Origin of the sequence: Segatella cerevisiae (genome assembly GCF_024054555.1) — a bacterium.
Taxonomy (GTDB): domain Bacteria; phylum Bacteroidota; class Bacteroidia; order Bacteroidales; family Bacteroidaceae; genus Prevotella; species Prevotella cerevisiae.
On sequence record NZ_JAMXLY010000023.1, the window covers coordinates 1 to 49417 of the forward strand.

The following is a 49417-nucleotide window of genomic DNA, read 5'->3' on the forward strand; positions in this document are numbered from 1 at the left end:
TACGACCTGGGCGAATTCAACTCTTGCCATAATTGCCTCCTTGGGGTTATTAATTCTCCACAAAGATAGCTATAACAATATATTTTCATTCGCTTTGACGATTCTTTTTAATCATGGATGTTTCATATCTTTATATTAATGGATTTTCACAGAAAGACTGAATGGTCATTGGTTTCGGACAGATTATAGACTGATAATCTCCTTACGACCATCTCTGCAAAGATAAATATAAATTTTCAAAAGACCAAGAAATCAGGATACATCTTCTTAAATAATGCTCACTCGACAAACTCCTCACAAACCAAAGTTCTGTTGAAGAATCGGAGATGCCTTGAAGAAAAGGATGCCGAAACTTTCATAACGATTCAGTCCATTGAAGCCTCCAATCACGGGAAATAAAGGACCGAAGGCTTAGTGCGCCTTGATCTCGATATCCCCAGCTACATTTTTACGGATCTTCCTCAGGTAGTCTTTCATCCCCTTCTCATCCCTATTGTCGATAATCTTGATCAGTTCCGTCAGCTCTTCCCTGATCTTGCTGACCTGCCCCTTCGTATAAGGATTGAACAAGATCTCCTGCAAGAGATAGTCATCCTCGTTCAGAACACCTTTGGCAATCATCATGTGGCGCTTGAACGTCGTTCCCGGTGCATCCTGATGTTTCATGACAGCTGCAAATACGAAAGTACTGACAAACGGGATAGACAAAGAATAGGCGACCATCCTGTCGTGCTCCTTGAATGTATACTCATAGATATTCAATCCCAGAGAGGCATACAGTTTATGGAAGAAATCCCTCCCGCGCAGATCACCTTCCTTAATGATAATGGCATTCTCTTCGGACAACTGGTTCAAATTGGCAAATGTAGGACCGAACATCGGATGGGTGCTCACAAAAGGATGCCCGCTCTTATTGTAGAAATTCTCCAAACCGGTTTTGACGGAAGAAATATCGGAAATGATGCAATCCTCAGGTATCAAGGGAAGCACTTCCCGGAAAGCCGGCAGTGTATATTTTACGGTTACTGCATTGATCACCATTTCGGGTTTGAACTTCCGGATTTCGTCCGGGTACTGGAATCGCTGGCAGTTATAAGTAAAGCGGAGGCGTTTGGGATCCTTTTCGAAAGCAGCTACCTCGTGTTCAAAACTCAGTAGGTCAATGAAGAAAGAGCCCATCTTTCCGGCTCCTAATATCAAGATTCTCATAGCCTTATTTTACGATTTCAAGTTGCTGACGGACGCTCTCCTCATGAATGAGTTCAAAGATATGGCCGACGAATTCCGAATCCATGTGACAGCGTTCAGCCTCTTTGCCCCGCTTCTCCAGGATCTCTTTATACCGTTTGGACTGTAGGACCGTTATATTATGGTCTTTCTTGAAGGTGCCGATCTCCCGACAGATCCGGAAGCGCTTGCTCAGAAGTTCCATCAGTTGGTTATCGATGTCATCTACCTCACTGCGGAGTTGGCGCAATCCCTCAGTATTATTATGTTCGTCACGTACCACCAAAGTATTGATAATATAGTTCAGGACATCCGGTGTCACCTGTTGCTTGGCATCGCTCCAGGCCTGATCAGGATCGCAATGACTTTCTATGAGCAGTCCGTCAAAGCCCAAGTCCATTGCCTGCTGACTCAGCGGAGCGATAAGGTCGCGGCGGCCGCCGATATGACTAGGATCTACGATGATCGGGAGATTCGGCATTCTACGCCGCAGTTCTATAGGAATCTGCCACATCGGTTGATTGCGGAAAATCTTGTCATCATAACTGGAGAAACCTCTCAAGATAGCACCCATCCGTTTGATCCCCGCTCTGTTCAGCCGCTCCAGCGCCCCAATCCAGAGTTCCAAATCAGGATTGACCGGATTCTTGACGAGGACAGGACCGGTAAAACCTTTGAGAGAATCAGCCAAGGCCTGCATGGCGAAAGGATTCGTCGATGTACGGGCACCCACCCAGAGAATATCTATGCCATATTTCCTACAAAGTTCCACATGTTCAGGTGTAGCGACTTCCGTAGCCACCAACATACCAGTCTCACGCTTCACTTTCTGAAGCCAAGGTAAAGCCTTTTCACCATTCCCCTCAAAGCAGCCGGGTTTAGTACGAGGTTTCCATACGCCTGCACGGAACATATGGCAGCCCTTGGCAGCCAACTGCTTTGCTGTTGTCATCACCTGCTCTTCTGTTTCTGCCGAACAAGGACCTGCAATAATACAGGAAGGGCGTTCTTTGTCACTCGGCAATTTTAAAGGTTCAAGATCTAATTCCATAATTGTATCGTTTTAAGATTTCATTCATTATTCAACATCTACCATTGCAATTTCTCTATCCGTCTGAGTGCCTCGGCGATTTTATCATCTTTGGCACAGAGGGAAATGCGGATATAGCGCTTCCCGTTGTTCCCGAAAATGAATCCGGGTGTGACGAATACACGAGCTTCGTGAAGAATCCGTTCCGTCAGTTCTTCCACCTGATCATACTTGTCAGGTATTCTCCCCCAAAGGAACATACCGACCTGATGCTTATCGAAGGTACAGTCCAGGGCCGTCATGATCTTTTCCGCAATATTCCGTCGCCGGCGATAATTCTCTATGTTATTCTGATGATGCCACTCTGCCGTATTCGTATTGTAGGCCTCAGCAGCAGCAAGTTGGATCCCTTTGAATGTCCCGTTATCCACATTGCTCTTGATCTTGAGAATCCAAGAGATGAAAGTAGGATTGGATGCAGCCATAGCGACACGCCATCCGGGCATATTGTGACTTTTGGACATCGAGTTGAATTCGATGCAACAGTCCTTAGCTCCGGGGACTTGCAGGATGCTCTTGGGATGCTCATTGAGAATGAGCGAATAAGGATTGTCATTGACAATGATGATATTGTGTTTCTTGGCGAAAGCCACCAGTCGCTCATACGTCTCCATACGCGCATCCCCGCCTGTCGGCATATTCGGATAGTTGGTCCACATGAGTTTCACATGACTGAGATCCATCTGTTCGAGTTCGTCGAAATCAGGTTGCCATCCGTTCTTTTCCAACAGATTATAATAGGTAATCTTCTGTCCCAAAATTTTATTCAGTGCCGTATAAGTAGGATAACCGGGATCAGGTATAAGGACCTCATCACCCGGATTGCAGAAAGTCAAAGTCACGTGCAGGATACCCTCCTTAGAACCGATAAGCGGTTGGATTTCTGACCTCCAGTCCAGGTCTACACCATACCATTTCTTGTAGAACCCTGCCATAGCCTGCCGAAGTTCCGGTATCCCGACAGTAGGCTGATAGCCATGGGCATCAGGCTGAACGGCTACTTCACAAAGTCTGTCAATAGTTTGAGCGGACGGGGGCATGTCAGGGCTCCCGATAGCCAGGGAGATGATATCCTGCCCTGCGGCGTTCAACTTGGCAACTTCCTTCAACTTCCGGCTGAAGTAGTACTCTTGGATTTGATTGACTCGATTTGCTGGTTGTATATTCATGATTCTGCTTCTTGATATTCCCCTAATATTTTTATATTTCTCACCAAAGGTGTAATCGCATCGATAGACTGTCTGTACCGGGTGATATTATCGTAGGTCACATCCACATAAAACATATATTCCCATTCATGGCCGATGATCGGAAGTGACTGGATCTTGGTCAGGTTGATGGCATAGAAACTCAAGATCGCCAGAACACGGCTCAAAGACCCTTCCTCATGAGGGAGACTGAAGACAATACTCGACTTATTGCTTTTCTCGATGGATCGCAGATAGTCGGCCTTCATCGGAGTAGAGATGATGAGAAAACGGGTGAAGTTGTGCTTGTTGTCATGGATATCGTTCTGCAACACTTTCATGTGATACAGATGAGCTGCATAAGAAGAACAGATAGCCGAAATTCCGACAAGATGGTTCTTTGCGATGAACGCTGCAGAGCCTGCCGTATCAGTGGATTCGACCGCTTTCAGATCAGGATGTGCATCGAGGAAATGGCGACATTGAGCCAAGGCTACAGGATGGGAATGAACTTCTTTCAGAGTAGTCCAGTCGTCTTCAGGCAGACAACAGATGCAGTGCTCGATATGGAGTTTTGACTCTCCCACTATGACATTTCCCGATTCTTTCAGAAGTTCATAGTTATGCAAGATAGACCCTGCAATTGTATTTTCGATAGCCATCATCCCTATCACAGTCGGGTCCCGTTTCATCTGATCGAAAATCTCCTCAAAAGTTTCACAACAAATCAACTCTATCTGTTCACCTTTGAAATACTCGTGGGCTGCAATGTCATGAAAAGACCCGATTTCTCCTTGTATTGCTATTCGTCTCATAATAATAAAAAAACGGTCGCACTCTTTCGAGCGGGACCGTTTCGTGATTTCTTTATTGTATAATTTAAATACTATAAGTTGAAATGAATACGCAACTTCCCGCTCTACAGATGCCCGTAAAGTAAAAGTAATAATAAAAAGCTGCGTAAAACTTCTTCATCTTCAATTCATTCTTGATTTCGAGGACAAATGTAAAACTTTTATTTTATTCTACCAAACAAATTGAAAGAAAAAATGCTTTTTAAGTTCACATTTATGAAAACTACATTTTTATAAAACTCAGAAAGTGGTTCTACAGATCAGTCTGAAAACAGTCTGGCAGTATTGATCAAAGCCAGATGAGAATAAGCCTGAGGGAAATTCCCCAAGAGTTCACCCGTCTCAAAACTGATATCTTCGCTCAACATTCCCAGATGATTTGTACGGCTGAGGATAGACTCAAACAATTTTCCAGCTTTATCTTTCTCACCGGTAACAAACAAAGCCCTGATCAACCAGAAAGTACAGATGACGAAAGCAGATTGAGGTTGTCCGAAATCGTCAGGAGAATTATAGCGGTACATCAAGCCATCCTTAAAGAGGTTCTTTTCTATCACCTGAACTGTAGACCGGTATTTCGGATCATCTGCACTGATGAATCCATAAGCTTCCATCAGCAGAACAGAAGAGTCAAGATAATTATTGTCATAGGTCTGGGTAAACGTGTGCAGATTCTCCTTCCAACCGTTTAGAAGGACATCGCTCTTCACAGTCTCAGCCTCCTCGTTCCAACGCTGTTCAAATGTCGTTTTCCCCAGTTGACGGGCTATCTTCGCACCTCTGTCCAAAGCGACCCAGCACATCACTTTCGATGACAGGAAATGGCGTGCCTTACCACGGATTTCCCATATTCCCTTATCCGGTTTGCGCCAGTCCCGGATAACCATCTCCTCAATGCTCTTTACCATATCCCACATATTTTCGACATCATCGGTAGAGCCCGGAACGAGGGTATAATACTGATAAATCATATTCATCAGATACCCGAAAGAGTCGTTCTGCTTCTGGAGATAAGCTTTATTGCCGATCCTTACAGGTTTTGACCCGTCGTATCCAGAGAGATGATCCAGCGTTTTCTCAGTCAAACGGCGCTCCCCATGAATGCCGTACATGATCTGGAAATGACTGTGATTACCTGTAAAAGTAGATTCCACAAATTTCACGAAACGCCTTGCAGCTTTGGTATGTCCGCATTTGACCAGCGTCTCTATCGTCATGGACGCATCCCTCAGCCAACAGAAGCGGTAGTCCCAGTTTCTCACGTCCCCGCGTACTTCTGGCAGACTGGTTGTGATGGCAGCAAGCACAGCGCCATTATAAAACTGCATCATTTTCAACGTGAGCAAGGAGCGTTCGATGACCTGACTATAGGCGCTGAATTTCAAGTTAGTCTCGGACCAGTTGAGCCAGAACACCAGCGTACGGCAATATTCAAGTTTTTCCTTGTCCATATCGACCGTCCCAATTTTCTCATTGTAAGACAAGAGGAAGAACTCGTCTTTCTGGAGCGTAAAGAACTCGCCCTGAAGGATGTTATTCAAAGGCAGAGAGGAGTACAGATACTGCCGGTCTTTGTCATTGGTGTCAGAAAGTGATTCGATGTGATTGTCTTCAACACGAATCATACATTTGCCCCGCGCATAATCAGGTTTGGGTTTATATTCAATACGTATGCGAGGGCTACCTTGTATGAAATGGAAATAGCGGTAGACTTCAGAAGGATGATAATATTCATTTGTGCCTTGTACAGTATAATACGGCATGAAGTCTGTAATTTCAAATTCCCCTTCGGCACTCTTGAAATGCGTTCTCAGCAGATTAGTATGAGGAATATACTTTTGGGCAATCTCATACCCTTCCCCCACTTCAATCCCGAACCGTCCACCCTTATCTTTATCGAGAAGCGAAGCGAAGATCGATGGAGAATCAAAATAAGGCATACAGAGCCAGTCAATGTTTCCCCGATCAGAAATCAAGGCTGCCGTGCAACTGTTGCCGATAAGACCGTAATTCAAATTCATTCTTATTTAGTTTTATAGTATCATTCGGTTGAGGAACGGCAGGACTTCTTTCTGGTCCTTCAAACTATACCGGGCCCTACTCACGACCTGCCCGACATTGACGCTGATGCCGTTATCAGGCAGAGCACGGTACATATCTTCGTCAGTCGTATCATCGCCGATAGCGAAGACGAAATCGTATGAGTTTTCAGAAAGGTACTCTGTCACCACAGTTCCTTTATTGTAGGATGTCGGTTTCAGTTCCAGCACTTTATTGCCGGCGACGATCTGCAAATGGTATTTCGTACATTCCGGCATGAGCGCATTCATCAGTTGTCTGGAGCGGAAATCCCCCAGCCAACTGTCAACCTCACGATAATGCCAAGCCAGGGAGGTCTCCTTCACTTCCAGATGGGACCCGGGCGTCTTGCATACGAAAAGGTTCAGGATTTTCCTCATCTTCTCGCTCACGCTATGGCGGATAAAGCGCTTCGTCCAAGTGCCGTTCCTTTTAAGGAACGCCCCGTGTTCAGCAGCGATGTCGATGGGGAGGCCTCCCAACCAGCGTTCGAGAATCTGATGATCCCTGCCACTGTTGACAACGACGGTATTCCTGTCATCATCAGCCAGTTTTTTCAGGAAGTCAATGAGTTCAGGCGTAGGAGAAGCTTTCAGAGGATCATTCTGAAAGCCCACCAATGTACCGTCATAGTCAAGGATAAAAAGTCGGTGAAGTGCCTTATCACAAAGTGCATGAAACCGCTCTGCCCTACCCAAAGTAATCACTTTGGCAGACAACTGGCGGTTACGCTCTATGACCTCAGACCATTCTTTCATGAAATCTGCAGCCCATTGCCGGATGTCGTATGTCGAGACAATATGCTGCATGGCCAGGAGCCTGTGTCTCCGTTCATCTTCGGGCATCTTCAGAGCCTTCACCAGTCCATTTACAATTTGATTAAGGTCATTGGGATTGACGATCACGGCATCCTTCAGTTCGACAGCAGCCCCAGCCATCTCACTCAGGATCAGCACGCCGGGGTCATCAGCAGACTTCGCCGCCACATATTCCTTAGCCACCAGATTCATCCCATCTCTCAGAGGTGTGACCAAGGCAATGTCACAGAGTTTGTAGAGAGCCATCAACTGTTCGAAAGGCAGAGCCCGGTAGATATAGCGGATAGGCAGCCATCCCAATTTCGAATATTCCCCATTGATCTCTCCGATCTGTTCATCGATCTTCCGTTTGAGTTCCGCATATTTTTCCACCTTGTCCCGAGAAGGTACGACGACCATCATCATGGACACCTTGCCACAGTATTCGGGATGCAGTTTGAGAAACAGGTCAAAGGCCATCAGGCGATGCAGGATTCCCTTGCTGTAATCCAAACGGTCACAACTGAGAATAAGTTTGCATCCTGCAGTCGACTTCCTCACTTCCTGCATATAAGTCTGGACGGCAGTTTTCCGGCCAGCCTTGTGATACAAATCATAGTTGATACCCATAGGCAGGGAATCGACATGTACTGCACGACCGTCAATGACGATCTCCTCCAAATGGAATTCCAAATGCAAAGTCCGCTGCACGCTACTCATGAAATGGCGGAGATAGTCATGGGTATGAAAGCCTATGAAATCAGCCCCCAGCAATCCCCGAAGCAGATGATCCCGCTCAGGCAGGACCCTGAACAACTCATAACTGGGGAACGGGATATGAAGGAAGAACCCGATATGCAGATCGGGTCTTTTCGCTCTCAGTATGCCTGGGACAAGCATCAGTTGATAGTCCTGAACCCATACCAGACTCCCCTTCTCGGCGATTCGGGCTGTTTCTTCCGCGAATGCCAGGTTGACTTTCTGATAAGACTCCCAATAAGTTTTCTGATACCTCGCCGAACCATAGAAATAATGGCAGAGCGGCCACAGCGTACTATTGCAATAGCCCTCATAATAACTCTTATACTGTGATTGTGAGAGAAAGACCGGATGCAGATTGTCTGCCTCCAACCTCAGTCTGACCTCCCCCTGATCTTTCTTTCGGGGAAAGCACATTCCCGGCCATCCTATCCAATGCTTTTCATAATTAGTCTTCAAAGAATTCAAACCTGTTGCCAAGCCGCCTTCACTGCGAACAAAACTAAATCCGTCCGTCCCGTTTGTGACAGCTCTTACAGGCAATCGATTAGATACAATATAGAGTTTTTGCTTCATCCGGACTAATTTACGAAAAAAACATGGATGGCCCGTGATAAATTTTGAGCAAAATAAATAAGAAATGTTAACCTTATCCTAAATCCAATATTCCCAAGTCCAGATACTCCCACAATTTCAATAGGAGCCAAGTCTACTTGTTCACATACTTCAACCTCAGAGAATTGAGAACCACAGACAAACTGGAAAATGCCATCAGCGCACTTGCCCACATCGGTGTGATCTGGAAATCTATTCCAAAGAGGTACAATACACCGGCAGCAAGAGGGATGCAGACGATATTGTAGACAAAAGCCCAGAAAAGGTTCTCCCAAATCATCTTCACCGTTTTCTTGCTCAGTCGAATCGCTTCCGGAATATGACGCAGATCGTCCCCCATCAAAGTTACCTGAGCGACATCCATTGCCACATCAGTCCCCTTCGCCATTGCCATACTGACGTCTGCAAGCGCCAAAGCCTGAGTATCATTGATACCGTCGCCCACCATGGCGACAGTCTTCCCTTCTTTCTGGAGTTTTCTGACAAGATTCTCCTTATCCTGAGGCATCACCTTACTCTGATAGTGCACAATACCGGCTTTCTCAGCCCAGTATTTGGCAGCAGGCTCCTTGTCACCACTCATCATATAAACCTCTATTCCCATATTCTGTAAGGTCTCCATCGCTTCACGAGCGTGAGGTTTCAAGGTCTCGCGTTCTTCGAGAGGCAGTTCATCAGACTTTGTAAAATCAATATTCTGATTAGGAATAGTGAGCGTGCCGGTTTTATCAGTTACCAGAGCGTTTACTTTCTTCAATTCCTCCAAGGCTGCAGCGTCCTTGATCAAGACCTGTTGACGTGCAACCTTGCCTATACCGACCATCAGAGCCGTCGGAGTAGCCAGTCCCATCGCACAAGGGCAGGCGATGACAAGTACGGCTACAGCAGAAAGGATAGCCCTGGGTAAAGCTGTCGAGCCGCCCAGACCCCACCATAGGAAAAAGGTAAGAAGAGCAACTCCTGCCACTACGGGTACAAATACCAAGGATACCTTATCCACAATTCTCTGGACAGGTGCCTTTGAACTCTGTGCTTCCTGGACCATCTTGATGATATGCGCCAATGTCGTATCGGCGCCAGTCTGAAAGACTTTCATGCGAAACTTCCCCTGACTGGGAATAGTGCCGGCAAGTACACGGGAGCCAGCCTTCTTTTCGGCCGGGTTCGGCTCACCGGTAATCATAGATTCATCCACATAGGCAGCATCAGAGGTCATAAAACTCTCAGCCTGTGTCACTTCACCATCTACGGGAACTTTTTCTCCGGGGCGTACTTCCAGAATGTCTCCCGGTGAGACTGACGATACCGGCACCTCACGTATGACCTCCTTATCCTGATCATCCCTCTCTACGATACGGGCTGTCTTTGATGCCATTCCCATCAACTTGCGTATACTGGACGCCGTACTCTCACGTGCTTTTTCCTCCAACAGCCTGCCGGTAAGCACGAATGTAATGATCATTGCAGCTGCGTCAAAATAAGTGTGCGACATCATACCTTGTGCGCCCCACGTCTGTTCTCCCCAAAAGGTATTATAGGTACTGAACAGAAAACTGATTGCCGTGGAAAGGGCAACCAGCGTATCCATATTGGCAGAAGCATGCAACAGTTGTTTTCCGGCCATCACATAGAACTGTCGGCCGCAGAGCCAGATATCAACGGCACAGATCAACAGGCTGATCTGATTTGTAACATCAGCAGTTCCCATAGGTATCCATCCCATTGAGATACCCATCAGCAAGACTGCCAATATCCATGATAAAATCGTTTTCCGTTTTAAAATACGATAGGCATTGTGCTCGATCAACTCTATATCCCGCCCGGTCTCAATGACCAGGTCATAGCCAATATCATTGACATTCTTTTTCATTGTCTCCAAAGAAACGACATGGGGATCATATTCCACCAATGCGCTTCGTGCAGGCAAACTCACAGACGCACTTTGAACACCTTTGACGGACTTCAGTTTGCGCTCCACGTTAGTAGCGCAAGACGCACAAGCCATACCTAATACAGGGATCGTCTTTTTCATCATTCTTCCTTTCTAATTTCTCTCATTCGAAACCTTCAGCAAGGCATGACCTTGCTGAAGGGATTCATTGATCAAACGCGCAGAATAGTCGTTCCCCGATACAGACCTCCCGTTGGACTAAATCAAACTAGTATACAATCAACGTCCTTACCCGAGAAACCTAGCACATTCAACCTACGAGTTGATATTTTCCACTTGCACCCACCGCTTTCTTCAAGTCATCAACAGACACCGTTTTTTCGTCATAGTCTATCGTGACATTCTTATTCTGAAGGTCTGCATTTGCCTTTTGGACGCCATCCAAAGCTTGGAGAGCTGCTTCAACCTTAGCCTTACAATGCATACATTTCATTCCATTTACAGTAAAAGTCTTATTCATTTTTGTCATGTTTAAATTGTTCCACAATATGAGTTACCGGTCATTACGACCGGAAAAGTCCAAGGTCTTCATCTTTTGAAAGCCTCTGCAACTTATCGCCTACAAAGATAAGAAGATTATTTATGGAATAATTACAAAATACTGGAATACTTTTATAAGATTCGGCAACCCCGGGCAAAAAACATGATGAGAAAGACTGTTCCCGCAGGATTCCATAAAAGAATCCTGCTAGGACAGCATGTTTTCCGGTACAGATTTTTTTATAGTTGAGACAAGGAGTTGCAGTAATGTCTTTCTGATAAAATGAGGCAATGTCATCATAATGATCTCCCTGGTAGGCACAGGCACGGCAAAGGGCCTTACCAATTGTTTCTGATCCTCATTCAGTTGCGAGATAGCCAGTTCCGGTATAAAAGTCACCCCCTTATCATGTTCTACGATCCGCATAAAGGTTTCTATGCTTCCCAGACGATAGGCTCTCTTGCTCTTACTGGCGGCCTTGAGGTGGCAGAATTTGACCAATTGGTCACGGAAGCAATGTCCCTCGTCCAAGAGCCACAAGTATTCACCCGTAAGATCGGCTGCCCTGATACTCTGTCTCTTGAAAAGCGGGTCATTCTTAGCAATATAAGCGAAATACTTTTCTTTGAAAAGCGTTTCACAATGCATCTCCTCCAATCCCTCTACCCGAGCCAGAATTCCGGCATCGATGTCACCCCTAGCCAAGGCCTTTTTCATATCCTCCGTCTTCAACTCAATGATACGCAAGTCCATCTCGGGATGCTTGTTCATGAGTTGCGGGAAAAAGCGCGGGATCAAGTATGGAGCTATCGTCGGGAGTACACCTATAATAAAAGGTCCCCGCAAGGATTGTTTCTCTTCTTCAACCGCCTCTTTCAATTTCCGGGCTCTGAGAAGAACTTTCCAAGCCTGTTCAATGACAGCCATACCAGCCTTTGTAGGTATGATCGGCTTGCGCTTTCTGTCAAAAATTGTAATACCCAATTCCTCTTCCAGTTTCTGGATCATTGAACTTAACGTAGGTTGGGTTACATTACAATAGTCTGCCGCCTTAGAAAAATGTTTCATTCGATATACAGCTATGACATATTCCAATTGCTGTAAGGTCATTTTACCCTCCTTTTTATAGCAAAGATAAGAAAAAAAAGGAAAAGTCAATCTTATTTCTCTTAGTTTGTCATTTTTAGAAAGTAAAATAACCTTTTGTAGGTATCTGATTTTCAGTTTATTGACTATCTATCATAGATACAGTGTATCGAACGATAGATTTTATCTGTTGTAATTTGTTCAATTCTTATCTATCTTTGCAATAACAAAAAAAATAAGTATAACTAAAATTAAAATAGTATGGAACCAATTATTAACGCACATGCACCAGAGTTCACCGTTCAAGCTTTTCAGAACGGTAGTTTCAAAACTGTATCAAACAAAGATATTGAGGGCAAATGGGCTCTTTTCTTCTTCTATCCTTCAGACTTTACTTTCGTCTGCCCGACAGAGTTGGAAGACCTCGCCAGCAAATATGATCAACTGACAAAGATGGGTGTGGAAGTGTTCTCAGTAAGCACAGACTCCCAGTTTGTTCACAAGGCATGGCATGACACATCAGAGCGTATCAAGAAGATCAAGTACGCTATGCTGGCTGACCCTATCGGCACACTGGCAAAAGGCTTCGGTGTCTACAAGGAAGATGAAGGTGTCGCTTACCGCGGTACATTCCTGGTAAATCCGGAAGGCTTGGTTAAGGTCGCTGAAGTTCAGGACAACAGTATCGGGCGTAACGCAGACGAACTCGTTCGCAAGGTTCAAGCCGCTCAATATGTAGCTACCCACACCGGTGAAGTTTGCCCTGCTAAATGGAGAGAAGGCAGCGAAACCATCAAACCGAGCATCGACCTTGTCGGCAAACTCTAATAAAGCAAGACTTTATTTTAATATATATTCAGGTAAGGAGTTGAGCATGGTAAGTCGGGAAACGAGTTGCTATCGTCTCAACTCCTTTTTTCTTCATAATAAAGAATAGGAAAGCGTATGATAGATTCAAGTTTACTGGACCAGGTGAAAACGGTATTTGCGCCTTTGGTCTCTCAATATACCTTCAAGGTCAACCGTGATGTCAAGGATAAGCATACGGCATCGTTCACGGCATTTTTGGAAGATCTGGCCTCCTGTTCTGACCACATTTCCTGTGAATACCACGATGGCGAGAAATTCAGTTTCAGTTTGTTGAGAGACAGACAAGACACTGGTATCCGGTTCAAAGGCATTCCCAATGGCCATGAATTTACATCATTGCTTTTGGCCATTCTCAATGCAGACCATAAAGGGAAGAACCTGCCTGACGCAACGCTCACCAGGCGCATCAAGGCACTTAAGGGCAAGATCAAACTTCAGACCTATGTCTCCCTCACCTGTACCAACTGCCCTGATGTCATTCAGGCACTCAATGTCATGGCTCTTACCAATCCGAACATCACCAATGAGATGATAGACGGCGAACTTTATCAGGATGACATTACAAGACTGAATATCCAAGGCGTACCCTCCGTCTATGCCAATGGCGAACTCCTTCATGTCGGACGCGGAGACTTAGGCACCTTACTCCAGGAACTGGAAGACAAAATAGGCACCACTCATGATGAGGATGCTCAGAAAATAGAACGGAATTATGATATTCTTATCCTCGGTGGAGGACCTGCAGGTTGTGCCGCTGCCATCTACTCTGCACGTAAAGGTCTGAAAACGGCAATTGTAGCCGAACGCATCGGAGGACAAGTCAATGATACGACTGGGATAGAAAACATCGTCTCTATCCCAAAGACAACAGGAACGAAACTCGCTGGTGACCTGAGGAACCACCTGCAGAATTATCCTATTGACATTTTCGACAACAGAAAGATCACGGAGGTCCATCTGCTTGACAAAACTAAAACCGTAACCGCGAGAGGCGGGGAAATTTTCAAGGCCCCTGCCGTCATCATCGCAACAGGTGCAAGTTGGAGAAGGCTGGGACTGAAAGATGAAGACAAGTATATCGGTCACGGCATCCATTTCTGTCCTCATTGCGACGGTCCTTTTTATAAAGGGAAGAACGTAGCCGTCATTGGCGGAGGCAACTCCGGCATAGAGGCAGCCATAGACCTGGCAGGAATATGCAACCATGTCACTGTATTCGAATTCGGAGAGAAGATGAAAGCTGATGAAGTCCTGCAGAAAAAGATTCACAGTTTGGGAAATGTTGACATCTTCATGAATTCACAGACAACAGAAGTTCAGGGGGATGGTCAGAAGTTGACCGGCATTACAGTGAAAGACCTCAAGACAGAGAAATCCCGCCAGTTTAACTTTGATGGTATATTCGTACAAATCGGATTGTACCCGAATAGTGATCCGTTCAAGAAAGACCTGGAACTGACGGCAAGGCATGAGGTTCCTGTAGACGCGTTCGACCGGACAAAAGTCACCGGGGTATATGCTGCAGGAGACGTCTCCACAGTACCCTTCAAACAGATTATGATTGCCATGGGAGAAGGGGCAAAAGCAGCACTCGCAGCTTTTGAAGACCGCATACGAGGTGTGATCTGAGTTTTTCCACTACACTGGTTCTTATCTATATACTTTTTACTCGATTCCTGTCTGCCAATCGGAAGATCATTATACAAAAACATTAATTACGACAGACGGAAGATCAAAATAACCTCAGCCTGCCTGAATCTGTTGGTTTTCCAGCACTTTCGGGCAGGTTCTCTTTTTGTCCATAACCTCAGCGACAATGAACTATAGCAATAAATTGAATAAAGCTTTCGGCATCTTACATTGTGATATACATCAGAAAGGCAATCCCTATCATCGTAACTCCACAGATGATACCTATTATAAAACTCTCAGTGCATGATCAGAGGATTTCATTTCCTCTTCCAGATATATTTTTCAGCAGCCTGTTTGACCAGATCTCCTGCAGGGAGTTCTATTGTAAAATTCTTCGAGACATGAAAAGCAGGCGTCACGATCGGTTTCGTTTCCCAACCGAGAGCAAATGGATCATAATAGCGTTCTGCCCCTAATTTCATGCCAACCCTTCCACTATTAAAAGTGAAATAGCCTCCGTATTGACTGCCATAGACATAAGGATAGGCAGCCATGGAGAAATAAGGTGTCTTGTTATAGTATTCACCAAAAAGGGTCAAACTCATATTCGGACTGAAGGCATACCCCATCTGACCTGCAACACCATACTGATTGAGCACACCAAAGGTCATATACCGATTGACAACACCTTCTGCCTGAAGAGATAAATTCCCCATTGTGTAAGAGGTCCCCATCCTCAATGAGTTGGTCGTCAACAGATTCCGGTATTCCTCCTTGGACAGACTCCCATAGAACCCTAGATTTCCAAAAGTCGCAAAACGGCCTCCCTGAAAATAATTCTCACCATGAGTTTTAAACCTTGCGTTCTGTTGTTCAGCAAGACCTTGAGCAGAAGCATTTTCCCGATCTCTATTTGTCCAAATTTCTTTTGACGGGGCGATACTGTCCCGATGTGGAGTAGAAAAGCCTTTAGACTTCATGCCTGGCAGTATCTTGACAGAATCCTTTTCTCTTCCTGCACCCACCGTCTGTTTGTTTTTATGCATCAGTTCGGGAACTTTCTGATGATAAGGATATTTACGAATAGACTTATGCTCCTTCTGTGCCGATATGGGCAACGGCATCAACCCGAAAATAATATAAAGCACAACACGATCTATTCTCATAAGGCTAATATTTTAATGGAAGATATCTCTTTTACAGAAAGATGACGCAATGAGAATGTCTTTCCTAATTTCAAATTAAAAAATCCATAACATAAGAAAATCTATGGATTCCTATTCTGAAACCTTGGCAGACGATATATACCGATCATCCGGTCGATGATTCCAAACTTGCCAACATACTCAAAATATCTTAACTCATCCAAAGATAGCCCACTATTATAACAAATCCAAAAACAAAGAGTCATATTTAAGTTTTATTAAACTCAATTAGTTTCATAATATGTTGTTCGGCATACCATTCTCTTTTACAGACTTTTATAATTCCTAATAAATCATGTAACCTCGACGAATCTTTCTCTGAATAAGTTCAGTCCGTTTCTGTCGGTGCCCGTCATCGCATCTGAAGATGCACGTCCATTCATTGCTTTGGCACTTATCCATTCATTTCGTTGATACACGACTATACATTTTGTTGACCACTTTATGGGATTCTGTTCATCCGTATCATGAGCTGCCGTTGATGAGTTTTTAGGGATTCTGTTGATGCACTTTATGAGGTTCTGTTCACGTACGTCCTGACACTGTCAATACGTACGACATGAGACCCTAATAACGTACGTCCTTACACCCTAATAAACCGCTTCAACAGATTAACATAACCGGTTTGTCCACCAAAAGCTCAAAAAGGGAACGAGGAGGGAACGTACAGGGAACGAGGAGGGAACAGGAGGGAGCAGGAGGGAACAGGAGGGAACGGATTTGTTTTCGGTTTGTTCCTGATCTATCCCTGCAACAGAACTGCTAAGGAGCCGGTGGTGATTGTTAAGAACCTTACCGGCAAGTGGTGGTACACTACAAATTACAGCAGGATGCTTAGTCTTTTATTCTTTGCACCTATAAAAAACAGGTTCAACCTATAATAAAAAAGAAGTCCGGACTTTTAAAAAGTCCGGACTTCTTTCAAAGTTAATCAATGACTACTATTTACCGGCATCAGGACCCAGCACTTCATGAAGGAACCACTGGCTATTGGCATCATTCAGTTTCTGCTCCTTCAGGATAGCAGGCAGATTCTTCAGATGGTCATTGAATGCCTGAACGAGAGCACTGAACTTCTCAGGATAGTAGGTAATGCTCCGTCCCGTAGAGGCCATCGTACCCAGTTCTTCATTCAGGACAATCCCGGCATCCTTGTATTTCAAGCCTACCACTGCATCGCGGAGTCTCCTGGAAGTACCGATAAAGCCGTTCAGGTCAGGAACAGCACCTGCAGGATAGGTGATAACTACCTGCTTCTCTGACGAACAGGAAGTGACCGGAACCTTCACCGTCAGCTTCAGGCTGTTTCCGTCGTAAGAATAGTCCGCTTTCTCTCCGCCGCAGGTGACGCTTGAAGGGACACCCTTGCAGTTGACGCACACATAGAACTGCCTCTCCGAAGGCATATCCTTGTACTGTCCCTTACGGGCACCGACAGTCACCGTGAGCCGGTTGCCGTCATAGCGGTAGCTCAGGGGCGTGCGGGCATAGTTCGTCGCATAGTCCTTGTCATTGCCGTTATCCTCATACAGTGAGAAAGAACCCTTGTCAGCACCGGGGAAGATATTGACATAGATGTCATCATCCGTACCCTTCAGGTTCTTCACACGGCCCAGGAACGGAAGGATGGAACCCGCCTTGATGTAGATCGGGTATTCGTCGATCTTGAAATACCGGGTCACCGTCTGGCCGCCTTTCAGCAGCGTACCCGTCTCCCACTCATACCAGTCATTGCCGGCAGGCAACCATACCTTCTGTTCAGCATAGCCGTCCTTCATCGGTTTGGTGACAGGTGCTATCAGCATGTCGTCACCGAACATGTATTCGTCCCTGAAGGAATAAGCCTCCTTATTCTCGGGATAGTCGTAATACATCGGGCGGCAAAGCGACACACCCGTATCATAGGTGTTCCGAGCCATCGTATAGATATAGGGATTCATCGTATAGCGCTGCAGTATCGTATTGCGCAGGACATTGAAGATCGTGTCGTTGAACACCCACGGTTCCTTGCGCAGGCCCGCATTCTTCGTCGTATGCGTACGCATGACCGCACTGACCGCGCCGAACTGCATCCAGCGCGCGAACAACTCGGGATTGATATGGTCTGCGCCCATGTGCCCGCCTATGTCATGGCTCCAGTAGCCGTAAAGGACATTCGACGCCGTGGAATTGAAATAAGGCTGGTAGTCGAGCGAGTTCCAGGAGATCTTCGTATCGCCGGAGAAACCGATCTGATAGCGGTGGTTGCCGAGTCCGCCCCAGCGGTGGTAGAGCATCGGGCGGTCCTCGCCCTCACGCTGCATGTGGGTGAAGAACACATAGTTCAACCACCACGTATTGCTCAGGCTGTCCACCTTCTTGTCGTAAGGCCACTGCTGCCAGTCCAGCCACCAGAAGCTCACGCCCTGGCGGTGCATCGGGTCGAGGATGTCCTTGAAGACCGTCGTCATCAGTTTCTTGTCCGAAGCCACCCAGGGAATCGTCTGCCTGGAGGCAGGGTCGACGCCCATGTCACGGGCGACTGCAGGGTACTGTTCCTCATAGGGAGCGACACCTTCCGCAGGGTGCAGGTTCAGGGTGACGTCCAGTTGGTCGTCGTGCAGGTAATTGAGGAGTTTCGGGGGATCGGGGAACAGCCGCCGGTTCCAGGTCCAGCCGGTCCAACTGCCCTTGCCCTTCTCCGTATAGTGCCAGTCCATGTCGATGACCAGGACATCCAGGGGGATATCATAGGCCTTGAACTTGTCGATGACGTCCCGGAGTTCGTCATCCGAATAACTCCAATAGCGCGACCACCAGTAGCCGAAGGCATACTTGGGGGGCATGGGCACCTTGCCGGAGAAAAGCGTGAAGTCCTTCAGAGCCGACTTGTAGTTATGGCCGTAGGCCATAAAATACCAGTCCTGGCCGCCATCGCTGCTGCGCTTCTCCACCCAGGGCCATTCGGAATTGTCAAACAGGAAATTCCGGGAATCGTCTATCAGCGTCCAGCCGTCAGTGGCCAGAAGCCCCTTCTCCAGTTGCAGTTTCTTCTTTTCATAGGAATAGTAGTCGCCGTCACAGCCGTCCAGGGTCCGGTATGTCCCCATCAGGTTGCCCTTCTGCTGCATTCCCGGGCGCCATGAAAACTTGAAGAACTTCCTTGCCGATACCACAGACAAATTGGAAGGGGTGAACTTTCCACTGTTCCTCTTGTAAGTCAGTACCAGTTTGTCTGTTTGGATGACCACTTTCCTGTTGTCCGCCTTAATTTTATAGTTCACGTGGGGATACTGCCGGTTGACGGCTACGAACGAACGGTTGTCCGTAAATTTCCCGTCAGGCGAATATTCCATCCGGAGCGTTCCGTCAGAGATGACCGTAAACCTGACAGAGTTGTCCTTATAAGCGACATTGGACACGGCCTGTGCCAATGCACTCCCGACAGAAAGTAGCATAATAAGACATGTACATAGTGTTTTTTTCATCGAGTATAGTTTTATAATTGGTTAGTTGCAGAAACTCTTGTCTTTTTGCAAAGATAATGGAATTTATCGAAAAAATCACTAAGAGTCTATAAATAAATTGCGCCGGAAGAATAATTTCTAATATTCTACCGGCGCTATCAGTCCATTACTTATCACTCGGATTCAGATCCAAGCGAAGTATAACGGCAATGAACTCTATTTTAGACCAATCCATCCATCAGTCAACTCTGTCTGTAAATTTCTTAGGCAAAGGAGGCATTGCCCCATCTTGAGTGCAGACGTAGGCACTCACGTCAACTGCCAATTGATGAGCCTCAGGCACTGACATACCCCTGAGTATGGCAGCACAGAAACTCCCTGTAAATGAGTCACCTGCACCTACCGTATCAGCCACCTTCACCTGAGGAGTCTTCTGGAAGGACATTGATCCGTGAGTAAACACATAACTGCCATTGACCCCACAGGTCAGGACCAACATATTCAAATCGTACTTCCCTAAAATGAGCCAGCACTTGTTCTCTATGTCCAATCCGGAATAGCCGAAGATACGCCCCAGGGTAATCAGTTCTTCATCGTTGATCTTCAATACATTGCAGATTTTCAAAGAATCACAGATAATCTCCTTGGAGTAGAAATTCTGCCGCAGGTTGACATCAAAGATCTTCAAACTGTCTTTCGGCATCATCTCCACGAATTTTCTAATCGTTTGCCGGGAGATCGAATTGCGCTGTGCCAGAGAACCGAAGCACACGGCGCGGCACTGCTTGGCGACAGCTTTAATCTCATCTGTAAAAGGAATATTATCCCAAGCCACATCAGTCTTGATATCATAGGATGGAACTCCCATCTCATCCACTGTAACCTGGACTGTGCCCGTAGGGAAATCCACCCGCGGCATCACGTAATGAAGCCCTTTCTGGTCAAACTCATCCAATGTTTCTCTGCCGAGGGAATCTTCACCGACAGCACTGACTGCCAATGCATCCAGCCCGAACTGAGAGGCATGAAAGGCAAAATTTGCCGGAGCACCCCCCAATTTCTTTCCTTCTGGGAAAACATCCCACAATGCTTCTCCAATACCTACTACCTTCTGATTCATTTTAATTAATATTTTACTTTTCCGATATAAGTGATTAAATAGACAGCTCCGGCTGCCATGACAGCTACAGCCCCTGCCTGTCCGACAGCATCACTTGCAAATCCCATAATGAGCGGGAATACAGTACCCCCGAAGAGTCCCATGATCATCAGTCCGCTGACCTCATTCTTCTTGTCGGGAACAGAGAGGAGTGCCTGAGTATAGACCATAGAGAAAACGTTTGAATTGCCGTAGCCTACCAATGCGATGGCGATATACAGAACGGTCTTGGTGGTACCCGCGAACATGCCCACCATTGACAGGACGATCATGGTGACACTGATAATAAAGAATGCCCTGTGGTTCATCACCCGAAGGAAGAAAGAACCCGTGAGGCATCCTATCGTCCTGAAGATGAAATACAGGGACGTTGCAAAGGCTGCTTCGTTAAGGGTCATCCCCAAACGCTCGATGAGCAGCTTCGGTGCCATCGTATTCGTACCCACGTCTATTCCTACATGGCACATGATGCCGATGAACGACAGTAAGACGATCGGTGTGCCGAGAAGTTTGAAGCAAGCCTTGAACTGATGTCCGACAGAAGTGAACTCATTACTGTCCTTGACATCATTTTCTATAGAAGTAGCTGCCAACAGGACAGTCGCAATGACACTCACGATGAAATAGATCAGGAACAGCACCCTCCAGCCGAGACCGAGAACCGGGATGACCGCAGTTGCTCCCCACATAGCCAGATACGGGGCAAGGAACGAGGCTATGGCTTTGACAAACTGTCCGAACGTAAGCGTCGAAGCCAGGTTATTGCCTGCAATCAATGAAGAGACCAGAGGATTGAGGGAGGTCTGCATGATCGCATTGCCGATGCCCAACAAAGAGAATGACACCAGCATGATAATGAAATTGTCCCCGAAAATAGGCAACAGCAGTGACAGTATCGTCACACCCAAAGACAGCAACACCGTTTTCTTCCGCCCTATCTTATTCATCAGCACCCCTGTAGGCACGGAGAAGATCAGGAACCAGAAGAAAACCAGGGACGGGAAGATATTGGCGACCTTGTCCGTCAGGTTCAAGTCAGCCTTTACATAATTGGATGCTATTCCCACGAGGTCGACGAAACCCATGGCAAAAAAGCACAACATGATAGGAACAAGAGTGGTCTTTTTATATTTACTCATAATCTATATTTCTAAAAAATTATTTACCCAGTGAAAAGATTCTCGTTGTCGCCTTCCCCTTTACGACCAGTTTATCATAGGGAACTGTCGGGAAGACCAGATTGGTCATGGCCATCTTCCCGTCAGCGTCAAAAGCCTCTATGCTGGAATGGTCGATGAATATCCGGAGTTGACTGATCCTGCCGTTCACGGGAGCGGTGGTCTTCGTCGGAAAAGCCTCACTGAAAGAAGTGTCCCCACTCTTTCGCCGGTCCATAGAGAATGTTCTGTTCTTGGCATCATAGGCGAGTTGGACATATTCCCCCTTGCCATTCTTCAATGTCAGGACACAGTTGCCTTTCACCTTAGCCGTAATCTCACAAACTGAAGTAGGATGACTGATCTTTTTCCCCCGAAGCCCCAATAGTTCTTTGGAAGGTGAAACACTGGCGTAGGTTTCCCCCTGGTATTCATACAGTCCCAGATCACGGGGTACAGAGTTGGCGGAACGGTATTGCATGGTCGGAACCTGATTGCCATACTGCCAGTTGCTCATCCATGCCAGCGCTACATGACGGCCCTCAGGCGCATCATTGAAAGTCACCGTGGCATAATGGTCTTTTCCGTAGTCCAGCCATTTCTTCGTTTCGGGCTTTGACTCACAGGTAAATTTATGACCGTCAAACTGTCCCACGAAGTACTGGGTGGCAGAACCGCCTGCTGGTCCTCCGGGATTGATATTGCAGATCAGAAGCCATTTCCGCTGATTGGTACCACTCACTGGCAGTTCCATCAGGTCAGGACATTCCCAAACGCCGGCATGACTGCCGTAACCCTGTCCGAAACTACTCTCGAAGGTCCAGTCTTTCAGATTCCCTGAAGAATAAATGCGCATTTCCTGGCCAGCAGCAAGGATCATGTTCCACATCTTCGCTTCATGGTTCCAGAAGACATGAGGGTCACGGAAATCAGGCACATCAGATGTAATAATCGGATTCCCGGAATATTTCGTAAACGTACGGCCGTTGTCCGTACTATAGGCCATGCTCTGGACCTGATTCTCACCGTTGGAAGTATAAAAGGCAATCACTGTCCCTCTCCCGAAACCTGCGGTATTGGCAGAATCCACAACGCAGGAGCCGCTGAATATCGTCCCCAGATCATCCGGTACTATGGCATTGGGCAAGTGCTTCCAATGTACGAGGTCAGTGCTGACGGAATGTCCCCAGGTCATGTTTTCCCACTGTGAACCATAAGGATTATACTGGTAATAAAGGTGCCACTCGCCATCCTTGTAGAACATACCGTTAGGATCATTCATCCATCCCCATAAGGGCGTATGATGATAAGACGGGCGGAATTTTTCACGGTTGGCGGTATTGAAAGCGTCCGAGTCTTTCATCAATTTCCAACAGGCAAAATCTTTTAGGGAACCGGTAAACCTGCGGTTGCCCGTAAAAGAAATATCCAGTAAGATGTCATTCCCTTCGGATTTTGTCAATTCCAGCGGAACATAATAATCCATTTTGTCAATCGCCAGACGGCAATTGAGCGTCTGAAGAAGGTGACCGTCTTTCAGGATCCGAACCCGGGCGTTGTCCTCCTTTTCCTCAACGGGAAGGAGCAGATAACGGCTGTTCGTCTCTACCCGAAGCATTGCGTGATTGTCACTCAACTGCTGCACTTTAATGGCCTGTGCATCAGCTGACAGACATCCGAAAGTCAGCAATGCTGTAAATATACATATTTTCAGATACTTCATACTCATTTAGGTCTTTAATTTTTATTAAAACAGATAGAAAAATATTTAAAGTAAATTTAAATTCCTTCCGACCCCTCTTAAATCAAAGAGATAGGCTGAGCCTATCTCTTCATTTTCAATAACCAGGATTCTGCTTATAGACGCCATCGACACCTCCGGCATAATAAATCTGGTTGTAAGGTATTGGACAGTATTCATCGTGGTCCGTATCAAATTTTGCATTGCTATAATAAGGAGAGATCTTAACCTCGTGCTTATAGAAATTATTCAATGTGGATTTTGCGATACCCCAACGAACCAAGTCGAAGAATCTCTGACCTTCCATTGCAAACTCCAGTCGACGTTCCCATCTGAGAGCAGTACGGGCATAGTCCTGACTGACTCCGGTTGTAGGATAAGTAGAGATCTTGCAGTTAGTAGCCCAACCTTTAATCAAAGACATACTCTGAGAGTTACCGGCACGTGTACGGATCTGGTTAATGATGGACATGGCATCCGGGATATTACTGTTCAGTTCTATCTCAGCTTCAGCCTTCAGCAAAAGGATATCAGCGAACCTCAATTCAATCTGATCGATAGTCGTAGCATAGAAAGGATCGATCTTGATGTATTCCGTACTATTAGGAGAGCAGCACTCCTTCAGAGATGCGTAATCACCATACACTGCCTCGTTACGGATCCAACTCTTCTTGTAAATCGTGTCCGTATCATATTTGTAAGGATAGCCCGGCATGGCAACAGTATGATAGAGACGGGGGTCAACCTCACTGTTCTTTGTCGTATAGTCGTAATCCTTGTCCTCGAAATGATCAAAATCAGGCAGCCCATTCACAGTTTTATAGGCATTGACCAGATCCTGAGAAGGTTTATGGAAATCACATCCGCCACAACCCTGAGGCCAATTCAGTGCATTTCCCCAATTGAGGCGTCCGAATTTCGTTCCGTCATTTCTGGAGAACTGGATAGACCAGATACTCTCGACACCGTTTTCTATACCGCCATCTGCAGTCGGCAGGAAGTTGCTGGCGAAATCAGGTTGCAAAGCATACTTACCACTATTGATGACAATATTGGCATAATCCAGTACCTTTTGCATATAAGTTGCATTGATGGTACCGGTGAAGGTATTTGTATCATCACCTTCAGGATAAGCCAACCAAGAATAGCACTTAGCCAGGTAAGCCGCAGCAGCATATTTGGTCGGTCTGGCAACCTGAGACTGAGTAGCAGGTAAAGCATTGTAAGCGTCCTCAAAATCAGCGATGATCTTCTTCCAGAGATCCTCGTTGCTATAGATGCGGTTGCCTACAGTCGCATAATCATCCTTATCAATATCTTCCTCAGTAATCCAAGGCACGAACTTGAACAGGATCTTCAATTTATAATAAAAGTGAGCCCGCAGGAATTTCATCTCTGCAATCTCCTCCGCCTTGTTCGGATAATTGCTATTGGCAGGCAATTCCAGGGATTGAAGAGCTACATTACAGCGTTTGATGCCAATATACAAATGATACCAGAGTTGATCGAGCCCATCCGTCGAAGAATTGACACCTTCAGAAATTTCCAGGAAATGGTAATTGATACAATCCGTTTCATCACGACCACCCTTCTTGGCATCGTCACTTCTCACATCCCCGTAAGGCCAGAGATTGAAAGGATAGGTATAATGGTCATTGCCAAGGCCGGCATAGGCAGAAGTAACAAGACCTTCTATCTGCTCTTGCTGTTGTACGTAGTCGTCTGTCAGAGTAGAAGTGGCTTCCTGATCCAGGAATGAACCGCTACATGAAGTCAAGGAAAATGCTGCACTTAAGAAAAGTGTAAATGCGAATATCTTTTTCATATGATAATATACTAATGAGTTCTATTTAAAAACCTACTTGCAAACCTACAGACAGAGAGGTTGGTATTGGATAGCCCCAACTTGAAGACTCCGGGTCAGTAGCTGTGAAATTCGAAGCATGAATCGTCAAGAGATTCTCTGCATTGATGTAGAAACGACAATTGTCCATAAACAACCTCTTCAAAATATTCTTCGGAAGCGTGTAACCCAATTGCAAAGTACGGAGTTTGAGGTAACTGCCATTCTCTATGAAGTAGGTAGAGAACCTGCCTTCATTGTTATTGTTAGTATAAGTTAAAGCCGGAATGCTCGAGTTCGTATTCGTCGGACTCCAGGCATCCAACAGTCTGACACCTTTGTTAGAACCCGTTTCACTAACAGAATAGAAATCGGTAGATAATTTCTCGTCATTATAATAGTCCACGCCTTGAACACCCTGCCAGAACATCGTAAAGTCAAAATTCTTATAAGACAGAGCAATATTCAAACCATAAGAGAAGTCAGGTGTCGGATCATAAATCCAGGTCTGGTCTTTCTCGTCAATGACGTGATCACCGTTGACATCTGCATAACGGATACGGCCAAGACCGGGAGCCACGAAACCGGAGGCATAAGTATATTTGCTGTTGTAGTCATCAATTTCTGCTTGAGAGCGGAAGAGGCCGTCAGCAACATAGCCGTATCTGGAATTAAAGGCATGTCCGATGATATTGTCATCAGCGCCATTACCACCATAGTTATTGATAACACTAGCGGGTACACTGGTCACCTTATTGCGGTAAGAGTCGATATTGCCGGTGACGTCAAAAGCGAACCCGTTAGACAATGTCTTACGATAACCTAACGAAAATTCCCAACCTTTATTCTCCATGGATGCACCATTAACATATTGGGATCCGCCCTCTCCGATAACGGCGATATAACTCGGGCTCAGCAAAATACCTGTAGTCTTCTTGATATAGTAATCAAAACTGCCATAAAGACTGTTATTCAACAAGGTATAGTCCAATCCGAAGTTCCACTGTGTCGTTGTCTCCCATTTCAGGTTAGCATTGGCACGTTGTGTCTGTACATATCCGGAAGGTAAAGAGCCACTGCCATTCCCGTTCATATCATAAGAAGTATAATTAGGAGCATCCCATGTCGGATCAGCAGAGCCATAAGCTACAGACCACTTGCCTGCATGAGCATAGTAATCGATTCCTTCCTGGTTACCGGTTTTACCCCAAGATGCTCTCAACTTAAGGTCATCGATCCATCTCAGATTCTTATTGTCACTGATAAATTTTTCACTGGAGATACGCCAGCCTAAAGTAGCAGCAGGGAATGTACCGAAACGGTTATTCGTACCAAACTTACTGGATCCGTCACGACGCAAAGTAAATGATGCCAAGTATTTGTCAGCATAGTTGTAGTCAATCTTGCCGAAATAAGAGAACAAAGTATAGTCACTCTGGTTACCACCTGCGTAAGCATCACCAGTACCGGCATCCGGCCACATGAAGTCTGTGTCCTCTTCGCTATAAGTCTTGCGGTAATCATCGATATAAGTCACCGTCTTCTTATAGGCTTCAGTACCGAGCAGGAAATTGAACGCGTGTTTGCCCAAGTTCAAATTATAGGTAGCAGTATTACTCCAGGTCCAATTCAAATCATGATCCTGATAGAGTTCGCTGTTGTTCATCGTATTGCTGAGATAACCATTCTTATAGCTATAAGTCAGCGTACGAAGGAAGTACTGGGTATAGTCAATTCCAAAAGTAGACTTAAGTTCAAGTCCCTTGATTGGGCGTACGGACAAATATGCGTCGCCGAACATACGCCAAGTCTTTTTCCTATTGTTTCTACCGTCATACAACAAGCGCAGAGGGTTGTTCCGGTCATTCATACCATTGGCAGGACCACCCCAGCCTTCACCGTCCACAGTGTGTACAGGGATGATGGACAAAGACTGCAACGCCAAGTTCTGTTGATTCTGTCCGACAGAAGTAGAATAGGATGTCGTGAAATTCTCACCAATTGTCACCTTATTATTAATAAGGTTATAACTGGAATTCATACGAGCGGATATACTGTTATAATCAGTATACTTGATAATACCGTCATTTCCCTTGTAACCTGCAGAGAAGAGGTATGAACCTTTATCCGTACCATTGCTTACAGATATGCTGTAGTTCTGCAAACTACCGACGCGGGAGATCTCATCAAACCAGTCCGTATTGGAAGCCAACATCGTTTTGTCAGCATCAATATAACCATCGTATTTTCCGAAACTCATGGAATTGAGGACAGGATTGGAATAATCTCCGTTCCAATTGAAATTATAACTTAAAGCATTCGAGTTCGGGTCAACATTGCTATAGGTATAAGCGCGGAACATGGCCTGACCATATTGTTCAGTATCACAAACCTTCATGTGTTTGGCATAATAAGAAGCGGTATAGGACATATCCACGTCCACCTTGACCTTGCCGGCCTTACCTCTTTTAGTTGTAATGATGATGACACCATTACCGGCACGAGAGCCATAAATAGAAGCCGAGGCAGCATCCTTCAACACCTGTATGCTTTCAATATCATTGACATTGAGAGAATGCAGACTGTTTTTGGTCGGGACACCATCGATAACATAAAGAGGAGAATTGTCATTCATCGTACCGATACCACGAATATTAATAGCAGCGTCACTGGTAGGATCACCACTATTTGTGATCGTCATGCCGGGGACCTTTCCCTGCAAAGCCTGCATAGGGTCTGTAACCGGGACTGTTTTCGCATCATTGACATCGACGACAGCGACAGCACCAGTCAAATCAGCCTTACGCTGAGTGGTATAACCGGTAACCACAACTTCATTAAGGTCATTGACCTCTTCCTTCATGGACACGTTCATATCAGCCGAAGCTTTGACTTCCAGAGACTGGAATCCAATATAACTGAAGACCAGTGTAGCCCCCGGTTTCACTTTCAGATTGAATTTGCCATCCAAATCAGTAACAGTGGCATTGGAGGGTGCATTTTTTTCCTTAACCGTCGCTCCAATAATGGACTCTTTATCCGAAGCCGAAGTGACGATACCATGGACAACCATATCTTGTGCATTAGCGACAAGGCAAACCATCAGGAGAGTAAAACTCACCATCAATTTTTTAAGGCTTTTCATTATCAAGTTTTTATTTAAGTTAGTTAAATTTTAATGGTGCAAAGTTAATTGGAAGTAGGATGAGTTCCTTTTAAAAATTAGACATTTGCTTTCAAATTTGATTCATGTAACAAATTTGAAAGCAAATGTCTAAAATATGACAGAAGCGCTACAGCCCTTTGTTTACGGGGGTAAACGAGGATAAAAGGTCATTAATTAAGTTTTAAGTTATCTAATTGACAGACAAATTTCAGAAAAAGTGCCATCTCTGTATGCAAGTAAAGATTTTATAATCCATCCCTGAAAATCACGGAGGGAAATTGAGGGCAAATGGTTCAAACTTGATATGAATTCGCACGTAGGTCATAAGGTAATGAGAGAGGTCTCAATCCACGTAAGAGCCAATCAACCGAGCATTGCCATATATGCCAATAATCACTCTAAAAGGAATACACACGTCCCTACGATCACCATTGGGACGAAGAGCAAAGACATTGCGGCAACCGCGAATCATTCACATCACTTCTTTCCGGCAAGACACCCAAAGATCAAAGACGCACTTCACAAAATTAACATTTTAATTAAAATTTACGTATAAAGGCTTCGGGATTCATCACCATATCGATTTCAGCATCCAAGCTTTCAAGGACATTTGTGTTCCCCCCTTCAAGGCAAAAAGTTCAATACCAGTTTGTGTCTCTCCCGGGTAAGTCAATAGAGAAAAGACGTCTTTTCCATCGTTTGTAAAAATCTCGACACTCGATTTATCCACAAAAATATGTAAGCGGATTTTATCGTTGACAGGATTGACCTGATGAAAGGCCATACGACTGAATTTTGGAATACTGGCATCAGTGCAATGCGTCCGATCTATAACAAGATTATGAGAATCTGTGTCATAACTAATCACGAGTTTCCGTCCGTTCCCAACACAAAGGTTAAAACCAAAGACATTAGATACATTTGTAGAAAAAGAAGCATCAACCTCGTATACATTTTCTTTTGGAGCAAAACCGGGAATAGTTTGTACACCGACATCTACGGAATGATTCACCGTCACCGGTTGATAGCGGAGCGTCTGCAACCCATCTATCGGTCTTTGAGTCAGTCTAAGGCCTTCTCCTTTATATGTCTTAAGCTCCAGCACTCTTGGAATAGACCAAAAACCTTTGCCATAAGTCGATGGAACTTGCTGCGCATAATCCCAAGTAGAAACCCACCCCATGGAAATGACAGACTTTAAGGTACTATCATAATCGCGGAAAGTACGGGAAGCATAGAAATCAAGTCCTTCATCTATATACAAGGGGTCCTTCGGATGATTCTCTTCCAATTTAAAAGTAGTCCCGTCAAAATCTCCTATAAAGTATTGTTCTTTCAACCAATTGACAGATACGACCAATACCCATTTTTTCTTTAGGGGATTTCCATCGACAGGAAGTTGAAACAAGTCAGGGCACTCCCAAGACTTCTCACTGTCACCGGCAGGTCCGAAATCACTCACCCAAGTCCAATGCTTCAAATCAGGAGAAGTATAGAACTTTACTTTCTTTTCCAATGCCTTGGCAACGACCATCACCCATTTCTTCGTGGGTTCATACCAAAATACGGTAGGATCCCTGAACTCTTTACTTCCTATATCGATAACAGGATTACCGGGATAATAATGAAATGTTTTTCCGTCATGGCTGAAAGAAATTCCTTGAGCTTGTTTTTTAGAATCTTTTTCAAAAACAGTATATGCAGCAATGTAAGCCCCTTTGCCAAAACCTGCAGTATTATTTTTATCGATCAATGCAGAACCGGTAAAGTAACCTATGTTAGGTCCAGCGCCTTCCATTACATTGGATTTGATCTGTTTATAATGGACAAGGTCAGAAGACTCGACTTTACCCCACCAATACATGTGGAATTTTCCCTTATAATACATCAAGCCACAAGGATCACCTATCCACCCCTCCTGAGGACTAAAATGATACTGGGGACGATATCGTTCATGATACAAATGAGTTGTATCAAGTGTAACTTGTGACTTAGCGGGCAAGAGACCCACGAAAAGCAGTAAAACATTAACCAGACAAACTATTTTCATTTCCATTATAAGACCAAAGATTCTATACAGATTGCATGGGACCTATTTATAGGAACATAACACAAAAAGGCTTCTCCAATATTTCCCATTACACTCAGTTTTTAGTTGTTAAATATTAAGACTTCATCTACAAATATAGAAGATGAGGAGAAACTCTCCATTCAGAAATTAGACATTTGCTTTCAAATTTGATTCATGCAACAAATTTGAAAGCAAATGTCTAAAATGTGACAGAAGTACTATAGCTCTTTATCCATAATGTAGAAAAGTGAAGCTAATTGACAATTTACTGTATTTAGGATTGACTCATTGACGGGTCTCGTTAGGGCTATATCCATATTTTTCCTTAAAACATGTCGTAAAGTAGGAAGGAGCCGTAAAACCTACCATATAGGCTATTTCAGAAATCGTTTTATTTGTGGTTTCAAGAAGATGCTTTCCCTCTTCCAGACGTGCGCTGCGCAACAAATCTACAAGCGTAGAACCGGTCAAAGCTTTCACCTTCCGATAAAGTTGAACGCGGCTTAGTCCAAGTTTTTCGGCAATCTGTTCTACCTTGAGGCCAGAATCACCCATCATATCCTTGATGATGATTCTCAATTGTTCGACAAACTGCTGGTCCGGATTTCTCAACTTATATTCCTTCTCTGTCTCCTCCTTAGATCCAGAAAACAATTCCCGCAGAAGAATACGACTGGACAACAAGTTCTTGATACGGGCGAGCAACAAATCAGACGTAAAAGGTTTGGTAATATAAGCATCTGCACCATTCTGATACCCCTCAATGCGCTGGTCGTCCATACTACGAGCCGTCAGTAAAATCACGGGGATATGCGAAGTCGTCCGGTCAGACTTCAACCGGTTGCAAAATTCCAAGCCATCCATCACCGGCATCATGATATCACTGATCACCAAATCCGGGATAGCCTCACGCGCAAGTTCCAATCCTCTCTTCCCGTCAGATGCTTCCATCACATCATAATGCTCACTCAGAAGTTCCTTGATATATTCTCTCAGATCATCATTATCGTCAATGACCAATATCGTAGGCGCTTCATCCCCTAGCCCAGCCGTCACCAAATCCCTCTTTTCTGTTTTCAGCTCTTGATCTGGAACGTTTGGCAGTTCCGCCTCATTAAGGTGGGTATCTTCCTCAGTACCTGCATCTCCCACCAAATTCCCCTTTTGAGTAACCGGCAAGATAACGGTAAACGTAGATCCCTCATTTTTCTTACTCGTCACATTGATCTTGCCATGGTGGAGTTCTATGAAATCTTTCACGAGAGCAAGACCTATTCCTGTTCCGCCATTAGCATCTTTAGTTTGATAAAACCGGTCGAATATCCTATCCAAATCCTCTTGCTCCAAGCCTACCCCTGTATCCTGAACAGAAAAGACCGCTTCATTGGAATTAGACTTGCCAACCTTAACCGTAATACAGCCATTAGAAGAGGTGTACTTCAAAGCATTAGACAAGAGGTTGGTAAATATTCGCCCTATCTTGTTCCGGTCCCCTATCATTTCAAATCCATTATCAGGAAAAGAAGAAAAGCGGACCTGCACCTTTTTCTTCTCAATGGAAGGACGGAACTCATCAAGAAGGGCACGGATCTCAGTCACCAGATTAAACCTGCTGAGTTGGAGTTTCATCTTTCCATTCTGCAACTTACGAAAATCCAGAATATCGTTCACCAGTTGCATCAGTACATTCACATTCCGTTCAATCAGTTTCAACAGAGCCAAGTCCTTTCCTTTCAGATGACAATTAGCCAATATCCGGTCCAGAGGGTCAATGATCAAAGTCAAAGGTGTTCGCAATTCGTGACTGACATTCGTAAAAAAAGTCAACTGTACTTTTGCCATGGCCTCCTTCTTCTCGTTCATCCGAAGACGGGTAATGTGAAGATGGTAGACGCTCAACAAGCTGACAAGCAGCAATATGACAAGAACGATGCACAGGATTAGAATGATTTTCTGGTTATAATAACTTTTCAGATAAGAACTCACCTTCTCATGCAAGATGTCAATATTCTGACCTTGCCGTTCCAATTCCTGATTCTGAATCATCACCATATCAGCATTGTCTTTAGTGACAATAAACGACTTAAGCAGGTTTTCCCGACAGTAAGGTTTGTGTTCAAGGATTGCCATGGCCAACCTCATCACTTCCGTCCCACGGGTAGGATAAATATACGTTCCCGAAAAGATGCCTTTCTGGACACACTCGATACCTCCATGACGTGAAGGCAGACCGTCTACACCCACGAACATGATCTTCTTGTCCAACCCTAATTCTTTAGCTACACGATAAGCCCCGAAAGCCTGGCGGTCATTATGTCCGAACACACAATCGATATGAGGATGATTCTTGAGAAGTTTCTTCATAAGACCATAAGCATTGCCTTCCGTCCAATTTCCTTGTAAGGAGATCACATGAATACCAGGATGTGAAGCAACAATTTTCATGAATCCCCGATGGCGGTCAACAGCAGGGGAAGAACCTTTCAGACCCATGATTTCAACCACCGTTCCTTTCCCGTCCAACTTCTCTGCAATATATTTTCCCATCGAGAGTCCGATTTCCAGGTTATCAGCCCCAATGAAAGCGGTATACTTATCCGTATTCGTCTTACGGTCAAACATGATAACTGGAATACCCGCCTTATAGGCGCTGTCGATGGCAGGCGAAATGGAAGACGACTGATTAGGGGAAACAATCAGCAAATCGACCTTCTCGCGGATAAACTCCTTGATCTGCTCAATCTGCTTTTTACTGTTGTCATTAGCAGAACGAATGTCAATATCTACATTACTGTTGACATAATTCGTCATCAGAATCTCACGGTTGAGTTTGTCCCGCCATATATCTTCACTACATTGTGACACACCTATATGATATTGTGGGGCATTATTTCTGCACCCCACAGACAACAATACCAAAAGAAACAGTAGAATTAAATGAAAAAGTTTCTGCATGACACCAATTGTTTTTTGCAAAGACAGTTGAATACGAACCATAAAAGATTTCACAGACTAAAATTAAAAACATCCATACTCCTGAATTCTTCAGATTTTCTTCTGAAAGGAACTGCTAAATCTCAAGGCATACCCCTTTACAAGGAATCTATCCTTTAGTAGGTAAGAGTCTGTGGACTTCTGTACTAAGAATAAGAGACACGAGTTATTCAAGACTCAGAGCCCCCTGAAAATCCGTCTCCTTAATTCTATTCTTATACTCCATAGGCGAGAGTCCTGTCTGCTTTTTGAAAAAATGATAAAAATGGCTCGCATCACTAAATCCCAAGCTATTGGCAATCTCTATCATCCTTTGGTCACTGAATTGTAATTTTCGTTCTATCAGTCGCAGTTTATAGACAGAAATATACTGCACTGGGCTTTGACCGGTACGCTTCTTGAAAAACTCACAGAAATAGGTTTCAGATATATTGAAATGAAAGGCTATGATTGATATCTTCAGGTTCTCGGGATTAGAGATATTCAAGTGTATATAGTCCAGAATTTGGGTTATTCCATAGATCGCCGTACCATTGTCACTGGGGAGATTCAAAAGTTCTATATTTCTGGCAGCAACTGTAATCATACAACGGATCAGTTGTTTGATCACCTCCTGTCTCTGGATCAGTTTCCCCTCATTTTCCCTCAACAAAGCTTCTGCAATTGAACGAACCAGAGGTTTGTCGGCACTATTTTTCAATATGCATCCAGGCAAATGATGATGGTGCTGGAACATATATTGCAGTTTCTGGCGCCATTCTTCTTTCCCTGAATCTATAAAACTTCTATTGAACCTCAAGACAAAGAAAGTTGTGTCTTCTTTAATCTCAAATCCGTAAGTATCCTGCGGAAAAATCAGGAACAACTTGTCTTCTGCATAAGGCAGACTCAGGTCATTGATATATTGAATACCTTTTCCCTCCAGAATGAAGACCATTTCGTAAAAGGTATTCTTGATAGACGGAAACAAGTCTTGATGGACTGTCCTATGAATGCTGACAATATCATAAGGTTGGTATAAGTTTTGTATTTTCATCTTTTGAAGAATCGATTTATCACCCAGCTACAAAGATACTGAATTTGTTCTGATATCAGGACTACAAGACCATAATAATATGATGATAATTCAGAAAACCTCAAAAAAGACTATTTATTCCAAGAGTTATACAATAGATTTCGTTTGAGAATAACGTTCTTTGCAGTAGAGATAAAACCCTTCAACGCTTATGAATTTCAATAATAACATTAAACATAAAGTCATGAAAGTTTTAAAGCAAATTGTATTCTCGACTCTATTATCTACAGTAGTGGCGTGCAATATGTCCGCACAAGACATTACACTTCCAGCGCCAGTAAAAACAGGTGGGAAACCTCTGATGGAAGTGCTGAATGAAAGAAAATCCACGAAGGCCAATTACATCAATAAAGACTTGGATCTGCAGACATTATCCGACTTGTTGTGGTCAGCCTATGGGTTCAACCGTCCCGACAAACGCACTGTACCCTCAGCACAAAACAGCCAGGAATTCAGCGTTTATGTCCTGTTGAATGACGGTGCTTACCTCTATGATGCCAAGCAGAACAAACTGACAGAGGTCGCAAAAGGTTCGTTTAAGAACTTACTTGCCAACGCACAGCAGCCTTATGTCAACAACGTCCCCATGCATTTAGTCTATGTAGGAAACCTCAACAAGAGCAAGGCAGGCCGTGACGGTATGTTGATCGATACCGGTTTCCTGGCACAGAACGTCTATCTGTTTGCTGCCTCGAAGGGACTGGGGACCGTAGCCAGAGCTTCTTTTGACAGAAAGCAACTCCCTGTCGCATTGAAACTGAATCCACAGCAGGAAATCGTATTGGTACAGGCTGTAGGACCTGTGGAATAAAGAGCGGAGTCATTAAGACCTCTTAAAATTTAGAAGAAATGAAAAAGTTGCTTTTAGTTTTCGGGATTTTATCTGTTTGCTTGCTCACAACAAGTTTTACAGAACCGGGGAAAGAAGGAAGCACTACACCAAGCAGCCAGAGTGACTTGCAAGGAGACAAAGGCGTATTCAAGAAGATCAATCCCAAAGATTTGAAAGACAATCCTATCTCTCTTTTTGCAAACAACTGGTTTGTTCTCTCTGCAGGAGATTCCTCCAAATATAACGAGATGACCATCAGTTGGGGAAATCTGGGCAATGTATGGGGGCAACCCACAGTAACGGTTTATATACTAAGTACCCGTTACACCTACTCCTTCATTGACAAAGGCAAGTATTTTGTCTTGAATGCTTTTGATGAACCCTACCGCAAAAAAGTACGTTTTATAGGAACACATAGCGGACGCGATATTGATAAGGTAAAAGAAACAGGATTAACAACTAAATTTACGGCATTAGGGAATCCCTATTTTGCAGAAGCTCGGCTAGTGATAGAATGTGAGAAAATATATTACGACGACATTCATCCCGCACAACTATCTATAGGCAATAAGAATCCCAATGGCAATGCCGTTCCCCGCCGTATGTTCATCGGAAAGATCGTAAATATGTGGGAGAAAGAATAAGTATGTAGCCGGTTGCCTCCAAACGTCTTCGTTCCGCCCTATAGAAGGAACGGGAAAAGCGAGTGAAGTCCTTTGTCAATTGAGGTTAAAACCTCGAATAAATCAGTCCATAAATTTGGAGATTTATTCAATATGACCTAACTTTGCGTTGACGATTGGAGGCAATATCCGGCACTTTTAGCGCTCGAAATCATTCAATAGGTAACCTCCTTATAGATAAAAATCAATTAAGGAATTTAGAAATCAATCAAATGAAGAAAATTGGACAGTGGTCAAAAAATATCATCCTCTTCTTTGTTGGCATAGCTCTTATTATATGGGGATATCAAGTGAACGTATCCAATAATGCCAAGAAGAAGGTGGCACGCGTAACGACGACCACGGTACACGTCCCCAAGACAACAAAGGCAATCAAGGCTACACCTGAACCTTCAGAAGCAGTAACAGAAGAGAAACCGAAGACCGAACCGAAGACCTTATCAGATGCTGTTGACGACCATCGGAAAGAGACCACTCACAGCCGGCATAAGAAGAGACAAAAAGCTTCTGACGCAGACAATGATGTCAAGAAAACACCGAAGGCAACAACAGTAGTTGAGTCGGACACAAAGGCTGAAGAATCTTCAGGCACACATTAAAATTGTCATGAGTCTATTGTACAAAGCCCAGACACGGTTTCTGTTTCACGCTCACATCAAGATAAAAATTCCGGTTTTCTACGATGACTCTGTTTTTGACTACCTTTTTGGTATTCTCGAGACGGTCGATAAGAAATACAATTCTTACCAACCGGACTCGTACATTGACAGAATCAATAAGAACGCAGATCATTTCGTCTCTGTGGACGATGTAACGATCCGTCTTTTGCGGCAAACTATATCTTGGTCTGATTTCTTCGAAGGCTCATTTGACATTACCGTCATGCCACTCATCCGCTTATGGGGATTTTATAAGACAGACGGTATCAGGAAAGTTCCCGAGAAGGCAGACATCGAGAAGACGAAAAAGATTGTCAATTACAAAAACATTGAGATAGAAGATCATTCCGTGCGCATTTCCAGCGGACAGGAAATCATTACCGGTTCTTTTTTAAAAGCGTATGCTGTCGACTGCATGGTCGAGGCAATGCGAAACATGGGCATCAATGACGCGATTGTCAATGCCGGAGGGAGTACGATCTATGCGATTAACAATGAGACGCATCCCTTTTGGAACATCAACGTCAGAGATACCGAAGAGAACCAGTTACTCTATACCTTGCACCTGGCAAACAAATGCTATACGACATCTTCTCAACAGGAAACCTTCGTGGATATCAACGGTGAACATTATGGGCACATACTGAATCCACTGAGCGGGTACCCGTCTTCCAACAGACATGTCGGAATCGTCACTGACAAGTGCTTCGACGGAGACATCATCTCTACCGGACTATTTCTCCAAACCCGTCAAGGTTTTGAAGAAAAGATCGGACAACTCCAAAAGAGAATGAGCATAGATGGGTTTATTACAGATAAAACCGGAGAACGGTTCGCCACTCCCGGGTTCAGTACATATCATGCCTAGGATCATATATACATAACATTATGATGCATATTTTATCAATGAAAGAAAAGACAAAAGCCATCAGCATCAAGGCTATCCCCGACGCTGATGTCTTTCATGTCCCACTACTCCAACATATCGGAAAACCTGCAGAACCGGTCGTTCAAGCAGGAGATGAAGTCAAACAGTATCAACTGATCGGAAAGGCAGCCAAAGGTCTGTCGGCCAATATCCACTCACCCGTTTCCGGCACTGTCCTTGACATCAAGACGATTACACTTGCCAATGGGGCTTCAATACCAGCAGTCATCATCAAAAATGACCATAAAGATCAAGTGCAACTCCCATTAGAAGGCGAAAGCAGTACGGCAAAATCGGTTGTCGAGATCATCAAAGATGCGGGGATTGTAGGTGAAGGAGGTGCACAGTTTCCGACGGATATCAAATACAGTGTAGGAGATCAAAAGATAGACACCCTGATCATCAATGGCACAGAGTGCGAACCCTATCTGACCGCCGACTACGCACTGATGTCCAGGTTTACAGAAGAACTACTCAAAGGAATCAATATTGTCAATTCGGTATTGAAGGCAGGGCAGATCGTTCTCACTATGGAAGAGCAAAACAAAGAACTAGAAGAAAAGTTTGCCCCATTCCTTTCACAAGACTCGTACAAAAATATCCGTATCAAAATCCTGCCTGACACTTACCCGCAGGGGGGAGAACTGCAACTCATCAAATCGGTGACAGGAATAGAACTGCCGAAGAAGAAATTACCGAAAGATGCCGGCGTGATTGTCAGTAATGTAGGAACAATATATGCCGTCTATCAAGCTGTAGAAAAGCACAGGCCGGTCATCAGCCGATTCATAACAGTCTCCGGTGAGGAATCTAAAAACTACGGCAACTATGAAGTAAAGATCGGCACACCGCTGTCCCATATTCTGAAAACGCTGGACATTTCCGCAGGAGATGCCACAGTCGTCCTTGGTGGTCCGATGATGGGCAAGTCTGTATCCGATATCAATGTGCCTATCACCAAAGGCTCTTCCGGACTTCTGTTCCTCAAAAAGAAAGATGAGTACAGGGAACATTGCATTTCATGCGGTTATTGCATTGAGGTATGCCCGATGCACTTGATGCCTCTGAAATTCAATGAAATTTTCAGGACCGGCAAATATGAGAAACTGGAGAAGTACGGTCTGAACAACTGCATAGAATGTGCCGCATGCGCATATATCTGTCCGAGTAATGTACCCTTGATAGAAAGTATCAAGAAGGGTAAAACCAAACTAAAAGAATTAACCAATGCCGTTAAGTAATATCGTTTATAATCCATTGATCAGAACCAAAGACAGCACAACAAGGGTAATGCTGGATGTTGTGATAGCCTTGGTGCCTTGCTTAGTCATCTCTTATCTGGCTTTCGGCGCTGCTGCCCTGTCCTTGGTCGCTGTCTCAGTAGGCAGTGCTATGGTTGCGGAATATCTGTTTTCGCTGATCTTTTTGCATCGCACCGATAGTCTGGGCAATTTCTCAGCAGTAGTCACGGGCCTCCTCCTGGCATTCACGTTAGGTGCATTCACACCTTTGTATGTTGTCGCCTTCGGCTCAGCAGCCGCTGTCATATTCGGAAAATTACTTTGGGGAGGCCTAGGCACGAACCGATTCAATCCGGCTTTGGTAGGACGGGAATTCATGACTGTCTTTTTCCCTTCGGTAATGACTTCGGGCACAATTTGGTACAATCAGGCTCAGGTGAACTTTTCATCCTTTCATATTACAGGCAGCGACTTTTTCAATCAACTGTTCTTTAAACCATCAGGCGCCTTAGGTGAGTATTCCATTATATTTCTGATAGTCGGAGGGTTGTACCTTCTGCTGCGTCGCCGTATATCATGGCATATCCCCTTTTCACTCTTCCTGGTTTTCACAATAGGACTGTTTGTCTCAAAGTATATCGCACCTGATATGGCTTCAAGTGCATCGACACCCTGGGGTAAATGCTATTATGGAGCAATGATCGGTTTATCTGCCGTCATCCTGGTCTTCAACGGGGTGAGATATGAATATATGTCTTATTCCATACTATTGCTAAACGGATTCTCAGGCATCATCAACTGGATCTGCAGACCACGCATCTGGGGTGATCATCTGAATGTTCCGAAACGTCTGTCACAAGTTCTGCTCCTCACAGTTATCATCGTGTTGGCAACCTTTGCCATCATCAAGATTCATGAATTAGGCGGCATACAATACTTGATATACGTTTATATCCTCTATTGCATTATACGTTTTATCATCGGTGACATCAAGGGCAGTCAGAACATCAAATAAAAGGAATGCCCCCCCGCTACAGAATCATCTCGCATCAGAAGGCATTGACAAAATGAGGAAAGAGGATCAGGAATCTGAACACTCATCCGTCTTTACACGAGAAATCACGCTTTACAAAGAGACAATCTGAAAGTTCATGCCTTTTGAAGAGTTTAAGCAAAACATTGTCTCATGCTTCACCTCCACGATAATTATGGCACAGATTTTGTCTTACCTATGGTGGAGTTCCTTATGAAAAAATATTATGACAAAAAAAGAAATTAATGTATTGGATTATGCCGGAGAGATCTTGAAAAGGGTCAATCAAGGTGTACTGCTCACGACAAAGGCTGGTGACCGCGTCAACACAATGGCAATCAGTTGGGGTACGCTGGGAATAGAATGGAACAGATTCATCTTTACGACCTTCGTTCGACAAGGACGGTTCACACGTGAACAACTCGACAAGAATCCTGAATTTGTAATCAGTATACCTCAAAGTGAAGATGACAAGAAGATCATAGGTTTTTGCGGGTCCCACTCAGGACGGGACACGGACAAGATCAAGGCTATGAATCTTACCTTAGTTAAGAGTGACAAAGTGTCGGTGCCTGCCATCAAGGAACTGCCACTGACGCTGGAATGTAAAGTGGCATACCATCAGTTGCAAGACGTGGATGCAATTAATAATGAGCAATGGCGGAAGTCATGCTATCCTCAAGACGAACCTTCGACATTTAGCGGTGCCAATCGGGACGCTCATATTGCCTTTTACGGTGAAATCGTGAAAGCATATATCATTGAGGACTAAGTCTGTTTTCAGACACACATTTTGAAGATCTATCAGGGGAATCCTTATTCTTAGGGATTTCCCCTTTTTTATTTTAAAAAAGGAAAAGACGCTTCATTAAATGAATTTTGCACGACGCTTTTCCCATTGAGGATTCATCACATGCGAAAGGCAATACTTTCAATTATATTTTCCTTGGAAATCGCTTTTCGACGAGCAGCAACTGCCCCTTTCTAATCTGCCCTTATGCCATTCAGCTAAACTTCCCCGGAATATGCCAAATGAATAAACAGGAAAAATCCCTCATATCCATGACCAGACTATTCTGTAATAAACAATTCTCTCAAACAAGACAAAAAAGCCTGCCCATTTGTTGGCTCTCTCGAAATAGTAAGGTAAAATCTCACCCAAGAACAAGAGACCCGGCTGTTTCGAGAAAGAGAGAGGTCATGTTTCTCGAAACAAGACGGGCTCTTTCGAGAAAGTAAGCGGCGACTTTCTCGAAACAGCCAGATCGTCTTTTCACAGAGACAGAAAAGCCTGTTTCACAGGATCATTCATTCAGTGAGATCCAAAGAAACATGGTCCTTTACTACGATAACATCTTCTCTCCGCTCCCCTACCTTTCTGTCAATATTGAAAAATTTTTCGAGAACATATAATAAAACCCACCTCCATCCCTTGACAAACAACAACTGCTTTAAATTATTTGTCAGCCATTTCCATATACAATATTATCTTTTATATCACTATTTATCTTTGCTTCTTTATACATTTAAGACCTTTATACCCATACGATTAAAAGATGAACGGCATCACTCTATTTTGAGGCATTGGAAGCTATAGGAAGCGAAACTTCAAATTCATAGCTGCCGGAGCTCAATTCAAATTCTGAAGCACCATTCTCGTTCCGTTGCGAACGTATACCTTTCTTACCTTTGAGGACCTTCAATTTGGCTTGATCAGGAACATTCAAATCTAGAGTTGCTGTCGTATTAGCCGGGACAACTGCCTTGTAAATATAACCGTATTTTGAAGCATCATCTATATTCGGATTCTTGTTTTGACTATCCCATTCGCTGCAGATAAGACCGTACATACTATTAAAGGATGCATGAATATAATTGAACCTACCGCCTACTCTCGGTTGAAGATAAAAATGCTTGTAAGCAGGGCTTTTCTCGTCTCTCTGGATACCGGCACTGTATTCCATCATCCATTCTTCCACAGCACCATAAGAATAGTGGTTGAACGAATTCATGCTTACAGGACCGAAACCATTCTTGATAGTATAGGAATTCCATCTCTCCCAGATCGTCGTGGCTCCCTGCAATACAGGATAAAGCCAGGAAGGATAGGCCGTCTGCTGAAAGAGTTTGTAGGCGACACTGTCGCAACCGTTTTCCGAAAGGACGAGATTGAGATAAGGTGTTCCTATAAAACCCGTATTCAAACAATAATGATTACCGGCAATAACATCTACCAAATGCTTCAGTGCCTTCTGCTTTGTCTCCCCCTCCAACAGATTCATTTCCAAAGGCATGATATATGCCGTCTCTGTGAGAAGACGCCGTGGGGCCTTAGACTTGGGACCTGTACCGAATGCAGCAGAATAGGAATCTGTCAACAAAGGACTTCCCGGAGGAGAAACCATATATCCGTCAGGATCGACAAAGTGCTTGTTGAAAGCAGTTTTGATATGTTCGAATAACTGTTGATAACGCAAACTGTCTGACGTTTTCCCGAGAATACCCGCCATCTTTGACATCAGTTGCGCATCATAGGCGAAATAACAGGTATTGGTCAAATCAGACTGAGTGCCTACCGGTGCGACCCAATCTCCATAGCCGCCTATCGGTTCGATGTAGTCTTTCGCATGATTCTCGGCATACCGTATATAACGCTGCATAGAAGCATAATGGTCTTTGAGAAAGCGGATATCGCCGTATTGCTGGTAGACCTGCCAGGGTAAAATGATCCCCACATCTGCCCAGCCGAAACAACTGCCGCCTAGAGGTCCTCCTTTTGGAGATACGCCGACCTCAGGATCGAAATCACTGTAATTCCCGTCTTCCCCCTGGTTATCCCTTACCGTATAAAACCAACGCGTATAAAAAGGATCTACATTCCGGTTGTATGTAGCTGAACGGGAAAAGATCTGACCGTCTCCAGACCACCCGAGACGCTCATCACGCTGGGGGCAATCTGTAGGAACGGAGAGAAAATTGCCACGCTCGCCCCATTGTATATTACTGTACAATTTATTGACCAGTGAATCCGATGTCTGATAGGTGCTGGCCTGACTGCCTTGAAGAGAATTGAGGACCAAAACTTTTACATCTTCTTTCTTCAAAGGTTCCGAAAGTCCCGTGATCTGGATATAGCGGAATCCATGAGTCGTGAAATGAGGTTCAAATACCTCACCTGAAGGATCCCCTTTAAATATATAATGGTCGGTAGAAAGTGCACTCCGATAATTGTCCGTATATAACTGTCCCTGAAGTTTCTTGTATTCTGCTATGGTATAAGGAGGTACAGGGTCTACCGGAATAATTTTCGGATAAGTCATCTCTCCATATTTCACCGTTATCTCTTCGCCTTTCTTACCACGGATGAAGAGGCGAGGTACACCCACCATATTTTGCCCCATATCATAGATGTAGGTATGCGGGAGAGGTTCCGTCATGGATTGCGCAGTACAAATGGTATCGACCCTTACCGGTTGACCGATATAAGGCTGCAATTTAACTTTTTCTGACGGTGCATCAAAAACAGTAGCTTGTTTCCAATCAGAAATGGAGCAATTTGCCGTAGACCAATCCGGTATTTCTTTACGCGCGTCATAATCTTCGCCATTATACAGACTGTTGCCGGTAATCGGGCCTTTTGAAGTACATTGCCAAGACCCGTCAGAGACAATAGTCTGCGTTCTGCCGTCTTCATAGGTAATGACGAGTTTGGCCAACAGGGACTGTTCTACGCCATACTGATTCATCCATTCAGGGTTGTATCCGCAATAGTCACTCCACCAGCCATTACCCAAGACCGCACCCAGAACATTACCGCCATTCTGAAGCAGCGGGGTCACATCGTAAGTATTGTACATGATTCTGAAACGGTAGTCCGTCCAACCGGGATTGAGGAAATCACCCGAAACCGGTTTGCCGTTCAAGTACATCTCATAGATTCCGCGAGCCGTAGTATAGAGACGAGCCTTCTTGACTGTCCCCGACAAAGAAAATGCTTTGTGGAGTACCGGAGCGGAAACATCAGCTCCCGGATACCAAGTATTCAATCTTCCATCCCCTTTCAAAGTATACACCTTAGGGTCTGAATATAGGACCTTGTCATGTGCCTTTTCCCGAATCACGATATTGGAAAACACGGCCTGCTCCCCTTGAGGCTGTTTGAATCCAATCGCATACAACCGACACATCTGCTCCCAGTTTTTGAAATAAAGTCTGAAAGGTTCTTCTTTTTTCGATGCACGGATTTTCTTACCGTCTATTTCAACAAATATCCGATAATAATAACATCCGTCAGAATCAAAGATCAGACGGATATGATGACGGCCGTAAAAATTTGATTTCGGGATAAGGGCAGAAAGGTCCGTCGTACCGACTTCTTTATCCTGGCCATTCTCCGTCTGTATGAATGCAAAAGAAGGATTACCGTTTTTCTTCATCGACAACTCTACCCCGACATCATTCAAACTGTCACGGCATCCAAACACAAAGACAGCTGAATGACTTTGACGACCCACCTGAACATCATAATCCACGATACAGTTGGAGATGTATTTCGAAAGAAGCGGTTTGTCTGAACCAATCCATTTAGCCCCGCTCCAACCGGAATCCATCAAGGATGTCTCAAACCAGGCCGGAGTCGATTGGAAGCATTTGTCTTTCTTGTTCCAAACACTGACTTTCCAGAAATACCGTGTACAAGGCTTCAAAGCCTCACCCTGATAAGGGACATTCAGGGAAAGCCCAGAAATGACATTGCCACTGTCATAGACGTAAGGACCGTACTGTAGTGCTTCCAATGATTCACTTACCTGAATACGGTAACTCTTTTGAATGATCTTATAGTCGTTTCCTGCATCGATTTTCCAACTGAATACCGGGGGTTCTTCTATCCCATAGGGATGAGGATCATAGTTTGTAAGGAGATCTGTTACCACGATCTTCGTCTTGGCCCTCAAGGCATTTGGGGAAAAGCAAGCCATGATAAGAAGTAATAAAATGAAAAGAAGTTTTTGTTTCATAGTTTCAACGATTATACTATTCATTAAGAACGCTCTGATCAGACAGAAATATCTTTCGGGAGCACTTATACTGCAATTTTTTTATCTTTGGATCATTCCTATTCATTGTCACTGTTCATCCAAGCCCTTTCAGTCACGGGAAACATACTCACTCTGAATTTCGTACATCCATAAGGAACCAATTGTAACGAAACCGTTTGGGCACCCTTTACCGATTTTTCAGGCAAGGGTTGCATTTCTGTCGGGTTCCAATTAAACTCTTTGGCACGAACAACCAACTTCACCGGTGCTGCCTCAAGTCCCCAGTCCCATATTTTGTTCTTCATAGGAGTCTTCACTATTTTTATACCCGTCTTCGCAATCCCTGACGGAATATCCAAAGCATAATTATATTTGGCCTCAGGGTCTTTTTTATTTGCGTTGATGTCCCGAATCGGCAAAGCATAGAGCAATGGACCGTAGGTCACACATTCAAAAGGATTCTGTACAGTTCTGTCAGAAGCCTGCTTCGTACTCGCGAAATACTTCACATTAGGATAAGGAGTCTCCTTGCCTGCAGTCACCTTCACTTTCATTGGAAAAACCAGGTCTATACGGTCCCTATTTTTCCAAGTCCTGAAAATTTCCACGAATCCAGCTTCAGGTTTTCCTTTTACAGCCTTCCCATTAACTTTCACTGAATAACGGCTACACCAGTTAGGTATTCGCAGATAGACCGGCATGGAGATGGCTCCATTGCTACCTATGAGAATACTGATCTTATCATCGAATGGGTATTCCGTACGACACTGGATAGACAGTTTCCTGCCCTTCATTGACTTCTCTATTCTACAAGGACCGTAGAGTGTAAATGCCAATCCACCGTCCATTGATTCCATGCACATGTTCTGAATATAATCCGGAATAGTATTGTTGACATTACCTGCACAGCACAACGTAGGAGCACCGTAAGGGGTAAAGACCAATCCTGCCGGTCCGCTGATATGCGGATTAGTCGGGAGTTTGCCTGCATCCAGGCGATTAGGAGACTGGTAATAGCACAGCATTTTAAAATCTCTAGTCACAGGAGCAGGACCGGCATTGAAAAAGATCTGCTCTATTTTATCAGCCCATGTAGAAGTTCCGCTCAGCCTCAGCAACCATGAAAGGCTCCACATTGATGTCGGCACATTGCAGGTCTCTGTATTCCTGAAAGCGCCCTTTCCTGCCAGATACTCCTCTGATGAACAGACTCCAAACGGGAGGAGGTTCAGTCTTTCACCCCATTTGAGGATATGTTCCGCTGCCGTCATACCGTTCTTGTCACCTGACCACATTGAAGCAATAGCAGGGACCTTGATGGCCTCATAATAGGTCACCCCATGAACCGACTGATCTTCAGATACCGGTTTTTGAGGGTCACTTTCCAACCAAGTCTTTTCCGATATCGTCATGGACCGATTGTTTCCAAATTCCTTTAGATGTCTCAGGATGGCCGTATCCCCTGTCATCACGTAAGTCTCACTCATGGCGTCTACATTGGTACTCGCACGCATGTGCTCCATACTTTGGGAGACTGACTCAGACTGATGCTCATTAGGCAGACGCAGTGTCAGGCCTGAATAAACTTTATCCAAGGCTTTTAATATCTTCGGATCATGCGTGGCCTGATAGTAAGATACCAAACTCCTTCCCATCAAGGAATGGGCCCAAACATTAAATTCAGTATTGATGGCATCAGGTTTCCAATAAATAAAGTTATCTGCACCTCCCAGGACACCGTTTACCACTCTGTCTAACCGCTCAGACGTCTTATGGATCAGTGCTGAATCATTCAGAATATATGCCAGTTTGACCGCCCCATCCAACCAGTAGCTGCATTGTTCCAGAGGCCAGCCCGTGCCCTCAGGACCCACACCAGGCGCCTTGATCGGAACACCTTTCCAGGCTAAACGGAACACATCTTCATATTCATCCAAATGCCCTGTCACGCCCTTGGCGGCGAATTCAGCCCAATCACGAAGCCACCCTTCAGGACGAATCTCTCCAATCTCCAAAGGAACGAATTGAGGACTTATTATCGCCTGAGATTGATATACTGATATTTTCCGAGCAGTGAAATCTCTACTCCAGCCAAATGCATGAACATATAAAAGAATCAGCAAACCTATTATAAATTTATTTTTCATTTACAGTTGTTAAATTTCACTATTTTTATAATACAGTAGGAACTTTTTTCTGAACGCCCTTAGCAACTTTCATTGGAGTTGTAACCTTTATATTTTGCACAGATTCCCCCACCATAATTTGATATACACCAGAATCCAATACCCAACTATTTTCCTTTTCATTGAAGGAAGCTAGGTCTATTGGGCGAAATCTCAAAGTCAACGTTTGAGACTCACCAGGACGAAGTATACGTGTTTTTGCAAAAGCCTTCAATTCCTTTTTTGGTTTTTCCATAATACTCTTAGGAGCTGACACATATAACTGAGCGACCTCCTTACCTGCTATATTACCTGTATTTCGAACCGTTACGACAACCTTACAAACTGATTTTCCATATTGAGCCTTTAAACCTGTAAATGAAAAAGTGGTATAAGATAATCCATAACCAAACGGGTATGAAACAGGTTTAGCAAAGGTATCAAAATATCGATAGCCTATCCAGATACCCTCATCATAATTAGTATAACCAATAGTTGACTTATTCTTATCAAATACTCCTCCGTTGTCATTCTGAGGAAAATTTTTAGATGAAGGAATGTCGTCGTATGCCAATGGGAATGTCATGGGCAAATGACCAGAAGGACAAACTTTACCAGAAATGATGTCTGCAATCGCATTTCCACCTTCTTCACCAGGTTGCCAAGGAAGTAATATCGCATCCGGAAGATTCTTCCAAGATGCAGTTTCTATAACACCGCCAATATTCAAAATAACCAAAAACTTCTTTCCCTGAGAATGAAAAGCATCTGCTATATTTTTCATACTATTCAGTTCACCAGAAGTAAGACTCCAGTCTCCTTGAGCATTATGACGGTCACTCCCCTCTCCTGCATTACGTCTAATTGTCATTATTGCTATATCATCAACTAGTGCACGATGCTTGGCATAAGAGGACCCAAAATTAATATCATCAGCAGCATCTTCATAGAGTTCAGATAAATTATCATCTATCTGATAACCTGCATTTTTCAACCCTTCATAGATATTGACCACATAAGGTTTGTTCACATCTCCGGATCCCCATCCATTAGCCAAGAATCCTTTATAAGAGCCCACACCGAAAAGAGCAATTTTCTGATTCTTTACTAAAGGCAAGGTTTGATGGTCATTCTTAAGAAGAACAATCCCCTGAGCAGCCATTTCACGTGCTACAGTTGCATGAGCCTTAAGATCAGGTACGTTTGAAGCCTGATAGTGCCTAAAGTGAGGTGTCTTTACAATATAATTCAAAATATTACGAACATTACGGTTTACTATGTCAATTGATAATTTTCCTGACTTTACAGCATTTATGATATCATGAACCTGTGTATCCAGTCCCCACTCCATCAAATCATTTTCGGCAATTACCTGATTGACTGTATTACGACGCTCCGTCCAGTCGGTCATCACAATACCCTTATAGCCTAATTCTCCTCTAAGCCAGTCACAGAGCAAAGCTTTATCGGCCTGAGTGTATGATCCATTTAGTAAATTATAGGAAGACATGATTGTCCATGGATTACCTATCTTGATTGCTAATTCAAAATTCTTAAGATAGAGCTCGCGCAAAGCACGTTGACCTACAATGGAATTATTCTGAGTACGATAAGTTTCCTGATTATTGCAAATAAAGTGTTTTGCGGATGTTCCTACGCCATAAGACTGTACACCTATAATCTCATTGCCAGACAAGACGCCACTCAAAACTGGATCCTCTGAGAAATATTCAAAATTTCTCCCACAAAGAGGATTGCGATGAAGGCACATACCCGGTGCTAGCAAGACATCACAGCCATATTCCAAAACTTCATTCCCCATATTTTCACCTACTGATCTGGCACACTCTGTATCCCAAGAAGATGCAACAAGTGTACCTACAGGATTTCCTGTAGCATAATAAGTATGATTCCCCCCTTTACGCGTCGGTGAAATACGGACTCCCGCTGGACCGTCAGTAAGTACAGTACATGGTATTCCCAAACGAGGAATTGCCTTTGTCATACCAGCAGCCCCAATAGTAGCTTCTGGAAGAGTCCGTCCCTTATTTCCATTTATAACTTCATAGGATCCACCAACAAGCAATTCTGCCTTCTCTTCCAAGGTCATTGCTTTAAGAACTTCATCAATAGAATTCTTCCCCAACTGAGGAGCATGTAATTTACTCACCGACTTTCCCCATCCAGAAGTAAACAAACATAAAGATAATAACAATAATAATGTTTTTTTCATTCGAAAATGTTTTTATTGCGAACAGCCAGTAAATCGGCTATTCAGGTTTAACTTATTTGTTTTGACACAATAAAAGAATAAGCAGGCTGCGGTATGCTGTCTGCGGCTATTGGCTTAGG

Annotated in this window: 31 protein-coding genes; 9 read left to right on the forward strand and 22 right to left on the reverse strand. The window is 44.3% G+C overall.

Annotated features, from left to right (window positions below):
• Nucleotides 1–411: 411 nt before the first annotated feature.
• From NG821_RS07225 to NG821_RS07265, 9 genes are all read right to left on the reverse strand, one after another.
• The gene (locus tag NG821_RS07225) at nt 412–1209 is read right to left on the reverse strand and encodes a prephenate dehydrogenase/arogenate dehydrogenase family protein (RefSeq protein WP_252760989.1); all 798 of its coding nucleotides are present in this window, start codon (nt 1207–1209) and stop codon (nt 412–414) included.
• A 4-nt stretch (nt 1210–1213) separates the two neighbouring features.
• Nucleotides 1214–2278 (reverse strand): bifunctional 3-deoxy-7-phosphoheptulonate synthase/chorismate mutase type II, encoded by a 1065-nt coding sequence (locus NG821_RS07230; RefSeq protein WP_252760990.1) that lies wholly within the window; start codon nt 2276–2278, stop codon nt 1214–1216.
• Between the two features lie 38 nt (nt 2279–2316).
• Nucleotides 2317–3486 carry a pyridoxal phosphate-dependent aminotransferase gene (locus tag NG821_RS07235; protein WP_252760991.1) on the reverse strand — a complete coding sequence of 390 codons (1170 nt, stop codon included), beginning with the start codon at nt 3484–3486 and terminating at the stop codon, nt 2317–2319.
• Nucleotides 3483–4319: a prephenate dehydratase gene (locus NG821_RS07240; protein ID WP_252760992.1), complete on the reverse strand. Its 837-nt coding sequence runs from the start codon at nt 4317–4319 to the stop codon at nt 3483–3485. Before NG821_RS07240 ends, NG821_RS07235 begins: the two co-directional genes overlap by 4 nt.
• Nucleotides 4320–4618: 299 nt before the next feature.
• On the reverse strand, nt 4619–6379 hold the full coding sequence (locus NG821_RS07245) for a glycoside hydrolase family 15 protein (RefSeq protein ID WP_252760993.1): 1761 nt from the start codon (nt 6377–6379) through the stop codon (nt 4619–4621).
• 12 nt (nt 6380–6391) lie between these two features.
• On the reverse strand, nt 6392–8569 hold the full coding sequence (locus NG821_RS07250) for a bifunctional alpha,alpha-trehalose-phosphate synthase (UDP-forming)/trehalose-phosphatase (RefSeq protein WP_252760994.1): 2178 nt from the start codon (nt 8567–8569) through the stop codon (nt 6392–6394).
• A gap of 133 nt (nt 8570–8702) precedes the next feature.
• Nucleotides 8703–10640 (reverse strand): heavy metal translocating P-type ATPase, encoded by a 1938-nt coding sequence (locus NG821_RS07255; RefSeq protein WP_252761017.1) that lies wholly within the window; start codon nt 10638–10640, stop codon nt 8703–8705.
• A 169-nt stretch (nt 10641–10809) separates the two neighbouring features.
• A complete protein-coding gene (locus NG821_RS07260) occupies nt 10810–11019 on the reverse strand; it encodes a heavy-metal-associated domain-containing protein (protein WP_252760995.1) in 210 nt (69 codons plus the stop codon).
• Between the two features lie 228 nt (nt 11020–11247).
• Nucleotides 11248–12150 (reverse strand): hydrogen peroxide-inducible genes activator, encoded by a 903-nt coding sequence (locus NG821_RS07265; RefSeq protein ID WP_252760996.1) that lies wholly within the window; start codon nt 12148–12150, stop codon nt 11248–11250.
• Nucleotides 12151–12387: 237 nt separating this feature from the next.
• On the opposite strand from NG821_RS07265, the gene ahpC reads away from it, so the two are divergent.
• Nucleotides 12388–12954 carry an alkyl hydroperoxide reductase subunit C gene (ahpC, locus tag NG821_RS07270; protein WP_252760997.1) on the forward strand — a complete coding sequence of 189 codons (567 nt, stop codon included), beginning with the start codon at nt 12388–12390 and terminating at the stop codon, nt 12952–12954.
• Between the two features lie 117 nt (nt 12955–13071).
• Nucleotides 13072–14625 carry an alkyl hydroperoxide reductase subunit F gene (gene ahpF, locus NG821_RS07275; RefSeq protein WP_252760998.1) on the forward strand — a complete coding sequence of 518 codons (1554 nt, stop codon included), beginning with the start codon at nt 13072–13074 and terminating at the stop codon, nt 14623–14625.
• Nucleotides 14626–14945: 320 nt separating this feature from the next.
• On the opposite strand, the gene NG821_RS07280 is transcribed toward ahpF, so the two are convergent.
• The 10 genes from NG821_RS07280 to NG821_RS07325 form a co-directional block, all read right to left on the reverse strand.
• Nucleotides 14946–15794, reverse strand: a complete 849-nt coding sequence (locus NG821_RS07280; RefSeq protein ID WP_252760999.1) for a hypothetical protein — start codon at nt 15792–15794, stop codon at nt 14946–14948.
• A 980-nt stretch (nt 15795–16774) separates the two neighbouring features.
• Nucleotides 16775–19300 (reverse strand): glycoside hydrolase family 31 protein, encoded by a 2526-nt coding sequence (locus tag NG821_RS07285; RefSeq protein ID WP_394802066.1) that lies wholly within the window; start codon nt 19298–19300, stop codon nt 16775–16777.
• Between the two features lie 217 nt (nt 19301–19517).
• On the reverse strand, nt 19518–20399 hold the full coding sequence (locus tag NG821_RS07290; RefSeq protein WP_252761000.1) for a carbohydrate kinase family protein: 882 nt from the start codon (nt 20397–20399) through the stop codon (nt 19518–19520).
• 5 nt (nt 20400–20404) lie between these two features.
• On the reverse strand, nt 20405–21577 hold the full coding sequence (locus NG821_RS07295) for an MFS transporter (RefSeq protein ID WP_252761001.1): 1173 nt from the start codon (nt 21575–21577) through the stop codon (nt 20405–20407).
• Between the two features lie 19 nt (nt 21578–21596).
• On the reverse strand, nt 21597–23318 hold the full coding sequence (locus tag NG821_RS07300; RefSeq protein ID WP_252761019.1) for a DUF4980 domain-containing protein: 1722 nt from the start codon (nt 23316–23318) through the stop codon (nt 21597–21599).
• A 115-nt stretch (nt 23319–23433) separates the two neighbouring features.
• Nucleotides 23434–25161, reverse strand: a complete 1728-nt coding sequence (locus NG821_RS07305; protein WP_252761002.1) for a RagB/SusD family nutrient uptake outer membrane protein — start codon at nt 25159–25161, stop codon at nt 23434–23436.
• A gap of 25 nt (nt 25162–25186) precedes the next feature.
• Nucleotides 25187–28324: a SusC/RagA family TonB-linked outer membrane protein gene (locus tag NG821_RS07310; protein WP_252761003.1), complete on the reverse strand. Its 3138-nt coding sequence runs from the start codon at nt 28322–28324 to the stop codon at nt 25187–25189.
• Between the two features lie 592 nt (nt 28325–28916).
• Entirely contained in the window at nt 28917–30395 is a 1479-nt protein-coding gene (locus NG821_RS07315; protein ID WP_252761004.1) for a glycoside hydrolase family 32 protein, read from the reverse strand.
• A 306-nt stretch (nt 30396–30701) separates the two neighbouring features.
• Nucleotides 30702–33371: a hybrid sensor histidine kinase/response regulator transcription factor gene (locus NG821_RS07320; RefSeq protein WP_252761005.1), complete on the reverse strand. Its 2670-nt coding sequence runs from the start codon at nt 33369–33371 to the stop codon at nt 30702–30704.
• A gap of 205 nt (nt 33372–33576) precedes the next feature.
• Entirely contained in the window at nt 33577–34446 is an 870-nt protein-coding gene (locus NG821_RS07325; protein ID WP_252761006.1) for a helix-turn-helix transcriptional regulator, read from the reverse strand.
• A 223-nt stretch (nt 34447–34669) separates the two neighbouring features.
• Here NG821_RS07325 and NG821_RS07330 point away from each other — a divergent pair, with 223 nt between their 5' ends.
• The 7 genes from NG821_RS07330 to NG821_RS07360 all read left to right on the forward strand — a co-directional run bounded on the left by NG821_RS07330 (nt 34670) and on the right by NG821_RS07360 (nt 40633).
• Nucleotides 34670–35296, forward strand: coding sequence for a SagB/ThcOx family dehydrogenase (locus NG821_RS07330; protein ID WP_252761007.1), 627 nt, complete (start codon nt 34670–34672; stop codon nt 35294–35296).
• A gap of 38 nt (nt 35297–35334) precedes the next feature.
• Nucleotides 35335–35961: a flavin reductase family protein gene (locus tag NG821_RS07335; RefSeq protein ID WP_252761008.1), complete on the forward strand. Its 627-nt coding sequence runs from the start codon at nt 35335–35337 to the stop codon at nt 35959–35961.
• A 251-nt stretch (nt 35962–36212) separates the two neighbouring features.
• A complete protein-coding gene (locus NG821_RS07340) occupies nt 36213–36599 on the forward strand; it encodes a DUF3185 family protein (protein WP_252761009.1) in 387 nt (128 codons plus the stop codon).
• 7 nt (nt 36600–36606) lie between these two features.
• Nucleotides 36607–37527, forward strand: coding sequence for an FAD:protein FMN transferase (locus NG821_RS07345; protein ID WP_252761010.1), 921 nt, complete (start codon nt 36607–36609; stop codon nt 37525–37527).
• Nucleotides 37528–37550: 23 nt separating this feature from the next.
• The gene (gene rsxC, locus NG821_RS07350) at nt 37551–38828 is read left to right on the forward strand and encodes an electron transport complex subunit RsxC (protein WP_262921872.1); all 1278 of its coding nucleotides are present in this window, start codon (nt 37551–37553) and stop codon (nt 38826–38828) included.
• Entirely contained in the window at nt 38815–39843 is a 1029-nt protein-coding gene (locus NG821_RS07355) for an RnfABCDGE type electron transport complex subunit D (protein WP_252761012.1), read from the forward strand. Before rsxC ends, NG821_RS07355 begins: the two co-directional genes overlap by 14 nt.
• A gap of 244 nt (nt 39844–40087) precedes the next feature.
• Complete coding sequence (locus tag NG821_RS07360; protein WP_252761013.1) at nt 40088–40633, forward strand: flavin reductase family protein; 546 nt, start codon at nt 40088–40090, stop codon at nt 40631–40633.
• Nucleotides 40634–41432: 799 nt separating this feature from the next.
• On the opposite strand, the gene NG821_RS07365 is transcribed toward NG821_RS07360, so the two are convergent.
• From NG821_RS07365 to NG821_RS07375, 3 genes are all read right to left on the reverse strand, one after another.
• Nucleotides 41433–44879: an alpha-L-rhamnosidase gene (locus NG821_RS07365; RefSeq protein ID WP_252761014.1), complete on the reverse strand. Its 3447-nt coding sequence runs from the start codon at nt 44877–44879 to the stop codon at nt 41433–41435.
• 98 nt (nt 44880–44977) lie between these two features.
• Nucleotides 44978–47047, reverse strand: coding sequence for a beta-L-arabinofuranosidase domain-containing protein (locus NG821_RS07370; protein WP_252761015.1), 2070 nt, complete (start codon nt 47045–47047; stop codon nt 44978–44980).
• A gap of 25 nt (nt 47048–47072) precedes the next feature.
• Complete coding sequence (locus NG821_RS07375; RefSeq protein ID WP_252761016.1) at nt 47073–49298, reverse strand: beta-glucosidase; 2226 nt, start codon at nt 49296–49298, stop codon at nt 47073–47075.
• Between the last annotated feature and the right edge of the window lie 119 nt (nt 49299–49417).

Bases quoted from the DNA above. Each gene is read 5' to 3' on its own strand.
- NG821_RS07225 (WP_252760989.1), bottom strand. From the start codon at position 1,209: ATGAGAATCTTGATATTAGGAGCCGGAAAGATGGGCTCTTTCTTCATT.
- NG821_RS07230 (WP_252760990.1), bottom strand. From the start codon at position 2,278: ATGGAATTAGATCTTGAACCTTTAAAATTGCCGAGTGACAAAGAACGC.
- NG821_RS07235 (WP_252760991.1), bottom strand. From the start codon at position 3,486: ATGAATATACAACCAGCAAATCGAGTCAATCAAATCCAAGAGTACTAC.
- NG821_RS07240 (WP_252760992.1), bottom strand. From the start codon at position 4,319: ATGAGACGAATAGCAATACAAGGAGAAATCGGGTCTTTTCATGACATT.
- NG821_RS07245 (WP_252760993.1), bottom strand. From the start codon at position 6,379: ATGAATTTGAATTACGGTCTTATCGGCAACAGTTGCACGGCAGCCTTG.
- NG821_RS07250 (WP_252760994.1), bottom strand. From the start codon at position 8,569: ATGAAGCAAAAACTCTATATTGTATCTAATCGATTGCCTGTAAGAGCT.
- NG821_RS07255 (WP_252761017.1), bottom strand. From the start codon at position 10,640: ATGAAAAAGACGATCCCTGTATTAGGTATGGCTTGTGCGTCTTGCGCT.
- NG821_RS07260 (WP_252760995.1), bottom strand. From the start codon at position 11,019: ATGAATAAGACTTTTACTGTAAATGGAATGAAATGTATGCATTGTAAG.
- NG821_RS07265 (WP_252760996.1), bottom strand. From the start codon at position 12,150: ATGACCTTACAGCAATTGGAATATGTCATAGCTGTATATCGAATGAAA.
- ahpC (WP_252760997.1), top strand. From the start codon at position 12,388: ATGGAACCAATTATTAACGCACATGCACCAGAGTTCACCGTTCAAGCT.
- ahpF (WP_252760998.1), top strand. From the start codon at position 13,072: ATGATAGATTCAAGTTTACTGGACCAGGTGAAAACGGTATTTGCGCCT.
- NG821_RS07280 (WP_252760999.1), bottom strand. From the start codon at position 15,794: ATGAGAATAGATCGTGTTGTGCTTTATATTATTTTCGGGTTGATGCCG.
- NG821_RS07285 (WP_394802066.1), bottom strand. From the start codon at position 19,300: ATGAAAAAAACACTATGTACATGTCTTATTATGCTACTTTCTGTCGGG.
- NG821_RS07290 (WP_252761000.1), bottom strand. From the start codon at position 20,399: ATGAATCAGAAGGTAGTAGGTATTGGAGAAGCATTGTGGGATGTTTTC.
- NG821_RS07295 (WP_252761001.1), bottom strand. From the start codon at position 21,577: ATGAGTAAATATAAAAAGACCACTCTTGTTCCTATCATGTTGTGCTTT.
- NG821_RS07300 (WP_252761019.1), bottom strand. From the start codon at position 23,318: ATGAAGTATCTGAAAATATGTATATTTACAGCATTGCTGACTTTCGGA.
- NG821_RS07305 (WP_252761002.1), bottom strand. From the start codon at position 25,161: ATGAAAAAGATATTCGCATTTACACTTTTCTTAAGTGCAGCATTTTCC.
- NG821_RS07310 (WP_252761003.1), bottom strand. From the start codon at position 28,324: ATGAAAAGCCTTAAAAAATTGATGGTGAGTTTTACTCTCCTGATGGTT.
- NG821_RS07315 (WP_252761004.1), bottom strand. From the start codon at position 30,395: ATGAAAATAGTTTGTCTGGTTAATGTTTTACTGCTTTTCGTGGGTCTC.
- NG821_RS07320 (WP_252761005.1), bottom strand. From the start codon at position 33,371: ATGCAGAAACTTTTTCATTTAATTCTACTGTTTCTTTTGGTATTGTTG.
- NG821_RS07325 (WP_252761006.1), bottom strand. From the start codon at position 34,446: ATGAAAATACAAAACTTATACCAACCTTATGATATTGTCAGCATTCAT.
- NG821_RS07330 (WP_252761007.1), top strand. From the start codon at position 34,670: ATGAAAGTTTTAAAGCAAATTGTATTCTCGACTCTATTATCTACAGTA.
- NG821_RS07335 (WP_252761008.1), top strand. From the start codon at position 35,335: ATGAAAAAGTTGCTTTTAGTTTTCGGGATTTTATCTGTTTGCTTGCTC.
- NG821_RS07340 (WP_252761009.1), top strand. From the start codon at position 36,213: ATGAAGAAAATTGGACAGTGGTCAAAAAATATCATCCTCTTCTTTGTT.
- NG821_RS07345 (WP_252761010.1), top strand. From the start codon at position 36,607: ATGAGTCTATTGTACAAAGCCCAGACACGGTTTCTGTTTCACGCTCAC.
- rsxC (WP_262921872.1), top strand. From the start codon at position 37,551: ATGCATATTTTATCAATGAAAGAAAAGACAAAAGCCATCAGCATCAAG.
- NG821_RS07355 (WP_252761012.1), top strand. From the start codon at position 38,815: ATGCCGTTAAGTAATATCGTTTATAATCCATTGATCAGAACCAAAGAC.
- NG821_RS07360 (WP_252761013.1), top strand. From the start codon at position 40,088: ATGACAAAAAAAGAAATTAATGTATTGGATTATGCCGGAGAGATCTTG.
- NG821_RS07365 (WP_252761014.1), bottom strand. From the start codon at position 44,879: ATGAAACAAAAACTTCTTTTCATTTTATTACTTCTTATCATGGCTTGC.
- NG821_RS07370 (WP_252761015.1), bottom strand. From the start codon at position 47,047: ATGAAAAATAAATTTATAATAGGTTTGCTGATTCTTTTATATGTTCAT.
- NG821_RS07375 (WP_252761016.1), bottom strand. From the start codon at position 49,298: ATGAAAAAAACATTATTATTGTTATTATCTTTATGTTTGTTTACTTCT.